This is a genomic window from Mycobacterium sp. NPDC003323 (assembly GCF_053589535.1).
This window is the reverse complement of sequence record NZ_JBSFSB010000004.1, coordinates 1-56144: the sequence shown is the minus strand read 5'-3', so window position 1 is coordinate 56144 and position 56144 is coordinate 1. Positions and strand designations below refer to the sequence as shown.

56 protein-coding genes and 2 pseudogenes (1 of these 58 running past the window's edge) are annotated in these 56144 nt (G+C 67.7%); 44 read left to right on the top strand and 14 right to left on the bottom strand.

The window, feature by feature from the left end; all coding sequences use genetic code 11:
- From ACWDUN_RS12460 to ACWDUN_RS12445, 4 genes are all read left to right on the top strand, one after another.
- Positions 1 to 267 carry the end of a hypothetical protein gene (locus tag ACWDUN_RS12460; protein WP_449928949.1) on the top strand. It extends 1437 nt beyond the left edge of the window, so 267 of the gene's 1704 nt are visible here — the last part of the coding sequence; its start codon lies beyond the left edge, outside the window; its stop codon occupies positions 265 to 267.
- A complete protein-coding gene (locus tag ACWDUN_RS12455; protein ID WP_449928947.1) occupies positions 264 to 947 on the top strand; it encodes a hypothetical protein in 684 nt (227 codons plus the stop codon). The genes ACWDUN_RS12460 and ACWDUN_RS12455 overlap by 4 nt, the downstream gene beginning before the upstream one ends.
- An 83-nt stretch (positions 948 to 1030) precedes the next feature.
- On the top strand, positions 1031 to 2026 hold the full coding sequence (locus tag ACWDUN_RS12450) for a glycosyltransferase (protein WP_449928945.1): 996 nt from the start codon (positions 1031 to 1033) through the stop codon (positions 2024 to 2026).
- Positions 2023 to 3234, top strand: coding sequence for a glycosyltransferase (locus tag ACWDUN_RS12445; RefSeq protein WP_449928943.1), 1212 nt, complete (start codon positions 2023 to 2025; stop codon positions 3232 to 3234). The genes ACWDUN_RS12450 and ACWDUN_RS12445 overlap by 4 nt, the downstream gene beginning before the upstream one ends.
- Before the next feature lie 8 nt (positions 3235 to 3242).
- Here ACWDUN_RS12445 and ACWDUN_RS12440 read toward each other — a convergent pair whose 3' ends face one another.
- Entirely contained in the window at positions 3243 to 4121 is an 879-nt protein-coding gene (locus ACWDUN_RS12440; protein ID WP_449928941.1) for a glycosyltransferase family 2 protein, read from the bottom strand.
- 59 nt (positions 4122 to 4180) lie between these two features.
- Between ACWDUN_RS12440 and ACWDUN_RS12435 the strand changes: the two genes are divergently transcribed.
- Genes ACWDUN_RS12435 through ACWDUN_RS12400 form a run of 8 tightly spaced genes read left to right on the top strand, consistent with a single transcriptional unit; the run spans position 4181 to position 12960 of the window.
- Positions 4181 to 5203, top strand: a complete 1023-nt coding sequence (locus ACWDUN_RS12435) for an NAD-dependent epimerase/dehydratase family protein (RefSeq protein WP_449928939.1) — start codon at positions 4181 to 4183, stop codon at positions 5201 to 5203.
- Positions 5203 to 6858: a carbamoyltransferase family protein gene (locus tag ACWDUN_RS12430; protein ID WP_449928937.1), complete on the top strand. Its 1656-nt coding sequence runs from the start codon at positions 5203 to 5205 to the stop codon at positions 6856 to 6858. Before ACWDUN_RS12435 ends, ACWDUN_RS12430 begins: the two co-directional genes overlap by 1 nt.
- Positions 6855 to 8348, top strand: coding sequence for an HAD-IIIA family hydrolase (locus tag ACWDUN_RS12425; RefSeq protein ID WP_449928935.1), 1494 nt, complete (start codon positions 6855 to 6857; stop codon positions 8346 to 8348). The genes ACWDUN_RS12430 and ACWDUN_RS12425 overlap by 4 nt, the downstream gene beginning before the upstream one ends.
- Positions 8345 to 9364, top strand: a complete 1020-nt coding sequence (locus tag ACWDUN_RS12420) for a glycosyltransferase family 9 protein (RefSeq protein WP_449928933.1) — start codon at positions 8345 to 8347, stop codon at positions 9362 to 9364. Before ACWDUN_RS12425 ends, ACWDUN_RS12420 begins: the two co-directional genes overlap by 4 nt.
- Entirely contained in the window at positions 9361 to 9921 is a 561-nt protein-coding gene (locus ACWDUN_RS12415; RefSeq protein ID WP_449928931.1) for a D-sedoheptulose-7-phosphate isomerase, read from the top strand. The genes ACWDUN_RS12420 and ACWDUN_RS12415 overlap by 4 nt, the downstream gene beginning before the upstream one ends.
- The gene (locus ACWDUN_RS12410; RefSeq protein ID WP_449928929.1) at positions 9918 to 11315 is read left to right on the top strand and encodes a PfkB family carbohydrate kinase; all 1398 of its coding nucleotides are present in this window, start codon (positions 9918 to 9920) and stop codon (positions 11313 to 11315) included. Before ACWDUN_RS12415 ends, ACWDUN_RS12410 begins: the two co-directional genes overlap by 4 nt.
- A 17-nt stretch (positions 11316 to 11332) precedes the next feature.
- Positions 11333 to 12025: an SDR family oxidoreductase gene (locus tag ACWDUN_RS12405; protein ID WP_449928927.1), complete on the top strand. Its 693-nt coding sequence runs from the start codon at positions 11333 to 11335 to the stop codon at positions 12023 to 12025.
- Complete coding sequence (locus tag ACWDUN_RS12400) at positions 12016 to 12960, top strand: glycosyltransferase family 9 protein (protein ID WP_449928925.1); 945 nt, start codon at positions 12016 to 12018, stop codon at positions 12958 to 12960. Before ACWDUN_RS12405 ends, ACWDUN_RS12400 begins: the two co-directional genes overlap by 10 nt.
- Positions 12961 to 12967: 7 nt before the next feature.
- Here ACWDUN_RS12400 and ACWDUN_RS12395 read toward each other — a convergent pair whose 3' ends face one another.
- Complete coding sequence (locus tag ACWDUN_RS12395; RefSeq protein ID WP_449928923.1) at positions 12968 to 13939, bottom strand: AraC family transcriptional regulator; 972 nt, start codon at positions 13937 to 13939, stop codon at positions 12968 to 12970.
- Positions 13940 to 14028: 89 nt separating this feature from the next.
- On the opposite strand from ACWDUN_RS12395, the gene ACWDUN_RS12390 reads away from it, so the two are divergent.
- The 3 genes from ACWDUN_RS12390 to ACWDUN_RS12380 are packed head-to-tail and all read left to right on the top strand — an operon-like array spanning position 14029 to position 16208.
- Entirely contained in the window at positions 14029 to 14868 is an 840-nt protein-coding gene (locus tag ACWDUN_RS12390; protein WP_449928921.1) for an SDR family oxidoreductase, read from the top strand.
- 28 nt (positions 14869 to 14896) lie between these two features.
- Positions 14897 to 15913, top strand: coding sequence for a DNA topoisomerase IB (locus tag ACWDUN_RS12385; RefSeq protein WP_449928919.1), 1017 nt, complete (start codon positions 14897 to 14899; stop codon positions 15911 to 15913).
- Between the two features lie 37 nt (positions 15914 to 15950).
- Positions 15951 to 16208, top strand: a complete 258-nt coding sequence (locus tag ACWDUN_RS12380) for a DUF7218 family protein (RefSeq protein WP_449928917.1) — start codon at positions 15951 to 15953, stop codon at positions 16206 to 16208.
- Here ACWDUN_RS12380 and ACWDUN_RS12375 read toward each other — a convergent pair.
- The gene (locus tag ACWDUN_RS12375; protein WP_449928915.1) at positions 16195 to 16743 is read right to left on the bottom strand and encodes a hypothetical protein; all 549 of its coding nucleotides are present in this window, start codon (positions 16741 to 16743) and stop codon (positions 16195 to 16197) included. The two genes, ACWDUN_RS12380 and ACWDUN_RS12375, sit on opposite strands and share 14 nt — an antisense overlap.
- A gap of 23 nt (positions 16744 to 16766) precedes the next feature.
- Between ACWDUN_RS12375 and ACWDUN_RS12370 the strand changes: the two genes are divergently transcribed.
- A complete protein-coding gene (locus tag ACWDUN_RS12370; protein WP_449928913.1) occupies positions 16767 to 17531 on the top strand; it encodes an endonuclease/exonuclease/phosphatase family protein in 765 nt (254 codons plus the stop codon).
- Here the strand turns inward: ACWDUN_RS12370 and ACWDUN_RS12365 are convergent, their stop codons facing one another.
- The gene (locus ACWDUN_RS12365; protein ID WP_449928911.1) at positions 17532 to 17714 is read right to left on the bottom strand and encodes a hypothetical protein; all 183 of its coding nucleotides are present in this window, start codon (positions 17712 to 17714) and stop codon (positions 17532 to 17534) included.
- A 77-nt stretch (positions 17715 to 17791) separates the two neighbouring features.
- Here ACWDUN_RS12365 and ACWDUN_RS12360 point away from each other — a divergent pair, with 77 nt between their 5' ends.
- Entirely contained in the window at positions 17792 to 18469 is a 678-nt protein-coding gene (locus tag ACWDUN_RS12360; protein WP_449928909.1) for a DsbA family oxidoreductase, read from the top strand.
- Positions 18470 to 18472: 3 nt separating this feature from the next.
- Here the strand turns inward: ACWDUN_RS12360 and ACWDUN_RS12355 are convergent, their stop codons facing one another.
- Positions 18473 to 19258 carry an SDR family NAD(P)-dependent oxidoreductase gene (locus ACWDUN_RS12355; RefSeq protein WP_449928907.1) on the bottom strand — a complete coding sequence of 262 codons (786 nt, stop codon included), beginning with the start codon at positions 19256 to 19258 and terminating at the stop codon, positions 18473 to 18475.
- Positions 19259 to 19310: 52 nt separating this feature from the next.
- Here ACWDUN_RS12355 and ACWDUN_RS12350 point away from each other — a divergent pair, with 52 nt between their 5' ends.
- Entirely contained in the window at positions 19311 to 19502 is a 192-nt protein-coding gene (locus ACWDUN_RS12350; protein WP_449928905.1) for a hypothetical protein, read from the top strand.
- Here ACWDUN_RS12350 and ACWDUN_RS12345 read toward each other — a convergent pair.
- Complete coding sequence (locus tag ACWDUN_RS12345) at positions 19499 to 20602, bottom strand: Rv2629 family ribosome hibernation factor (protein WP_449928903.1); 1104 nt, start codon at positions 20600 to 20602, stop codon at positions 19499 to 19501. The genes ACWDUN_RS12350 and ACWDUN_RS12345 overlap by 4 nt on opposite strands.
- A 90-nt stretch (positions 20603 to 20692) precedes the next feature.
- On the opposite strand from ACWDUN_RS12345, the pseudogene ACWDUN_RS12340 reads away from it, so the two are divergent.
- The 5 genes and pseudogenes from ACWDUN_RS12340 to ACWDUN_RS12320 all read left to right on the top strand — a co-directional run.
- A pseudogene (locus tag ACWDUN_RS12340) lies at positions 20693 to 21976 on the top strand (aldehyde dehydrogenase family protein); the annotation flags it as partial.
- Between the two features lie 35 nt (positions 21977 to 22011).
- The gene (locus ACWDUN_RS12335; RefSeq protein ID WP_449928901.1) at positions 22012 to 22155 is read left to right on the top strand and encodes a hypothetical protein; all 144 of its coding nucleotides are present in this window, start codon (positions 22012 to 22014) and stop codon (positions 22153 to 22155) included.
- Positions 22152 to 23651: an FAD-dependent oxidoreductase gene (locus ACWDUN_RS12330; protein ID WP_449928899.1), complete on the top strand. Its 1500-nt coding sequence runs from the start codon at positions 22152 to 22154 to the stop codon at positions 23649 to 23651. The genes ACWDUN_RS12335 and ACWDUN_RS12330 overlap by 4 nt, the downstream gene beginning before the upstream one ends.
- A gap of 46 nt (positions 23652 to 23697) precedes the next feature.
- Complete coding sequence (locus tag ACWDUN_RS12325) at positions 23698 to 24876, top strand: zinc-dependent alcohol dehydrogenase (RefSeq protein ID WP_449928897.1); 1179 nt, start codon at positions 23698 to 23700, stop codon at positions 24874 to 24876.
- Between the two features lie 111 nt (positions 24877 to 24987).
- Positions 24988 to 26121 carry a 1,4-beta-xylanase gene (locus tag ACWDUN_RS12320; protein WP_449928895.1) on the top strand — a complete coding sequence of 378 codons (1134 nt, stop codon included), beginning with the start codon at positions 24988 to 24990 and terminating at the stop codon, positions 26119 to 26121.
- Here the strand turns inward: ACWDUN_RS12320 and ACWDUN_RS12315 are convergent.
- From ACWDUN_RS12315 to ACWDUN_RS12305, 3 genes are read right to left on the bottom strand one after another with little or no spacing between them, the layout of a single operon-like run.
- A complete protein-coding gene (locus ACWDUN_RS12315; protein WP_449928893.1) occupies positions 26096 to 26485 on the bottom strand; it encodes a VOC family protein in 390 nt (129 codons plus the stop codon). The two genes, ACWDUN_RS12320 and ACWDUN_RS12315, sit on opposite strands and share 26 nt — an antisense overlap.
- The gene (locus ACWDUN_RS12310) at positions 26482 to 26769 is read right to left on the bottom strand and encodes an ArsR/SmtB family transcription factor (RefSeq protein WP_449928891.1); all 288 of its coding nucleotides are present in this window, start codon (positions 26767 to 26769) and stop codon (positions 26482 to 26484) included. The genes ACWDUN_RS12315 and ACWDUN_RS12310 overlap by 4 nt, the downstream gene beginning before the upstream one ends.
- A 32-nt stretch (positions 26770 to 26801) precedes the next feature.
- Complete coding sequence (locus tag ACWDUN_RS12305; RefSeq protein ID WP_449928889.1) at positions 26802 to 29297, bottom strand: DEAD/DEAH box helicase; 2496 nt, start codon at positions 29295 to 29297, stop codon at positions 26802 to 26804.
- Positions 29298 to 29382: 85 nt separating this feature from the next.
- Between ACWDUN_RS12305 and ACWDUN_RS12300 the strand changes: the two genes are divergently transcribed.
- The 9 genes from ACWDUN_RS12300 to ACWDUN_RS12260 are packed head-to-tail and all read left to right on the top strand — an operon-like array spanning position 29383 to position 36913.
- Positions 29383 to 30666: an aromatic ring-hydroxylating oxygenase subunit alpha gene (locus ACWDUN_RS12300; RefSeq protein ID WP_449928888.1), complete on the top strand. Its 1284-nt coding sequence runs from the start codon at positions 29383 to 29385 to the stop codon at positions 30664 to 30666.
- Positions 30644 to 30964 carry a hypothetical protein gene (locus ACWDUN_RS12295; RefSeq protein WP_449928886.1) on the top strand — a complete coding sequence of 107 codons (321 nt, stop codon included), beginning with the start codon at positions 30644 to 30646 and terminating at the stop codon, positions 30962 to 30964. Before ACWDUN_RS12300 ends, ACWDUN_RS12295 begins: the two co-directional genes overlap by 23 nt.
- Positions 30961 to 32199, top strand: coding sequence for an amidohydrolase family protein (locus ACWDUN_RS12290; RefSeq protein ID WP_449928884.1), 1239 nt, complete (start codon positions 30961 to 30963; stop codon positions 32197 to 32199). Before ACWDUN_RS12295 ends, ACWDUN_RS12290 begins: the two co-directional genes overlap by 4 nt.
- Before the next feature lie 33 nt (positions 32200 to 32232).
- A complete protein-coding gene (locus ACWDUN_RS12285; RefSeq protein ID WP_449929529.1) occupies positions 32233 to 32691 on the top strand; it encodes a MarR family winged helix-turn-helix transcriptional regulator in 459 nt (152 codons plus the stop codon).
- Between the two features lie 33 nt (positions 32692 to 32724).
- Entirely contained in the window at positions 32725 to 33747 is a 1023-nt protein-coding gene (locus tag ACWDUN_RS12280) for a 2Fe-2S iron-sulfur cluster-binding protein (protein ID WP_449928882.1), read from the top strand.
- Between the two features lie 8 nt (positions 33748 to 33755).
- Positions 33756 to 34499 (top strand): SDR family NAD(P)-dependent oxidoreductase, encoded by a 744-nt coding sequence (locus ACWDUN_RS12275; RefSeq protein WP_449928881.1) that lies wholly within the window; start codon positions 33756 to 33758, stop codon positions 34497 to 34499.
- Positions 34496 to 35719, top strand: a complete 1224-nt coding sequence (locus tag ACWDUN_RS12270) for an aromatic ring-hydroxylating oxygenase subunit alpha (RefSeq protein ID WP_449928880.1) — start codon at positions 34496 to 34498, stop codon at positions 35717 to 35719. Before ACWDUN_RS12275 ends, ACWDUN_RS12270 begins: the two co-directional genes overlap by 4 nt.
- A complete protein-coding gene (locus tag ACWDUN_RS12265; RefSeq protein ID WP_449928878.1) occupies positions 35716 to 36051 on the top strand; it encodes a hypothetical protein in 336 nt (111 codons plus the stop codon). The genes ACWDUN_RS12270 and ACWDUN_RS12265 overlap by 4 nt, the downstream gene beginning before the upstream one ends.
- A gap of 13 nt (positions 36052 to 36064) precedes the next feature.
- Positions 36065 to 36913 carry a TauD/TfdA dioxygenase family protein gene (locus ACWDUN_RS12260; RefSeq protein WP_449928876.1) on the top strand — a complete coding sequence of 283 codons (849 nt, stop codon included), beginning with the start codon at positions 36065 to 36067 and terminating at the stop codon, positions 36911 to 36913.
- 8 nt (positions 36914 to 36921) lie between these two features.
- On the opposite strand, the gene ACWDUN_RS12255 is transcribed toward ACWDUN_RS12260, so the two are convergent.
- The 3 genes from ACWDUN_RS12255 to ACWDUN_RS12245 form a co-directional block, all read right to left on the bottom strand.
- Positions 36922 to 37788, bottom strand: a complete 867-nt coding sequence (locus tag ACWDUN_RS12255) for an SDR family oxidoreductase (protein ID WP_449928874.1) — start codon at positions 37786 to 37788, stop codon at positions 36922 to 36924.
- 4 nt (positions 37789 to 37792) lie between these two features.
- Complete coding sequence (locus tag ACWDUN_RS12250; protein ID WP_449928872.1) at positions 37793 to 39184, bottom strand: aldehyde dehydrogenase; 1392 nt, start codon at positions 39182 to 39184, stop codon at positions 37793 to 37795.
- A 69-nt stretch (positions 39185 to 39253) separates the two neighbouring features.
- Positions 39254 to 39856, bottom strand: a complete 603-nt coding sequence (locus ACWDUN_RS12245) for a TetR/AcrR family transcriptional regulator (RefSeq protein WP_449928870.1) — start codon at positions 39854 to 39856, stop codon at positions 39254 to 39256.
- 68 nt (positions 39857 to 39924) lie between these two features.
- On the opposite strand from ACWDUN_RS12245, the gene ACWDUN_RS12240 reads away from it, so the two are divergent.
- The 7 genes and pseudogenes from ACWDUN_RS12240 to ACWDUN_RS12210 all read left to right on the top strand — a co-directional run.
- Positions 39925 to 41082, top strand: coding sequence for a spirocyclase AveC family protein (locus tag ACWDUN_RS12240; protein ID WP_449928868.1), 1158 nt, complete (start codon positions 39925 to 39927; stop codon positions 41080 to 41082).
- Positions 41079 to 41876, top strand: coding sequence for an AAA family ATPase (locus tag ACWDUN_RS12235; protein WP_449928866.1), 798 nt, complete (start codon positions 41079 to 41081; stop codon positions 41874 to 41876). Before ACWDUN_RS12240 ends, ACWDUN_RS12235 begins: the two co-directional genes overlap by 4 nt.
- Positions 41873 to 43549 (top strand): VWA domain-containing protein, encoded by a 1677-nt coding sequence (locus ACWDUN_RS12230; protein ID WP_449928864.1) that lies wholly within the window; start codon positions 41873 to 41875, stop codon positions 43547 to 43549. The genes ACWDUN_RS12235 and ACWDUN_RS12230 overlap by 4 nt, the downstream gene beginning before the upstream one ends.
- Before the next feature lie 95 nt (positions 43550 to 43644).
- A complete protein-coding gene (locus tag ACWDUN_RS12225; RefSeq protein ID WP_449929527.1) occupies positions 43645 to 44397 on the top strand; it encodes an SDR family oxidoreductase in 753 nt (250 codons plus the stop codon).
- 10 nt (positions 44398 to 44407) lie between these two features.
- A complete protein-coding gene (locus ACWDUN_RS12220) occupies positions 44408 to 45163 on the top strand; it encodes an SDR family oxidoreductase (protein WP_449928862.1) in 756 nt (251 codons plus the stop codon).
- A gap of 47 nt (positions 45164 to 45210) precedes the next feature.
- A complete protein-coding gene (locus tag ACWDUN_RS12215; RefSeq protein ID WP_449928860.1) occupies positions 45211 to 48003 on the top strand; it encodes a helix-turn-helix transcriptional regulator in 2793 nt (930 codons plus the stop codon).
- A 51-nt stretch (positions 48004 to 48054) separates the two neighbouring features.
- Positions 48055 to 48888, top strand: a pseudogene (locus tag ACWDUN_RS12210) (hypothetical protein); the annotation flags it as partial.
- Here the strand turns inward: ACWDUN_RS12210 and ACWDUN_RS12205 are convergent.
- Positions 48861 to 49526: a potassium channel family protein gene (locus ACWDUN_RS12205; RefSeq protein ID WP_449929525.1), complete on the bottom strand. Its 666-nt coding sequence runs from the start codon at positions 49524 to 49526 to the stop codon at positions 48861 to 48863. The pseudogene ACWDUN_RS12210 and the gene ACWDUN_RS12205 overlap by 28 nt on opposite strands.
- Positions 49527 to 49582: 56 nt before the next feature.
- Here ACWDUN_RS12205 and ACWDUN_RS12200 point away from each other — a divergent pair, with 56 nt between their 5' ends.
- Positions 49583 to 51079, top strand: coding sequence for a potassium/proton antiporter (locus ACWDUN_RS12200; protein WP_449928858.1), 1497 nt, complete (start codon positions 49583 to 49585; stop codon positions 51077 to 51079).
- A gap of 58 nt (positions 51080 to 51137) precedes the next feature.
- Positions 51138 to 51713: a hypothetical protein gene (locus ACWDUN_RS12195; RefSeq protein WP_449928856.1), complete on the top strand. Its 576-nt coding sequence runs from the start codon at positions 51138 to 51140 to the stop codon at positions 51711 to 51713.
- Here ACWDUN_RS12195 and ACWDUN_RS12190 read toward each other — a convergent pair.
- Entirely contained in the window at positions 51681 to 52265 is a 585-nt protein-coding gene (locus tag ACWDUN_RS12190; protein WP_449928854.1) for a TetR/AcrR family transcriptional regulator, read from the bottom strand. The two genes, ACWDUN_RS12195 and ACWDUN_RS12190, sit on opposite strands and share 33 nt — an antisense overlap.
- Before the next feature lie 210 nt (positions 52266 to 52475).
- Here ACWDUN_RS12190 and ACWDUN_RS12185 point away from each other — a divergent pair, with 210 nt between their 5' ends.
- The 3 genes from ACWDUN_RS12185 to ACWDUN_RS12175 all read left to right on the top strand — a co-directional run.
- A complete protein-coding gene (locus ACWDUN_RS12185) occupies positions 52476 to 52907 on the top strand; it encodes an MmpS family transport accessory protein (protein WP_449928852.1) in 432 nt (143 codons plus the stop codon).
- A complete protein-coding gene (locus ACWDUN_RS12180) occupies positions 52904 to 55807 on the top strand; it encodes an MMPL/RND family transporter (protein ID WP_449928850.1) in 2904 nt (967 codons plus the stop codon). Before ACWDUN_RS12185 ends, ACWDUN_RS12180 begins: the two co-directional genes overlap by 4 nt.
- 10 nt (positions 55808 to 55817) lie before the next feature.
- Positions 55818 to 56144, top strand: a 327-nt coding sequence (locus ACWDUN_RS12175; RefSeq protein ID WP_449928848.1) for a DUF732 domain-containing protein, incomplete at its 3' end; no start/stop codon positions are given.

The following is a 56144-nucleotide window of genomic DNA, read 5'->3' as shown; positions in this document are numbered from 1 at the left end:
GCGGTGTTCGGCTACACCGACACCGGCGCGCCGCGACTACGCGCCGTCGCCGACCAGATCGGCGTGCCCTACCTGCCAACGGTCGACGTCGACGCCCTCGACGAGGGGCAGACCGGCCGGCCCCAGGAATCCACGACGGCCACCTCCGGGTTCGAGTTGTACTGGGCACTGGCCGCGGCCGCGGCGGTGCTGATCCTGTTCGAGCTGTACCAGGCACTGTGGCAACTGCGCCGCACCCGCCTCGACCGCATCGAGGTGCGTCGATGACCTTGCGCCGCAAACTGTTGCTGTACTCGGCGCCGGTGGTGCTCGCCGTGTTGGTGATCGTGGCCAAGCTGGTATCGGTTTCCGTCGCCGGACACTCCGCGGTGCAGGACTTCGCGGATTCGGACACCGCATCGTTGGCTGACGACGTCGACACGCTGCAGTTCGTCAACATCATCGAACCGGCCAAGGCACCCTTTGCCGCCGGTGTGTTGGCCGCCCTGGAGAAGAGATTCGACGATGCCGAGCGCGAATTGCTGCTCGCGCTCGATCGCACCGACCATGCGGACTCCTGCCCGGTCCGGGTCAATCTCGAACTGGTCCGTGAATCTCTCGGCGATCAGGCGGCGGGCACCTTCGACCCGCAGGCGGCCGTACAGCACTATCTGGCCGCCAAGCAGGTCGTCGAACAGGCACCGGCGAACTGCTTCGCCGGTAATTCCGACGACGATCCGGAACGCCGCGCGGTGCGGGCCGACTCGTCGGTCCGCCTGGACGCCAAGATCGCCGGCGTGGCCGCGCCACCGCCGCCACCACCGCCCGCCCCGCCGCCGGTGCAGGCGCCGGTTGCCGGAGCCCCGGGCGGCGCACCGCCCGACGACGACCGACGTGGCCGGCTCAATCCGGGCAGCGGGGACCCGCTGGAACAGCTCCAGCAGATACTGCGCGACGCCGCGAGGTAGCCCCGGCGAAGTCGCGCGTCCCGGCGGCGAAGTGCTTCTCGTTCCGCGTTTCCCTGTGACTGCCAACGGCTAGTCGGCTTGGCATGACAGTCGGTCCAACGGATCGATCGGTACTGCTCTGGCATGTGCACGGGTCTTGGACGGATGCGTTCGTCAGCGGCCGGCATCGCTACCTACTGCCGGTCAACCACGCACGAGACGTAGACGGGCTCGGGCTCGCCGGCCGGGACTGGCCGCGCGCGCACGAGGTCGCTGCAGACGAAATGCGGCACACTGCAGTGGATCTCGTGATCCTGCAGCGTCCGCACGAAGTGGAGCTCGCGCAGCGCCTGCTCGGCCGCCGTCCCGGTGTCGATGTGCCGGCCGTCTACGTCGAACACAATGCGCCCCGGCCATCCGCTGCCGACAGTGTGCATCCCCTGGCGCACCAGCGCGATATCCCACTGGTGCACGTCACCGACTTCAACCGGCTGATGTGGGACAACGGGATCGCCGACACCACCGTCATCGGACACGGCATCCCCGATCCGGGGCACCTCTACACCGGCGACATCGCGGCGGCGGCGACGATGATCAACGAGCCGATCAGGCGCAACCGCATCGTCGGCACCGACCTGCTCGAACAATTGGCGGCCGCCGCCCCCGTCGACGTCTGGGGGATCGGCACCGAGGCCCTGAACCATCCCGATCACCGACTGCCGGGCGTGACCGGGCGAGGTGACAGCCGGCACGCCGATTTGATGAGCGCGGTCGCTGCGCGGCGGGTCTACCTGCACACGGCGCGGTGGACATCGCTGGGGTTGTCGCTCATCGAGGCGATGTTCCTCGGCATGCCGGTGGTGTGTGTCGGTTCGACCATGGCGCCGCTGGTGGTGCCCGCGGAGGCGGGAGTCGTCAGCGCCGACACCGTCGAGCTGGCCGACGCGCTGAAGCGGTACGTCACCGATGTCGGTGCCGCCACGCTGGCCGGAAAGGCCGCCAGGGAGTTCGCGGTGACGCACTTCTCGCTGCAGCGGTTCCTGGACGGGTGGCAGGCGCTCATCGACGCACTCTGCGAAGGACAAGGAGCGAAATCATGAAGATCGCGATGGTCTCCGAACATGCGAGCCCGCTGGCGGCCCTCGGCGGGGTCGACGCCGGCGGCCAGAATGTGCACGTGGCGGCGCTCGCCGCGGCGATGGTCCGATGCGGCCACGACGTCACCGTCTACACCCGCCGTGACGACCCGGACCTGCCCTCGACGCTCATGACCGACGACGGTTACGCCGTCAATCACGTCCCGGCCGGCCCGGCCGCACCGGTACCGAAGGACGAGATGCTGCCCTACATGGGCGATTTCGGCCGGTTCCTGGACGACGAATGGCGCAGGCACCCACCCGACATCGCCCATGCGCACTTCTGGATGTCCGGTATCGCCACCCAGCTGGCCGCCAAACGCAACGCGGTACCGACCGTGCAGACCTTTCATGCCCTCGGCGTCGTGAAACGCCGCCATCAGGGGGCCGACGACAGCAGTCCCGCCGAGCGCCAGCTGTGGGAGACCGCGGTCGCCGACCGCGCCGACTGGATCGCGGCCACCTGCACCGACGAGGTGTTCGAGCTCGTCAGGATGGGACGCGCCCGGTCCCGGATATCGGTGGTGCCGTGCGGCGTGGATGCCGCGGTGTTCACGCCCGTCGGCCAGGCAGCCGAGCGCAGCGACCGTCCTCGCATCCTGTCTGTCGGCAGACTGGTCCGGCGCAAGGGATTCGACACCATGATCCGCGCCCTTCCCGGGATCAAGGGCGCCGAACTGGTCATCGCCGGCGGCCCGCCGGCCGCCGAGTTGGACTCCGACCCGGAGGCGCGCCGACTGCGCGCATTGGCGGCCGAACTCGTTGTCGCGCACCGCGTCCGGTTGCTCGGTGCGGTGCCCCACCACGACATGCCCGCGCTGTACCGATCCGCCGACCTGGTGGCCTGCACGCCCTGGTACGAACCCTTCGGCATCGTGCCACTGGAGGCCATGGCGTGTGCCGTGCCGGTGGTCGCCAACGCGATCGGCGGATTCACCGACACCGTGGTCGACGATGTGACCGGACGATTGGTGCCGGCGCGCAGTCCGGCGAAATGCGCGCAGGCGGCCAACGCCATCCTGCGTGACGCCTTCTACGGACGTGGCCTCGGATCGGCAGGCCGGGACCGCGCCCTGTCGCGGTACTCCTGGGATCGGATCGCGCTGGACACCCTGCGCATCTATGACCGGCTGGCGCCCAGGCCGGCGGCGTCGATGGCGCAGAGCCGATGACACCCGGCTCAGCCGTGGCGCTCGAGTGCGGCGGCATCGGCCTCCAGCCAATGCGGCAGCCGGCGACGCCCGCGCCACACCTGCGGCGACATCCGCAGCGCCTCACCGAGGGCACGGGCATGGGCGCGGTCGCGTACCGCGTGTCGTACCAGCTCTGCGGTATCCCGGTAGCAGACCGGCAGCGGTCGCCGCAGCCATGCTGTCAGCATGGCATTGCGGCGGGTGCGGGCGAGCTGCACCTGGCGCACCGGCCGAGACGGCGAAGGTTGGTGCACCGCAACCAGATCCGGACAGAAACACAGATCCCATCCCAGGCCGGCCATGTCCAACGCCAGCAACTGCTCCTCGCCCCGGAAATGCAACAGCGGCGAGAAGCCGCCGGCACCCTCGAACGCGGATTTGCGGACCAGCGCCGAACAGGCCAGGAAGCCGAGTATCGACGGGCCAGGCAGACCGGCGCGGTGACCGAGCGCGCTCGCGGCCAACGCGGCGACCACGGCATCGTCGCGGCCATCCGGCCACACCACCGTCCGCGCGGCCAGCAATCCGACCGTGGGGTGGTCGTCGAAGATCCGCTCCGCGAGCGCGACGGCCTCGGGCTCCCACCACGAATCGTCATCGCAGAACGCCACATAGGGTGTCGCGCTGCGGGCGACACCGACATTGCGTGCCACGGCGCCGAGATTGTCGTCGAGTTCGACGACGGTGACCCGGTCCCGGCCGGCCCGGTGGGCCACGGCGACGGTGTCGTCATCGGAGCCGTTGTCCACCACGATGACCGGGCACGGCGTCGTCGCGAGCAGACGGTCCAGCACCACCTTGAGCTCCGATGCTCGATTGCGGGTCGCTATGACAACCGTCGTACGCGCGTTCCCGGTAGCAGTCATATCGCTGACCTCTACCCCCTGAAGCCCCTCCCAAACTCCCTATCCGAAAGTGGGTCAACATGACTCGTGACATGCGCAGAGTCCTGGTGACCGGCGGCGCCGGCTTCCTCGGCGGATATCTGTGCGCCCGGCTGCTCGACGAGGGTGTCGAGGTGTGCTGTGTGGACAATCTGTCGACATCGGTCAGCGGTGCCGAGGGGGTGCTGCGCGACCGGCCCGGATACCGGTTCATCCGCCACGACATCACCGCGGCGCTGCCCCCCACCATGTCGTCGGCGGTCTTCGACACCGTGTTCCATCTGGCCTCGCCGGCCTCGCCGGCGGACTACTTCCGGTTGCCGGTGCAGACCCTGCGGGTGGGGTCGCTGGGCACCGCGGTGGTGCTCGACCTCGCCGAGCGCCACGGTGCACGCGTCGTGCTGGCGTCCACCAGTGAGGTGTACGGTGACCCGCTGGAACATCCGCAGCGCGAGACCTATTGGGGCAACGTCAATCCCATCGGTCCGCGCAGCGTCTACGACGAGGCGAAAAGATTTGCCGAGGCGCTGGTGTTCGCCTATGAACGCACCCGGTCGGCCGATATCGGAGTTGCCCGCATCTTCAACACCTATGGGCCCCGGATGCGGGTCGACGACGGCCGGATGGTGCCGACCTTCTGCCGTCAGGCGGTCACCGGAGCACCGATCACCGTGGAAGGCGACGGCAGCCAGACGCGGTCGCTGTGCTACGTCGGCGACACGGTGGGCGGGCTGATAGCCCTGGCGCGTTCGGATTCCAGCGGTCCGGTCAACATCGGGAACCCGCACGAACTCACCGTCATGCAGACCGCCGAACTGATCCGCGACCTCGCCGGCAGCAGCTCGCCGATCGTCAACGTGGCCGCGGCCACCGATGATCCGAAGCGCCGCTGCCCGGATATCGATGTCGCGCACCGGGAGATCGGCTGGCAGCCGGAGGTCAGCCACCGCGACGGGCTCGCCACGACGGTGCAGTGGTTCCAGAACGTGATGGGCGGTCACGCCGACGGCCGGCCCTCGGCATTCGACTCCGCCTGGCTGTCGACCGGCGCGAGGAGTGCATGATGCGGGTTCTCGGTATCAATGCCGTCTTCCACGACTCGGCCGCCGCCGTTGTCGTCGACGGTGAGATCATCGCCGCCGCAGAGGAAGAACGCTTCACCCGCCGCAAGCACGGTAAACAGGCGGTGCCGTTCTCGACATGGGAACTGCCGGTCGAGTCGGCGCGGTGGTGCCTGGCCGAGGCCGGTCTGCGACCGGAAGACCTCGACGCGGTCGGGTACTCCTATGATCCCGCTCTGATGGCCGGACTCAGCGATGATCTGGCCGGCCTGGACAACGACTGGGAGTACCTGCGCACGTTGTACGCCGCCAGGGCGCCACGGTTTCTGGCGACGGCGCTGCCGGGCCTGGACCCGGCCGTGGTGCGCCATATCCGCCACCACGTCGCACACGCCGCGTCGGCGGCGCTGGCCGCGCCGCACCCCGAATCCGCGGTGCTGGTGACCGACGGTCGCGGTGAACGCACCTCGATGCTGGCCGGACGCTACCGCGAGGGAAAGATCGATGTGCTGTCCTCCCAGGAACTGCCGCACTCCCTGGGCCTGTTCTACGAAAATCTCACCGAGCACCTCGGTTTCAAGCGCTCCAGCGACGAGTACAAGGTGATGGCGATGGGATCCTACGGATCCCCGACATTCGCCGACGAACTACGCACGCGGGTCTACGCCACCGGCGACGGCGGGTTCCGCACCGAACCGGTCGACTGGAACGCCCTGACCCCGCCGCGCACCCGTTCGGCCGGCGACGGGTCGGCGCTGGCCCGGCCCGAACCGCAGTATGCCGATCTGGCCTGCAGCGCCCAGCTCGTCGTCGAGGAGGTGCTGCTGGAGCTGGTGACCTGGCTGCGCGATCGCGTGGACTGCGAGCACCTGGCGATGGCCGGTGGCGTCGCCCTGAACTGCGTTGCCAATTCCAAGATCTGGCGCCGTGGCGGATTCTCCGACGTGTGGGTGCAGCCGGCGGCAGGGGACTCCGGCACCGCTTTGGGCGCCGCCCTGACGCTGGCCGCCGAGGCGGGTGACACGGTGGCACCGATGCCGAACGCCCGGCTGGGGCGCGGTTGGACGGATACCGAGATCGCCGCCATCCTGGACGAGGCGGATATCGAGTACAGCCGGCCCGCAGATTTCGCCGAGGCCGTCGGTGATGCACTGGCCGACAATGCGCTGGTCGCCTGGTTCCAGGGCCGATCGGAGTACGGTCCGCGCGCGCTGGGCGGACGCTCACTGCTGGCCGATCCGCGCCGCATCGACAACCTGGAACGGCTCAACACCGTCAAGGGCCGTGAGCAGTTCCGCCCCGTCGCACCGATGGTGCTGGCCGAGCGTGCCGCCGAGATCTTCACCGGCGGACCGATTCCGAGCCCCTACATGCTGTTCGTACACGATGTGGTGCCGCACTGGCGAGATCGCATCCCGGCGGTCACCCACGTGGACGGCACCGCCCGCATCCAGACCGTCGACGACTCCGATGCGCTGCTGCACGCCACGATCGGCCGTTTCGCCGAGCGCACCGGCGTCCCGGTGATCGTCAACACGAGTTTCAACACCGCGGGTCGGCCGATGGTGGACAGCCCGCAGGACGCCCTCGAGTGCTTCGGCAGCGCGCCCATCGATCTCCTGGCCATCGGCCCCTATCTGGTCTGGAGGCGCCGATGAGCACCGACTTCTCCGTCGTCATCCCGACGATCGGCCGGCCCGCCCTGCAGGGCCTGATCACCGCCCTGGACAACGCCGACGGCCCAGCGCCGGTCGAGGTCGTCATCGTCGACGACCGGCCGGTGCCCGCCCCCCTGCCGAAACTCATCACAGCGCTGCCGATCACGGTGCTGCGCAGCGGGGGCCGCGGGCCGGCCGCCGCCAGGAACACCGGGTGGCGGGCCACCACGACGCGTTGGGTGTGCTTCCTCGATGATGACGTGATCCCCGACCGGAACTGGTCGGCGGCCGTGGCCGACGATCTGCGGGCCGCCGAGGAGTCCGGTGCCGCGGCCTCGCAGGCATTGATCCGGGTGCCGGTGCCGCTGGACCGTCGGGTCAGCGATGACGAACGACGCACCACCCGGTTGAGCGGTGCCCGCTGGATCACCGCCGACATGGCCTATCGGCGCGATGTGTTGGTGACCGTCGGAGGTTTCGACGAACGCTTCCCGCGCGCCTATCGCGAGGATTCGGATCTGGCGCTGCGGGTGGTCGAGGCCGGCCACCACATCGTCATCGGGACGCGTGTCACGACGCACCCGATCAAGGGCTCGGACACCTTCAGCAGTGTGCGCGCGCAGATCGGCAACCGTGACAACGCCTTGATGCGGCGCAAGCACGGTCGGATGTGGCGACGGGCGATCGGCGAGGGGCCGGGCCGGATGCCGGCCCACCTGGTGACCACCGCGATGCTGGGCATCGTCGTGATCGGCGCGATCCGCGGTCACCGCCGCGCGGCCGGCCGCGGCGCACTCGGCTGGTGTGCGCTCACCGCGCAATTCGCGCTGCGACGCATCATCGGCGGCCCGAGAACTCCCGGCGACATCACAGGACTGGCGCTGACCAGCGCACTGATCCCGCCGGCCGCCGTCGCCCACCGCATCATCGGTGAGTGGACGCACCGGCGCGCCCGACGCGACCCACCGCTGGCGGTGCTCTTCGACCGCGACGACACCATCATCGAGGACGGCCCGTACCTCAGCGATCCCGAAGGCGTTCGGCTCAAGCCCGGCGCCCGCAGGGCACTGACGGCACTGCGCGACAAGGGATTGCTGATCGCAGTGGTCACCAATCAGTCCGGGGTGGCGCGCGGACTGATCACCGATGAGCAGCTGCATGCGGTCAATGCCCGCGTCGAGTCGGTGCTCGGCCCGTTCGACAGCTGGCAGGTGTGCGTGCACGACAGCGGGGACGGCTGCCGTTGCCGCAAACCCGAACCGGGCATGGTCCTGGCGGCCGCCGCCGACCTGGACGTCGACCCCACGCGGTGTGTGCTGATCGGTGACACCGGCGGAGATGTCAGCGCCGCGCTGAACGCCCAGGCCCGGGCGGTGCTGGTCCCCACGCCCCGCACCTTGGCGCACGAGGTCGCCGCGGCACGCCGCCGAGCCCGGGTGGCGCCGAACCTGAGGGCGGCCGTCGACCTGGTCCTGCGGGACTGCCGATGAGCACCGCCCTGGTTGCCCGACTGGACAGCGCCGGTGACGTCCTGATCACCGGGCCCGCCGTGCGGGCCGTGGCGAGCGCGCACGACCGGGTGGTCTTCCTGTGCGGTCCACGCGGGCGGGCCGCCGCGGAGCTGCTGCCCGGTATCGACGAGATCATCGAATGGCAGGCGCCGTGGGTGGATTTCGACTCACCGGGGCTCACCGCCGATCATGTCGACGCCCTGGTCAAACAACTGCGGGATCACCGCCTGGACCGGGTGTTCATCCTGACATCGTTCCACCAGTCACCGCTGCCGCTGGCCTTGATCTGCCGGATGGCCTCGGTGCCGTGGATCGCCGCCATCAGCGAGGACTACCCGGGCACGTTGCTCGACGTGCGCCACCACGTCGCCGACGGCGTCCCGGAGCCGCTGCGCGCGTTGTTCCTGGTGCAGGCCGGTGGTATCCCGGCGCCACCCAATGACGACGCAGGGTTGCGGATCCGTCCGGTGGGTGAGCTGCCCGAGCACCTGCGCGCGCTCGTCGGATCAGACCCGTTCGTGGCGTTCCATCCCTGCGCGGCCGTACCGGCGCGGATGCCGAGTGTCGCACGCAGCACCGAGATGGTGGCGGCACTTTCCGCGGCCGGCCATCGCGTGGTGATCACCGGGTCCGAGGCCGAATACGCGGTGGCCGAGCAGGTTTGCGGCGGGCTGGCGGTGAATCTGGCGGGACGGACGTCGATGTCCGAGCTGGCCGCGGTGTACGCCGCAGCCCGGGTCGTCGTCGTGCCCAACACCGGTCCGGCCCACCTGGCGGCAGCCGTCGGTGCGCCGGTGGTGTCGTTGTTCGCCCCGGTGGTGCCGGCCTCGCAGTGGAAACCGATGGGTCTGCCGGTTGTCGTGCTGGGCGACCAGGACGCACCCTGCCGCAACAGTCGGGCCCGCCGCTGCCCCATCCCGAACCATCCGTGCTTGGACGGCATCACCGACACCGAACTACTCGAAGCCATCGATCAGCTGGGAGGCCGACCATGATCACCGATCATTTCACCGCGCTCGAACAGGCCCTGGACCGCAACCGGGTGGCCGCCGCGACGGTGGCGGCCTGGGGTGAGCACCTGGCCGGGGTGCTGACCGGCGGCGGCCGCCTGCTGGCTTGCGGTAACGGCGGCAGCGCCGCGGAGGCCCAGCACCTCACCGCCGAGCTGGTCGGGCGCTTCCGCGACGAACGGATCCCGTTGTCGGCCATCGCCTTACATGCCGACACCTCGGCACTCACCGCGCTGGTCAACGATTACGGCGAAGACGAGATGTTCGCCCGCGGTGTGCGGGCCCACGGCCGCCGGGGTGACGTGCTGATCGCACTGTCGACCAGTGGATCGAGCCACAATGTGCTCACCGCGGTCAAATCGGCGCACGAGGTCGGTATGCGCAGTTGGGCGGTGACGGGCCCCGGGCCGAATCCGTTGGCCGCCATGTGCGATGACGCCATCTGCGTGGACGCCCCGTCCACCGCCACCGTGCAGGAGATGCACCTGCTGCTGGTGCACGCGCTGTGTATGTCCGTCGACGCCGCGATCGAGGCATCATGACGGGCCCGCGGTTGCTGGTCATCGGTGACTCGATGCTCGACATCGACATCGATGGCACCGCATCACGGCTCAGCCCCGAGGCGCCGGTGCCGGTGGTCGACGGAGAGCGGGTGAGCCGGCGGCCCGGCGGTGCCGGGCTGGCCGCCGCCCTGGCCGCTCGGCACGGCGCCGCGGTGACATTGGTGACCGCCGTCGGCGATGACGAACACGGACACACGCTGTGCCGCCTGCTGGCCGACAGCGGGGTGGAGGTGATCGCCCTGCCGTTGTCCGGTGGCACGGCCTGCAAGACCCGGGTGCGCGCCGACGGCCAGAACGTCGTGCGCCTGGATCAGGGCGCCGGAACCGCCGCGCCCAGCACACTTTCGGGCGGCCTGGCCGAACTGGGCGGCTCGATGGACGCGGTGGTGGTCGCCGATTACGGCCGGGGCGTCAGCGCCGACGCCGGCATCAGAACGCTGCTGACCGGTATCGCCGAGAACATCCCGGTGGTGTGGGACCCGCACCCGCGCGGTGCGACACCCACCGCCGGAGCCGCCCTCATCACGCCGAACGAAGCCGAGGCGCAACACTTCTCGCACCCCGATCAGCCGGTCTCGGCCGAGGATCTGCGACGCCGGTGGAACGCCCGGGCGGTCTGCGTGACACTGGGGCATCGCGGTGCGATGGTGGCGACCGGCTCCGGAAGCTGCACCCATCTGGCACCTCCGCAGCGCGTCGCGGCCCGCGCCGATGCGTGCGGAGCCGGGGACCGCTTCGCCGTCGCCGCCGCCATGGCACTGGCCGCCGGTGCCGATGCGGCGGCTGCGGCGGCGTCCGCGGTCGAGGCGGCGACCCGATTCGTCATCGCGGGCGCGGCGGGATCGGTGTCGACGGTCACCTCGCTGTCCGTCGGCCCGGACCCGCTGGCCGGCGGTGTGCCGGCGCTCGGCATGGCTCCGATCTTCGACCACATCGGCGAGGTGGCGCCCGGGCTGCGCCGACGCGGCGGCCGACTGGTCGCCACCGGCGGCTGCTTCGACCTGCTGCACACCGGGCATGTGCGGCTGCTGCACCGCGCTCGTGAACTGGGCAGCGCGCTCGTCGTGTTGCTGAACTCCGATGACTCCGTGCGGGCGCTCAAAGGTTCCACCCGGCCGGTGATGCCGGCCCAGGACCGGGCCCGGGTGCTGGCGGCATTGGCCTGTGTGGATGCCGTCTGCATCTTCGATGAGCTCTCACCGGAGTCGGCCCTGGCCGAACTGCGACCCGATATCTGGGTCAAGGGTGGCGATTACACCGCCGCCGACCTGCCCGAGGCCGATGTGGTGCGCGCCCACGGCGGAGATGTGGTGCTGCTGCCCACGCTCGCGGGTTACTCGTCATCCCGACTGATCGCGGCCGCGCGGTCCTGACACACGAAAGGTCCACCATGCAACCTTCACTCGGTAACGTCATCGTCTCCGGCGGATCCTCCGGGCTGGGCGCCGCCACGGTGCGCGCACTGCTCACCCACGGTGCCAACCCCGTTGTCCTGGACAAGAACTCCCCGGGTATCGACGTCGGTTTCGAATGCGTCGACCTGGCCGATACGGCGGCCGTTCACGAGGCCGTGACCACACTGGCGGCCCGGTGCGGCGGCCGTATCGACGGCGTCTTCACGGCGGCGGGTATCGACTCGTGCGGCCCGCTCGACGGTGTGCCGACCAACGATTGGGAACGCGTCGTGCAGGTGAACCTGTTCGGCACGGCGGCGGTGATCCGCGCGGCGCTGCCCTATCTGCGCGAGTCCAAGGGCCGCGTCGTCACCTGTGCCTCGACGCTCGGTATCAAAGCCGTCGGGGACGCAACGGCCTACTGCGCATCGAAGTTCGGCGTCGTCGGCTTCACCCGAGCGCTGGCCGCCGAACTCAGCGGCGAGGTCGGTGTCACCCTGCTCATCCCGGGCGGCATGCACACCGCGTTCTTCGACAGCAGGCCCGAGCAGTACAAGCCGCCCGCCGATGCCGTGCTCAACGATCCCGCCAATGTCGCCGAGACGGTGGTCTTCGCGCTCGGCCGGCCCGCCGGTTGCGAGATCCGCGAACTGGTGGTGTGCGCCCCGACGGAATCCTCGTGGCCGTGACAGCGACGCCGGAATCGATCTTCGTGCTGCGCGCGCTGGGCCTCGGCGACCTGTGCACCGCCGTGCCAGCACTGCGCGGCCTGCGGCGCGCCTATCCGGAGGCGCACATCACGCTGGCCACACCGCAGCCGCTGCACGAACTCGCCTTGCTGACCGGTGCGGTGGACGATGCCGTCGCCGTCGCCGGGTTGGGGGAGCTGTCCGCGGCCGCGGAGCGCGTCGACCTGGCGGTCAATCTGCACGGATGTGGGCCGCAGAGTCTCGACGATCTGCGTCGACTGCGCCCGCTGCGGACTCTGACGCACCACCACCCGAAGTACCCGGACCTGCCGGGCCCCGCCTATCCGTCCGACTCCCACGAGGTCGACCGGTGGTGTCGCATGCTGGCCTGGTTCGGAATCGACTGCGAACCAGACGATCTGCACCTCACCATGCTCCGGGAGTCCGGGCATCCCGGTGCCGTCGTGATCCATCCGGGTGCCTCGGCGATGTCGCGGCGCTGGCCGGCGCACCGGTACGTGGCCGTCGCCGCCCGGCTGCACGCGATGGGCCTGCCCGTGGTGGTCACCGGCGACGAGCGGGAGAAGGCGCTGGCCGAGTTCGTCGCCGACCGCGCCGGCCTACCGCCGACGGCCGTGCTGGCGGGCGCGCTGTCGGTGACCGAACTGGTGGCGCTGATCAACGACGCCCGACTACTGATCTGTGGTGATACCGGCGTCGCGCATATCGCGACGGCCACCGCGACCCCCTCGGTCCTGCTGTTCGGGCCGACCCCGCCGGCGCACTGGGGACCCCGCTCGGACGGCCCGCACGTGGTGTTGTGGCGTGGCGGCACCGGCGACCCGCACGACGACCGACCCGACACCGGCCTGCTCGGCATCACGACCGCCGATGTCCTCGACGCGACCGGGCAGGTGTTGGCGCGGTCGGCGTGAAAGCTGTTCAGCGACGCAGGGTCTGGTGGGGACTCTCGCCGTAGGTGTTGCGGTACAGGCCCGCGAAATGCCCGCTGTGCACGAACCCCCACCGGGCGGCCGTGGCGGCGACCGTGGTGGCACCGCAATCACCGGCCATCAGGTCATGGTGGGTGTTGGTCAGCCGGACCTCGCGCAGGTACGACGTGGGTGTGGTGCCGAGATACCGCCGGAACATGTACTGAACCGAGCGCGGCGTCAGGAACACCGCGGCGGCGATATCGTCGACGCCGATATTGCGCGCGGCGTTCTGCCGGATGAAGTCCACGGCCCGGCGCAGCGACAAGGGCTGACGGTCCCCATCCGCGGCGACAGCGCGGTCGGCCGGCGACTCGTGCGGGAAGGCCGCCAGCACGGCGCTGGCCAGCATCCGGCCCGCGGACTCGCGCAGCAGTCGCGTCCCGGGCAGCTCACCCGAGGCCAGCACACCGACGACGAGACGTTCGGCGGTGGTGAGTGTGTCGCTCATCCCACGGTCGGTCGGCATGAGTCCGCTGAACCGGATCACTGACCGGCACGTAGCGTCGTCGCTCACCTCATCGAGCAGGGGTCGGGTCACCACGACCGAGCGCAACCAGGCGTCCTGCAGATGGATGCGGACGCTGTTGAGCCCGGTCGAGGCCAGCACCCACTCGCCCGGACCGGCGGTGGCGGTCAGCGTGCCGTACCGGCATTCGACTCGCCCACTGAGAACCTGCAGCGCGACGACCGAGGTCATCGGCTCGGTCCGGAGGCGGACGTCACCGCTGTGCCAGATCTCTTCGACGGCGTAGGCACCCACGTCGATCCGGGAGTGCGAACAGAAACACCCGCGCTCGGCCGCCTCGATCGTGAAATGGGTGCCGTAGGTGCGGTCCAGATACGCGCGCAGCAGCCCAGCGTCGGCGGTGTCGATGCCCACACGCTCCGGGACGGTGAGGTGGAGAGGGGTCGATGCCATCGGGTCTCCAGGATGAAGCGCTGAAGGGCTCCGAGACTGGACCCAAGATCTTCTCAGTCTAACCCCCCGGCGTCCGATACGGTCCCCCTATGAGACGAGTGACCATCATCACCGGCGGCGCGGGCGGCATGGGCACCGCGACCGCCGGCCTCATGGGGCCCGACCACGCGGTGGTGTTGTGCGATGTGCGCCAGGACCGGCTCGAGCGCGCCGCCGCCACACTCGGCGAACGCGGAATCGAGGTCACCGCGGTGAACTGCGATGTCACCGACCGGGCCGCAGTGGACGCGCTGTTCGACACCGCGGCCGAACACGGCACGATCGCCGCGGTGGTGCACACCGCCGGCGTCAGTCCCTCCATGGGCGATGCCGAGTACGTGCTGCGCACCAACGCCATCGGCACCCTCAACGTCAACGAGGCGTTCTACCGCGCCGTGGGAGACGGTGGCGCCATCGTCAACGTGGCGTCGATGGCCGCGCACCTGCTGCCCGAGGAGATGATCCCGGTGGCGGCGTTCCCGAAGGCGTTCACCGACCCGGCGGCTTTCCTGCGCGAGGCCCTGGCCGCCTGCGATATCGCCGGGGCGCCGGCCCACCCCGGCATCGCCTACGGGGTGAGCAAGAACTTCGTGAAGTGGTACAGCAGCAGTCAGGCCGAACGTTTCAACGGCCGCCGACTGCGCATCGTGTCGGTGTCGCCGGGGTCGGTGGACACCGAGATGGGACGACTGGAGGAGAAGGCCGGCGCCGGTGCTTTGGTGGCCGATGCCGCCGTACCGCGCTGGGGCACCGCGCAGGAGATGGCGGAGCTGTTCGCGTTCTGCGTCAGCGACCGGGCCGGCTACCTCACCGGCACCGACATCCTCAACGACGGCGGTGTCGTCGCCTCCGTCCGGGAACGGTCCCGGATCGCCGCCGCGGGAGTGTAAAGCCGCTGCTGGCAGGGTAATCCGATGCATGCGTTTGCGGCGTAGCAACCTCAGCGGCCCCGGCCTCACCCGGCGGCGCAGCGGAAAGGGCTTCACCTACCACGGCCCTGACGGCCAGTTGGTCGACGATGCCGACACCCGGGCCCGGATCAAGGACCTGGTGATACCGCCGGCCTGGCGCAAGGTGTGGATCAGCCCGCACGCCAACGGGCACATCCAGGCCGTCGGAACCGATGCCGCCGGACGCCGGCAGTACCTGTATCACCAGGCGTGGCAAGAGGAACGCGCCGAGGAGAAGTTCGACCGGGTGTTGGAACTGTCCACCCGGCTGCCGGGCTGGCGGGAGCAGATCGCCAAGGACCTCGCCGGGCGTGGACTGTCGCGCGACCGGGTTCTGGCCCTGGCCCTGCAACTGCTGGACCGCGGCTACTTCCGCGCCGGCGGCGAACAGTACGCCGAAGAACACGAATCCTATGGCCTGGCGACCCTGCAGTGTGAGCACGTGGCGCTGCGTGGCAAGGCGGTGGCGTTCGACTATCCCGCCAAGAGCGGGGTGCGCCGCACGCTGGAGGTCGAGGATGCCGAGGTCGTCCGCGCGGTGCGGGCACTACTGCGCCGCGATGGCCGCACCGAGCGATTGCTCGTGTGCCGCAACGAATCCGGCTGGGTGGACATCCATGCCGCGGACCTCAACACGAGGTTCAAGGAGCTCGTCGGCGACGAATACAGTGTCAAGGATCTGCGCACCTGGCATGGCACCGTGCTGGCGGCCGCCGCGTTCGCCGATGCCGAGCCACCGAAAACCGAACGCGCGGCCAAACGCTCGGTGTCGACGGTCATGAAGCAGGTGTCCGAGGAATTGGGCAACACGCCCGCGGTCGCCCGCAGCTCCTATGTCGACCCCCGGGTCGTCAACGGTTACCACGAGGGCATCACCATCGCCGCGGCCGCCAAACGCGCCGCCAAGCAGAAGAATCCGGCGGAGGCGGCCTGCATCCTGGAGAAGGCCACCCGCCAGCTGGTGCGCAAGGTCGCCAAGAGTTGAGACGTTTGGCTCGGGTGCCGGTGGGGCACACTTCAAGATGCCTAACTCATCGATCAAGAACGAGAAGATGTACGAGGAGTTGCGCGATCAGGGCAACTCCAAGGAGAAGGCGGCGCGGATCTCCAACGCCGCCGCGGCCCGCGGCAAATCCTCGGTCGGGCACAAGGGTGGCAAGTCGGGTTCGTACGAGGACTGGAACGTGTCCGACCTGAAGAAGCGGGCCAAAGAACTCGGCATGTCGGGCTATTCGAACCTGACGAAGGACAAGTTGGTCGACAAGCTCAGGAATCACTGATTCCCAGCCGGTCGGCCAGCGTCAGGAAGGCCACCGCGAAATCGTTGTCCGCGGTGGCCTCGCGCACCGCGTCCCAATCGACCCGCTCCCGGACGGCGCGGGCGGCCGGCAGCAGCGAGGTGAAGTCGCAGTAGTGTTCGCCCAGTGCCTTGAGCTTCTGGGTCAGCACGAACGTCACGGGCAGCACCGGCATCCGGATCGCCAGCACATCGCGCTCTTCGGCGCAGTTCAGGGTCTCCGGGGTCACCACCACCCCGTTGAGCCGGTGCAGGACGTCGACGAGGATGTCATCGCTGTGCGCCTTGAACAACCAGTCCTCCGGCGGACGTTCGATCCGGAAACCGGCCTTGCACAGGGTGGTGGCAGCGGCCTCGGTATCCGCCTCGGCCACCACGAAGTCGACGTCATGGACGGGCTCGGGTCCGCCGGCAACCCAGATCGCATAGCTGCCCGCCAAGGCGAACCGCGGGCCGTGCTCCTTGAACGCCGAAGCGGCGGTCCGCAGCGCCGCGCGCAGTTCCTCATGTGTCGACATGCCATGGTGGGTACCCACTGGCCATGCGTATTGCGACCTTCAACATCCTGCACGGCCGCACGGTGGGCGACGGCGTCCATCCGGCACGGTTGACCGAGTGCATCAAACAGCTCGATCCCGACATCCTGGCTTTGCAGGAAGTAGATCTGGAGCAGCAGCGGTCGGGTCGGGCGGACCTCACCGCGGTCGCGGCCGAGGCCATGGGGGCGGTCGCGCACCGCTTCGTGGCCGCCATCGCGGGCACCCCGGGCGCCACCTGGATGGCGGCGACCGGAGAAGAACAACCGGGCACCGCCGCGTACGGTATCGCGCTGCTGTCGCGCTATCCGGCCACCAGCTGGCAGGTGGTGCGGCTGCCCCGCATCCCGATGCGCTTCCCGGTGTATCTGCCGGGGCCCAACAAGGTCATGATCGTCAACGAGGAGCCACGCGCCGCGGTCATCGCCCAGCTCGACACCCCGCTGGGGCCCATCTCGGTGGCCAACACGCATCTGTCGTTCGTCCCCGGTTGGAATCGCAGGCAGCTACGGCGCCTGGTGCGCGATCTGAAGGGACTCCCGGGACCGCACATCCTGGCCGGCGACCTCAACCTGACACCGGAAACCGCGTCACGATGGTCGGGGTTGCGGTCCCTGGCCGCGGCGCCGACGTTTCCCGCCGACGCGCCGACCCGACAGCTGGACCACATCCTCACCGACGACCCGGCGCTGTGCGCGCACAACTGCATCGCTCCGGCGGCGGAACTGTCGGATCACCGCCCGCTGGCGGTGGACATCGAACTCGGTTAGTCAGTCGGTGCTGCGCGCCTCGGCGCCGGATTCACCGCTGTCGAAATCGTCGTCGGCGAAGGTGCGGCCGACATAGGAGCCGCCCTCGTCGCCGTCGGCGCGCGAGGCGGCCACCTTCGGGTCGTCCTGTACATCGGATTCGCTGTGCTCGGATTCGCGCTTCTCGGGATCTGGACCGGTCATCGCCGTGGGGTACCCGCGGCCGGTGCGGCTCAACCGACATGAGGTTTGGCGTACAGCCATCGGGGAAGTCCGCGGGTATGGGCGTGACAGTGCAACCGGGAACAGTTGTCGTCTTCACCGATGTGGTGTGCGGGTGGTCGACGGTGTCGTTGCACCGCTTCTACCAAGCACGGGAGCGGGCGGGCCTGACCGACCGATTACGGGTGGACCACCAACTGTTCCTGCTCGAAGATCTGAACAAGTTCCCGATCCCCAAGCGGTACCTGGATGCCGAGATACCGGTGGTCGGCGCGCTGGCACCGGACTTCGGATGGTCGCCGTGGCAGGGAGATTCGGCAACCTGGCCGATCACCTCGTTGCTCGCGAACGAGGCCGTGCACGCGGCCAAGCGACAGTCCGCGCGTGCGGCCGAGGAGCTCGACATGGCGCTGCGGCACGCCTTTTTCACCGACAGCAGACCGATATCGCTGTTGCACGAGATCGTGGATGTCGCGCAGGGATGTGACCACGTCGACGCCACCGAACTGAGCCGGGATCTGGAGGAGGGGACGGCGCGCGGAGAGATGATGCGCGCCTACCGGCGATACACCCCGGACGTGCAGGGCAGTCCGCACTTCTTTCTGCACGACGGATCCGATGTGCACAATCCCGGTGTGAAACTGCATTGGGAGGGTGAACCCGGAACGGGCTTCCCGGTCGTCGACAGCGACGACCCGTCGGCCATGGACGACTTGGTGGCCCGCGCCGCCTCCTGATGATCACCTGCCCAGCGGCACCGAGATCAGGCGGCTGCCAATGGCTTTGATCCTGTCCGGCAGTATGCGGTTGACGGTGCCCATGGCCTTGGACAGCAGCGAGCCCGCCATCACCTTCTGCTCGCCGCGCATCATGGCGTCGAATCCCTGGCGGGCAACCTGCGCCGGATCGTCCTTGTCCATCTTGCCCACCGGGGTGTTGTCCAGGCCGGCGCGGTGGAAGAAGTTGGTGTCGGTCGGGCCCGGCATCAACGCGGTGATGGTGATGTCGGTATCCCGCATCTCGTCGCGGACGGCCTCGCTGAACGACTGGACGAACGACTTCGATGCGTTGTACACGCTCTGATAGGAACCCGGCATCATCGACGCCACCGACGACGTGAAGAGAATCTTGCCCTCACCACGGTTGGCCATGTCGCGCAGAACCAGTTTCGCCAGATGTACCGTCGACTTGACGTTGAGGTCGATGACGTACATGTCGTCGGCGAGGTCGGTCTTGAGGAACATGTCGCCGGTGCCGACACCCGCATTGAGCGCGGCCGCCGAGATCACCCGTCCACCGGCGATGGCGCTCGCATACAGGTTCTCGACCCCCTCGGCGTCGCGGAGATCGACCTGTACGGCCTGAACCTGGCTGCCGTGCCGGGCCAATTTGTCTGGGACCGAACGAATTCCGTCATCCTCGGCCGCGACCACCACGTCGTAGCCGTTCTCGGCGAACAATGTCGCCAGTTCGAAGCCGATACCACTGGAGGCGCCGGTCACCAGCGCCAGTCTCGTGTTTGTCATGCGGTCGGGCTACCCGGGATTAGCACGGGCAAAAACGGGATAACAAGGTGCCATGGCTACTTATCGAGTTCTCAATCCCCACGGCGAAGTCGTCGACACCAAGGACATCGAAAGCGCCGGCGACGCGCACGCGTGGTTCGTCGACGCGAAGGCCGACAACTCGGAGTTGGGCTGGCGCATGGAGGTCAAGTCCGACGACGGCGATTGGGCGTTCTTCGACGACAGCGAGGGCTCGCCCGACTAGGCGGGGCGCCGTCGGTAACGCAGCACCGCCCCGACGCCATCCCTCGGACTGATGCGCTCATCCGTGCGTATCAGCTCCGAGGCGGTGGACACCGCCAGCAGCGGCAGTGCCTCATCCGCGCGCACCGTCGTGGTCGGCGCGGCGCCGAGTTCGGACAGCACGTCGGCGTTCGGGGCGACCTCGCTGAGATGCTCGCCCAGCACGACCGTGCGGTCATCGAGTTCCCCGACGATCAGGGTTTCCACGGCTCCGTCCCGTAGGGCCGCGCACACCCCGGTCAGGCCCTGAACCGCCAGACCCGTCTCACCGTCGCGCGCCGCGACGAACTGCTGGGCGGCCGCGTCGATGGCGGCGTTGCGGCGCAACTGGAAATGCTCGTCGATATCGGCGTGCAGCTGCGTGCGGTCGATACTGCCCCGGGCCCCGTCCTGCAGGGTGACCACCCGGTCCCGGACGCGGGCCGGGAGCGCGGTGAGCAGGTCGTGGCGGGCCCGGACCTCGCCGACCAGGAACACCGCGTCGGGGTTGACCTCGTCGCACAGGATCGTCAGCTCATGCGTCACCTCGCGCACGTTCTGGCGGGCCGCCTCCTCCGCCCGTGGTTGCGGATCGCCGTAACCGGCGCTCTCGGCGCCCGAGGCCTTGTGCACCGGATAGCCGCTGCCGTCCACGGTGGTGCTGCGGTCGTGATCGCCCTGGTGCACGGTGAGATCGGCCCCGGCACGGTCGATGCCCACGACCAGATACGTCGGAGTCAGCAGCCCGTGTTCCACGACCGGGATGAGGTATGGCAGTGGGGACACCCGCACCAACGGAACGGCCGGTCCGCGCAGCAGCGGTTCGTTCAACACGACACCAGTGCGGTCGGCGACCAGCGCCCGCCCGGCCTGCCCGGCCGGCGGCAGGTTGCCGAGCACCGCACGCTGCAATTCGTCGGATACGCCGGCGCCGACGCCCTGAGCCTCCAGCTGATCCCGGATGGCGCGCCAGCGCAACTCCAACTGTGCCACCGCATCCTCGGTGTCATGGGAGTTGTCGTAGTGGACCGACACGAACGGGCCGTCGCGGGACAGCAGATTGCGAAAACGATCAGCGCGCATAGTTTCTCCTTCTTCGGCGTACCCGCCAGGGGTGCCCGGCCCGCACTGCGGTAAACGCGCGGGTGTCAAACGCGGTTTGGCGGGTACGCGAGCACCATGCAAACCACCATCGACGCCGCCATCACCCGCGCCCGCCGGGCCCGTGCGGACTGGGCCGGCACATCTGCGGCGGATCGGGCCGCCGCGGTGGCCGCAGCGGCCACCGCGGTCTCGACGGCCGCCACGGAACTCGCCGATCTCAACGTGCAAGAAACCGGCAAGATCCGCGACGATGCGCTCGGCGGTGTCGAGGCCGCCGTCGGCACGCTGATGCAGTATGCGCAGTTGGGCCCGGTGCATCGCGGGCGCAGTCTCAACGGCGGCTGGAACGCCACCGATCTGATGGTGAACGAACCACGCGGTGTCGTCGCGGTGCTGACACCGTGGAACGACCCGGTTGCGGTGGCCGCCGGCCTGCTGGGCGCCGCGTTGGTGACGGGAAACACCGTGGTGCACAAGCCGAGCGAACGGTGCCCGCAGACCGGGCGGCGTTTCGCCGAGTTGCTGGCCGCTGCGCTGCCCGAGGGCGTGCTTCAGATCGTGGACGGTGACGGTGCGGTCGGGGCGCATCTGGCGGCATCGCCCTTCGTCGACGTGGTCGCCCACGTCGGCAGTTCGGCGACCGGCCGCGATATCGCCTGCGCCTGCGCCCAGCGTGGCGCGAAGGCCATTTTGGAGAACGGCGGCAACGACGCGCTGATCGTGGATGCGGACGTGCCCGTCGGGTGGGCCGCGGAGCAGGCCGCGCTCGGCGCGTTCGCCAATGCGGGTCAGATCTGTGTATCGGTGGAGCGGATCTATGTGGTGGAGTCGGTGGCCGCCGCGTTCATCGACGCGCTGGTGATCGAGGCGAAGTCCTGGGCGGATCGCATCGGCCCGCTCGTCGACCAGCGGCAACGCGAACATGTCCAACGCCACGTCAGCGATGCGACGCACCGCGGCGCGCAGCTGCTCGTCGGCGGTGAGTACTCCGGAAATCACTATGCACCAACGGTTCTGACCGGGTGCACGCCCGACATGCTGGTGTTCGTCGACGAGACGTTCGGGCCGGTGGCAGCGGTACGGGTGGTGGCCGACTTCCGGGCCGCGCTTGCGGAGGCGGCCGATGATCGTTTCGGCCTCGCCGCCACGGTGCTGACCGCCGATATGAGCCGCGCACAGCAGGCGTGGCGCAGCCTTCCGGTGGGAACGGTCAAGATCAACAACGTCTTCGGCGGTGCCCCCGGCGGGTCGGCGCAACCGCGGCGGGCCAGCGGGATGGGGTTCGGCTACGGTCCTGAACTCCTCGACGAGATGAGCACCGTGAAGGTCGTGCACTATGCGCCGCCGGGCTGAGTTTGCGGGGTGCACCAGCGGGTACGCCGGGCGGTATGAGTACCGAACGCGGCGGTGACGATCACTACGATCCCGACGCCGACCCGGAAATGATCCAGCCGCAACGCCTGCGGCCCCAGCCCGATCAGGCCGAAGGTGCCGATGAGCCGGAAGAGACAGGGGAGGAAACCAAGGAATGACATCGCTATGGCTCGACGGCCGCACCGAGGTGGTGGACCCGGCCGCGCTGACCGATACCCGTTTCGATGTCGCCGTGGTCGGTGCCGGCATCACCGGCCTGTGCACGGCCCTGCTGCTCGCGCGGGCGGGTAAGCGCGTGGTGGTGCTGGAGGCCCGACACGTCGGTGCGGGTACCACCGGCAACACGACCGGGAAGGTCAGCCTGCTGCAGGGCACCAAACTGTCCCGGATCAACCGTCGACACGGTGACCAGGTGCTGCGCGATTACGTCACCGGCAACACCGAGGGCCGGGATTGGCTGGGGCGCTACTGCGAGGCGCACGGGTTGAGCGTGCAGTGCGAAGACGCCTACACCTACGCCCAGACCGGTGCCGGGATCGCCGACGCGCGCGCCGAACTCGACGCATGCCGCACGGCCGGCCTCCCGGTGGACTGGGTCGACGATGCCGATGTGCCGTTCCCCTACGCGGGCGGGGTGCGGCTGCCCGAACAGCTGCAGCTGGATCCGATCCCGTTGTTGGACAGCTTCGTCGTGGAACTCGAACGTCACGGCGGGACCCTGGTGCAGGGTGCGCGGGTGCGCTCGGTGTCCGCATCCAACCCGCTGCACCTGAGCGTCGACCTGGCCGAGGGGGCGGCGACGGCGACGGTCACCGCCGAGCACTGCATCCTGGCCACCGGGATACCCATCCTGGATCGCGGCGGATTCTTCGCCAAGGTGAGCCCGCATCGCTCCTACTGCGTGGCCTTCGACGTGCCGGGCGACATCACCCGTTCGATGTTCCTGTCCACCGACTCGCCGACCCGGTCCATCCGGTACGCACCCATCCCGAACGGAGATCTGCTGATCGTCGGTGGGGGAGGGCACACCGTGGGTCGCGCCACCGATGCCGCGCGCGGGGTCAGCGAATTGGTGCACTGGGCCAAACAGCACTATCCGGGCGCCACCCAGACCCATTTCTGGTCGGCGCAGGACTATTCGCCCATCGACGAGCTGCCCTACGCCGGACCGATTCTGCCCGGGGCACAGCATGTCTGGGTCGCCACCGGCTTCGACAAATGGGGCATGACCAACGGGATCGCCGCGGCGTTGGCGCTGTCCGGCCAGATCCTGGGTGGGCACATGCCGTGGGCCGGTGCCTTCGCCGCCTGGAGCCGCCACGAACTGGCCGGACTGTCGACCGCGCTGAAACACAACCTCTCGGTCGGCTACCACCTGGCCAAGGGGTGGGTCGCGCCGATCACCCGCAGCGACGATCCCGCCGAGGGACACGGTGTCGTCGCCGGCCCGCCGTGGCACCTGCACGGCGACAGCAAGCTCGACGGCGTCGAGCGCACCGTCTCACCGGTGTGCCCACACTTGGGCGGCATCGTCACCTGGAATGATGCCGACTGCGCCTGGGAATGCCCGCTGCACGGTTCGCGGTTCGCGCCCGACGGCACGCTGCTGGAGGGGCCGGCCACCCGGGGATTGACGGCCAGTAAACGATCCTGACGGCGCAACCCGTTTCGACCCCACGCCGACGGGCAATGCCTCTGTCATGAAAGCAGTCACCTGGCAAGGCAAACGCGACGTCCGGGTCGAGCAGGTACCCGACCCGGAGATCGAAGAACAGACCGATGCCATCATCGAGGTGACATCGACCAACATCTGTGGTTCGGACCTGCATCTGTACGAGGTGCTCGGTGCGTTCATGACCCCCGGCGACGTGCTCGGCCACGAGCCGATGGGCATCGTGCGTGAGGTGGGCAAGGACGTCACCAACCTCAAGGTCGGTGACCGGGTGGTCATCCCGTTCCAGATCTCCTGTGGCAGCTGCTTCATGTGCGACCGGCAGCTCTACACCCAGTGCGAGACGACCCAGGTGCGCGAGCACGGCATGGGCGCGGCACTGTTCGGATACTCCGAACTGTATGGCCAGGTCCCGGGCGGACAGGCCGAACTGCTGCGGGTGCCGCAGGCCCAGTTCACGCATATCAAGGTGCCCGAGGGTCCGCCGGACTCGCGGTTCGTCTACCTGTCCGATGTGCTGCCGACGGCGTGGCAGGCGGTGGCCTATGCCGATATCCCCGAGGGGGGTTCGGTCACGGTGCTGGGGCTCGGCCCCATCGGCGACATGGCCGCCCGCATCGCCGCGCATCTCGGGTATGACGTCATCGCGGTGGACCGCGTCCCCGAGCGGCTGGCGCGCGCCCAGAATCGCGGGCTGCGCACCCTGAACCTCGACGAGAACCCGAACCTCGGCGATGCGGTCCGCGAGTTGACCGGCGGGCGGGGCACCGATTCGGTGATCGACGCCGTCGGCATGGAAGCACACGGCTCTCCGGTGGCCAAGGCCGCACAACAGGTTGCCGGTCTGCTCCCGGATGCGTTGGCCAAGCCGATCTTGCAGAACGCCGGTGTGGACCGGCTCGACGCCCTGTACTCCGCCATCGACATCGTGCGGCGCGGCGGGACGATCTCACTGATCGGTGTGTACGGCGGAATGGCCGATCCGATGCCGATGCTGACGTTGTTCGACAAGCAGGTGCAGCTGCGGATGGGCCAGGCGAACGTCAAGAAGTGGGTCGACGACATCCTGCCGTTGCTCACCGACGCCGATCCGCTGGGTGTGGACAGTTTCGCCAGCCACACGTTGCCACTCGATGACGCGCCGTATGCCTACGACATCTTCCAGCGCAAGGCCGAGGGGGCGGTGAAGGTCGTGCTGACTCCCTGAGCCCGGGTACGGTGGGTGCTGTCCGGGGGTCGATGACGGCAGACGAAATCGAAGGACGGCATATTGGTACGTGATCTGAGACACACCAATGGAATTCAAACCAGACAAACGGTGGGCCGCAGAACACTTCTCAAACTTCCGCTGTTGGCGCCGCCCGCGGCCGCAGCGCTTTCGCTGGCACCGCGGGCCGCCGCAGCGCCCGGTCGGTGGTCCAACGACCGGGCACATCGCTGGTTCCGTGCCCAGGGTTGGTTGGTGGGTGCCAACTACATCCCCTCCAACGCGATCAACCAGCTGGAGATGTTCCAGGCGAACACCTTTGATCCGGCGCGGATCGACAGCGAGCTGCGGATGGCCCGTTCGATCGGGCTGAACACCGTTCGGGTGTTCCTACACGACCAGCTCTGGACCCAGGACCGGGTGGGATTTCACCGGCGGCTGGGCCAGTTCGTCGACATCGCCGCCAAGCACCATATCCGGCCTCTGCTGGTGCTGTTCGACTCGTGTTGGGATCCGTTGCCCAAGAGCGGCCCACAGCGCGCCCCGAGACCGGGCGTGCACAACTCGGGCTGGGTGCAGAGCCCGGGCGCCGACCGGCTCGATGACCGGCGGTATCGGCAGGTGTTGCAGGAGTATGTCATTCGCGTGCTCACCCAGTTCCGTAACGACAAGCGGGTGCTCGGTTGGGATCTGTGGAACGAGCCGGACAATCCCGCCGCGGTCTACAAGAACGTCGAACGCGAGGACAAGCCGGAGCTGGTGGCCGATCTGCTGCCGCAGGTGTTCCGGTGGGCCCGCACGGTCGACCCGATACAGCCGCTGACGACCGGCGTGTGGGAGGGCGAATGGGGTGATGCATCACGCCGCAGCGAGATGGCCGGCATCCAGCTCGATCTGGCCGATGTGCTGAGCTTCCACAGCTATGACAACCCGCAGGGCTTCGAACGTCGGATCGAGGAACTGCAGCCCTGGGGCCGTCCGCTCATGTGCACGGAATACCTGGCCCGCACCGAGGGCAGCACCATCGAGGGTGTGCTCCCGGTGGCCAAGCGCCGTCATGTGGCGGCCTACACGTGGGGTCTGGTGGCGGGCAAAACCCAGACATTCCTGCCGTGGGACTCCTGGGACAAGCCGTACGACAAGGAGCCGCCCCGAGAGTGGTTCCACGATCTGATCTTCGACGACGGGCGGCCCTACCGGCCGCACGAGGTCGACACGATCAGGAAGTTGACTGGATTTGAATGAGATTGCCGCAGGTGTCGTCGAATACCGCGGTGGTCACCGGCCCCATCTCGGTGGGCTGCTGGGTGAAGCGGACACCCCGCTCGCTCAGCCTCCGGTGTTCGGCGTGCACATCGTCGACGACGAAGGCGGTGAAGGGGATTCCGTCATCGGTGAGCGCGTCCTTGAACGGTTTGGCGGCGGGGTGACCGTCGGGTTCCAAGACCAGTTCGGTGCCATCGGGATCCTGCGGCGACACCACCGTGATCCAGCGCGGGCCGCCACCCATGGGCACATCGTGTTTGAGTCGGAAACCGAGCGTCTCGGTGTAGAACTTCAGGGCCTTGTCCTGGTCATCGACGAGAACACTGACGTAGCTGATCCTCATTTCGTCTCCCCTCCGGGTTTGCTGAGCCAACGTGCGACGATCGGTTCCAATGGCGCGGTGTCGATGTGGTGGAACTTGTAGCGACCCTCGCGCCGGGTCTGCACCAGGCCGGCCGCCGCGAGCACCTCCAGGTGCTGCGACACCGCCTGACGTGAGGATGCGAGACCATGTTTGGTGGTCAGACGCGCGCAGATCTCGAACAGGGTCTGACCGTCGCGCTCGGTCAACTCGTCCAGGATCCTGCGCCGGGTGGCGTCGGCGAGTGCTTTGAAGACGTCACCCATGCCGCCACGATAGGCAAGTTGCTACTTGCCTGTCAATGGGTGACGTCGCTCAGCGCGATCACGGGTGTGCCCTGTTCGTCGGAATCCTGCAGGTCGACCTCGGCGACGATGGCCCAATCATGGTCGCGCGCAGGGTCATCCAGGATCTGGCGCACCAGCCAGCGCCCCGGCTGCCGGTCGATCATCAGCAATGCGGGCCCGCGTGCGTCGGGGCCGATCCCGACATCGGCGTGCTCGTCGTAGTACGCCTCGCCCACCTCGGCCCACCGCTGCGCGTTCCAGCCGGAACCGCTGTCGAGCTCCCCGAGTTCGTCCCAGCGACGCCGCGCGAACAACTCGACCCGCCGGAACAGGGCATTGCGCACCATCGCCGTGAAGGCGCGCTCGTTGCCGGTCAGCGGTCGTGGCCGCGCCGGTACCGCGACCGGCACATCATGGGGCAACTCGGGACTGGTCAGCTGCTCCCACTCGTCGAGCAGGCTCGAATCCACCTGGCGGACGAGTTCACCGAGCCACTCGACGATATCGGTGACCTCTTCGGTGCGGGCCGCCGCGGACACGCCCGAGCGCAGCGCCTTGAACACATCGGACAGGTAGCGCAGCACCGCCCCCTCCGAGCGCGTCAGCCCGTACTCGCTGACGTACTCGCGAAACGTCATGGCCCGCTCCCACATCTCGCGTACCACCGACTTCGGTGACAGCGCGGCATCGGCGGCCCACGGGTTGGTCTGCAGGTACACCGCATAGGTGTGCTCGAGCAGTTCGACCAGCGGTTTGGGATAGCTCACCTCATCGAGCAGTTCGATGCGCTGGTCGTATTCGATGCCCTCGGCCTTCATCGCCGCGACCGCCTCGCCGCGGGCCTTCTTGAGCTGAGCGGCCAGGATCTGCCGGGGATCCTCCAGCGTCGCCTCGATCACCGAGACGACGTCCAGCGCATAGGTCGGCGCGTCGGGATCGAGCGCCTCGACGGCGGCCAGCGCAAACGTCGACAGCGGCTGATTGAGCGCGAAATCCGTTGGCAGATCGACAGTCAACTGGTACCGGGCGGGTGGTCCGGGGATCCGTTCCAGTACCCCGGCCTGCAGCAGCGAACGGGCGATACCAATGGCCTCGCGGATCAGTCGCAGCTGACGCTTGCGCGGTTCGTGGTTGTCGGTGAGCAGGGTGCGCATGGCCGCGAACGGGTCACCGGGGCGGTCGACGACATCGAGCACCATCGCCGTCGTCACCCTCATATGGCTGGTCAGGGCCTCCGGGGCGGCATCGACCAGGCGGGTCATCGTCTTCTCGCTCCACGGCACCATGCCCTCGGGAACCTTGCGACGCACCAGCTTCCGCCGCTTCTTGGGATCGTCGGCGACCTTGGCGAACTGCTTGAGGTTCTCGACCTCGTGATCGGGCGCCTGCACCACGACATTGCCGACGGTGTCGAATCCGGCGCGTCCGGCGCGGCCGGCGATCTGGTGGAATTCGCGGGCATTGAGCAATCGGGTGCGGGTGCCGTCGTACTTGGACAGTGCCGAGAACACCACGGTGCGGATCGGGACGTTGATCCCGACGCCCAAGGTGTCGGTACCGCAGATGACCTTGAGCAGACCGGCCTGGGCCAGCTGTTCGACCAGCCGGCGGTACTTCGGCAGCATGCCCGCGTGGTGGACCCCGATACCGTGACGGACCAGACGGCTCAGCGTGGAGCCGAACGCGGTGGAGAAGCGGAAGGCGCCGATATGCTCGGCGATGGCGGCCTTCTCGTCCTTGGTCGAGACGTTGACACTCATCAGCGCCTGGGCCCGCTCCAGCGCGGAGGCCTGGGTGAAGTGCACGACGTAGACCGGGGCCTGCCGGGTGTCGAGCAGATCGCCGATGGTCTCGTGCATCGGCGTGGTCGCATACGAGTAGAACAGCGGCACCGGACGATGCGCACCGGTCACCAGCGCGGTCGGCCGCCCGGTGCGGCGGGTGAGATCGCTGCGCAGAAAGGTGACATCACCCAGCGTCGCCGACATCAGCAGGAACTGCGCCTGCGGCAGTTCGAGGAGCGGCACCTGCCAGGCCCAGCCGCGGTCGGGGTCGCCGTAGAAGTGGAACTCGTCCATCACGACCAGGCCGATATCGGCGTCGCGACCCTCACGCAGCGCGATATTCGCCAGGATCTCGGCGGTACACGCGATGATCGGTGCGTCGGCGTTCACCGCGGCATCACCGGTGAGCATGCCGACGTTGTCCGCGCCGAACACAGCGCACAGCGCGAAGAACTTCTCGCTGACCAGGGCCTTGATCGGTGCGGTGTAGAAGCTGACTCGGTCGGCGGCCAGCGCGGCATAGATCGCACCGGTGGCCACCAGGGACTTGCCCGAACCGGTGGGCGTGGCCAGCACGACATTGCTGCCGCTGACCAATTCGATCAGCGCCTCCTCCTGCGCGGGGTAGAGCTGCGTGCCGTTGTCGGCGGCCCACTGGCTGAAGGAGGTGAACAGCTCGTCGGGGTCGGCATCGGGATCGGCGGCGGGGCGGGGAAGCGTCATGTTGGACACCAGCCTGCCAAATCGGCGGACATCGCGAATATCAACTACTTGTCATTGGACTCGGGCGGCGTTAGCGTCACTGTTCATGGCCAGATTCCCCAAACCCGCAGAAGGCAGCTGGACCGAGCACTATCCCGAGTTGGGGACCGGACCGGTGTCCTACGAGGACTCAATCAACCCCGAGATCTACGAACTGGAACGCCGGGCGATCTTCAAGCGCGCCTGGCTGAATGTCGGCCGCGTCGAACTGCTGCCGCGCAAGGGCAGCTACTTCACCAAGGAGATGAAGGCGGCCAACACCTCGATCATCGTCTGCCGCACCACCAAGGGCGAGGTGAAGGCATACCACAACATCTGCCGGCACCGCGGCAACAAGCTGGTGTGGAACGACATGCCGCTGGAAGACACCAGCGGGGTGTGCCGCCAGTTCATCTGCAAGTACCACGCCTGGCGCTACGACCTCGACGGTAACCTGACCTACGTCCAGCAGGAGGAGGAGTTCTTCGACCTGGACAAGCAGCGCTACGGGTTGGTTCCCGTGCACTGTGAGGTCTGGGAGGGCTTCATCTTCGTCAACTTCGCATCGGAACCCGAGCAGACGCTGACGGAGTTCCTCGGCCCGATGATCACCGACCTGGCCGGTTACCCGTTCGACAAGATGACCTCGCGCTTCACCTATCGGTCCGAGGTGAAGGCCAACTGGAAGCTCTACATGGACGCGTTCCAGGAGTTCTACCACGCCCCGGTGTTGCACGCGAACCAGACGCCCACCGCCTACTCCAAGGCCGCCGCGCAGGCCGGATTCGAGGCGCCGCACTACCGCATCGAGGGCCCGCACCGGCTGGTCAGCACATCCGGCGTACGGGCCTGGGAAATGGCCGAGGAGATGCGCAAACCGATCGAGGACATCTGCCAGAGCGGGTTGTTCGGACCGTGGGACAAACCGGATCTCGGAGAGATGCCCGAGGGCCTGAATCCGGCGAAATGCGATCCGTGGGGCCTGGATTCGTTCCAGCTCTTCCCCAACTTCGTCATCCTGTTCTGGGGTCAGGGCTGGTATCTGACCTACCACTACTGGCCCACATCGTTTCACACCCACACCTTCGAGTGCACGCTGTACTTCCCGCAGCCGCGCACCCCGCGCGAACGGCTGGCCCAGGAGCTCGCGGCGGCCTCCTTCAAGGAGTACGGCCTGCAGGACGCCAACACGCTGGAGGCCACCCAGACCAGCATCGAATCACGCGTGGTGGACGAGTTCCTCTACTGCGACCAGGAGATCCTGCTGCGCCACCTGCACAAGGAGACCGCGGCCTGGATCGAGGACTACCAACGGGGGAGCGCACAGCATGCTGCCAGCGGAATTCGCTGACCTGGAACCATTCTCGGACTGGTGCCTGGGCACCGAAGCGCAGCGTTACGCCAAGCGGCTCGGCAGTTCGATGACCGAGATGCAGGCCTTCTACGACGCGATCACCGCGCGCGCGGAGGAGGCGATCTCCTACTGCGACAAGTTCGGCCTCGACGATATGCCCGAGGATGTGCTGAACCTGATGCACCTGCTGTATTCGATGGTGACGGTGTCCTTCCCGGTGGAATGCTGGAAGCAACCTCGCGTCCCGGACTCCGGGGCGACCAGCCTGGACTGCGTCTACGAGCCCGTCCCTTGAGCACCATATTGAAGGCCGCGCGCTGGGCCGATGTCGACACCGGTGAGATCCACACACCGGCCGTGCTGGTGATCGAGGGCAACCGCATCACCGCGGTCGATCCGCAAGGGCCGCTGCCGGATTCGGCCACCGAGATCGACCTGGGTGACGTGACGCTGCTGCCCGGTCTGATGGACATGGAGCTCAACCTGCTGATCGGTGGCCCGGGCAGCCCCGAGGGCCTGCCCACCCCGATGCACGGCGTCCAGGACGACCCGGCCTATCGAACCCTGCGCGGTGCGGTGAACGCGCGGACCACGCTGGAGGCGGGATTCACCACCGTGCGCAACCTCGGCCTGATGGTCAAGACCGGGGGATACCTGCTCGACGTCGCCCTGCAGCGGGCCATCGACCAGGGCTGGCACGCCGGACCGCGGATCTACCCCGCCGGTCATGCCGTCACGCCCTATGGTGGGCACCTGGATCCCACGGTCTTCCAACGGTTGGCGCCCGGCGTCATGCCGCTGTCGGTGGCCGAGGGGATCGCCAACGGCGTGCCGGATGTCATCGCCTGCGTTCGCTACCAGATCCGGCACGGCGCGAAGCTGATCAAGGTGTCGGCATCCGGCGGTGTCATGTCGCACAGCACCGCTCCCGGCGCTCAGCAGTACTCCGACGCCGAGTTCGAGGCCATCGCCGACGAGGCGCACCGTGCCGGCGTCCGGGTCGCCGCACACGCCGTGGGCGACAGTGCCATCCGGGCGTGCATCCGGGCCGGTATCGACTGCATCGAACACGGCTTCCTGGCCAGTGACGACACCATCGCGATGATGGTCGATCACGGTACGTTCCTGGTGTCGACGACCTATCTGACCGATGCGATGGCCATCGATCGCATCGCACCGGAACTGCGCAAGAAGGCCCTGGAGGTGTTCCCGCAGGCAAAGGCGATGCTGCCCAGAGCCATTGCGGCCGGGGTTCGGATCGCCTGCGGAACCGACGCGCCGGCCATCCCGCACGGTCAGAACGCCAAGGAGCTCGGCGCCCTGGTGCAGCGCGGGATGACTCCCATGCAGGCGATCCGGGCCGCCACCGTCGTCAGTGCCGAACTGATCGATGCCGATCATGAATTGGGACGGCTGGCGCCGGGCTATCTGGCCGATATCATCGCCGTGCCGGGCGATGTGTCCCGCGATATCACGTCCACCCTGGACGTGCGCTTCGTCATGAAGGACGGCGTGGTCGTCAAGAGCTAGGAGATGACAGGCCAGATGGCTGACAAGAACGGCATCGAGCTCACCGACAACATTCTCTGGCTGCTCAAACAGGCCTTCTATTTCTCCTTGACCACCGTCAACGACGCCGTCAAACCGCACGGTGTCAGCACCGCGCAGATCGGCGTGCTGCGCCAATTGACCAATGAGCCGGGTCTGTCCGGTGCCGAGTTGGCCCGTCGTCTGCTGATCAGCCCGCAGGGTGTCCAGTTGGCGCTTTCGGCATTGGAGCGCCGCGGACTCATCGAACGCAAACAGGACCCGCAACACGGGCGGATCCTGCAGGTGTTCCTGACCGGTGAGGGGCGCACGGTCGCCGCGGCCGTCGTCAGCGACGCGATCCGGGCGCACGACAAGGTGTTCGGTGTGCTCGATCACGAAGAGCAGGAACAACTTCGAGTGCTGCTGAGCCGGGTGGTGGAGCAGGGCACCGGGCATACGCTGTACTCCGATCACATAGACACAAGTACTTGAGATTGATGACAAGTACTTGATAACCTACCGGGGATGAGTTCCCCGGTTGTCGACGATTTCGAACCACTGCGCGTAAAGCAGGTGGTGCGGGAGACCCGTGACGCGATGTCGCTGGTGTTCGACGTCCCCGCCGAGCACCGGCAGCGCTTCCGCTATCAGGCCGGGCAGTTCCTCACGGTGCGGGTCACCGTGGATGGGCAGCAGTACCGCCGCTGTTACTCGATGTCGTCCTCGCCCGCGTTGCAGCAGGACCTGCGGGTCACGGTCAAGCGCGACGGCGACGGTGTGGTGTCGAACTGGATGAACGATCATGTCGCCGCAGGCGACCACCTCGAGGTCGGGGTCCCCGACGGGCGGTTCGTCCGGTCGCGCAGCGACCGGGAACTGGTGGCATTCGCCGGCGGTAGCGGTATCACCCCGGTCTTCTCACTGATCCAGACCGCCCTGGCCGAACCGGATGGCCGGGTCCGACTGTTCTACGCCAACCGCGCCGCCGAGTCGATCATCTTCGACGACGCACTCACCGGTCTGGCGGGCGCACACGGCGACCGATTCGGTGTCGAGCACCATCTCGATGTCGAGCGCGGTGTGGTCACCGCCGAGATGGTCAAGGGATACCTCGCCGGCATCGATGATCTGGCGGCGGCGGACTTCTATGTCTGCGGACCCGCTCCGTTCATGGACACCGTCGAACAGGCCCTACTGGCCGCCGGTGTGCCGGCATCGCAGATCCACCTGGAACGCTTCAGTGTGGCACCCGTGCCGGTGGAGGAAGTCCCGGTGACCGAGCAGGTGACCATCGAACTGGACCGCCAGGTGGTCACCGTGAACTACCGGGCCGGACACACGCTGCTGCAGATGGCCCGGATGGCCGGACTCAAGGCGCCGTCCTCATGCGAAACCGGTTCCTGCGGAACATGTATCGCGCAGGTGACCGAGGGCAGCGCGCGGCTGCTCAACAACGACGCGCTCGACGAGGACGAGGTGGCCGACGGGCTGGTGGTCACCTGTCAGGCGCTGCCCACCAGCCGCACCGTCCGGTTTGTCTACGAGTAGGAGCATCGATGAGTCGGGTAGCGGTGGTGACGGGCGGGGCCTCCGGCATGGGTGAGGCCACCTGCCATGAACTCGGCCGGCGTGGCCACCGGGTGGCCGTGTTCGATGTGAACGCCGATGCCGCACAACGTGTCACCGATGAACTGCGCGCCGAGGGCATGACCGCACTCGCGGTGGTGGGCGATGTATCCGACCGGGCGGCGGTCGATGATGCCTATGCCAAGGTGCGCAGCGAGTTGGGGCCGATCGAGGTCCTGGTCACCAGCGCGGGTTTGTTCGGCTTCGCCCCGTTCGAGGAGATCACCCTCGAGTCGTGGAACCGGATCATCGATGTCAACCTGACCGGCACCTTCCATTGTTGCCAGGCCGCGCTGCCGGACATGGTGGCCGCGGGTTGGGGTCGCATCGTGATGATCTCGTCCTCCAGCGCACAGCGGGGCTCACCGTTCGCCGCGCATTACGCCGCCTCCAAGGGGGCGCTGCTGACGTTGACCAAATCATTGGCGCGCGAGTACGCCAAGTGCGGTATCACCGTCAACAACATCCCGCCCTCGGGGATCGAGACCCCGATGCAGTACCAGGGCCAAGCGGCCGGCTTCCTCAAGAGCAACGAGGAGATTGCGGCGAACATCCCGATCGGCCGGTTGGGCACCGGGGCCGATATCGCCGCGGCAGTGGCGTTCCTGTGCTCCGAGGAGGCCGCGTACATCACCGGGCAGACGCTCGGTGTCAACGGTGGAGGTGTGATGTGACCACGCAATGGGCCAAACCGGCCGAAGGTTCCTGGACCGAGCACTACCCGGAATTGGGCACCGGACCGATCTCGTTCCGTGACTCGATCTCCCCGGAGTTCTACGAACGGGAACGCGAGGCCGTCTTCAAGCGGGCGTGGCTGAACCTCTGCCGCATCGAGGAACTGACCTCGGTGGGCAGCTATCTCACCAAGGAGCTAGAGGTCGCCAATGCATCGCTGATGCTGGTTCGTGGCGACGACGACCGAATCCGCGCCTTCCACAACATGTGCCGTCATCGCGGCGCCAAACTGGTCGGCGGTTCGGGCTGTGTGCCGGAGTTGGTGTGCCCGCAGTCCGGTTGGCGATACGCGCTGGACGGCAGGCTGATCCACGTACCCGGGCGGGAGGCGTACTTCGACCTCGACCCGGCCGACTACGGTCTGCTGGAACTGCACTGCGATGTATGGGCGGGCTTCGTGTTCGTCAACTTCGATCCGGCACCACGCCAGACGTTGCGCGAGTTCCTGGGTCCGATGGTGACCGGACTGGACGAGTATCCGTTCGGGAAGCTGACCGAACGCTATGACTGGGTCGCGCACAACAACAGCAACTGGAAGATCTTCGCCGACGCCTTCCAGGAGTACTACCATGTGCCATCGCTGCACACCCAGCAGGTGCCCGCCGAGGTGCGAAACCCCGGCGCCGGATTCACCTGCGGCCACTTCCAACTCGACGGGCCGCACCGGTTGGTCTCGACCGCCGGTACCCGGCGCTGGCTGCTGGCCCCGGAGTACATGTACCCGATCGAGCGGGCCACCCAGAGCGGGCTCGTCGGGCCGTGGCGCACACCCGATATCGGCGAGTTACCCGCCGGCCTGAACCCCGGCGGGATCCAACCGTGGGGTATCAGCAATTTCCAGATCTTCCCGAACCTGGAGATCCTGATCTACGGCGGCTGGTATCTGCTCTACCGATACTGGCCGACGTCGCACAACACCCATCGATTCGAGGCGTACACCTACTTCCACCCGGCGCGGACGGTACGCGAGCGCATCGAACACGAGGTGGCGGCGGTGGTGCTCAAGGAGTTCGCATTGCAGGACGCCGGGATGCTCGGCGGCACCCAGGCCGCGCTCGAATACGACGTCATCGATGAGTACCCGATCAACGACCAGGAGATCCTGGTCCGCCACCTGCACAAGGTCGTCGTCGATTGGGTGCAGGAGTACCGGCCATGACGGACAAGCGGTTACCCAGTGCGTTCGCCGAACTCGAACCCTTCGCCGATACCTGGTGCCTGGCAACGGAAACCGAGCGCTGGGAACAGCGGCTGGGCAGTTCCATGCCGGCCATGCAGGAGTTCTACGACGCCTTCTTCCCGCGGTTGGAGGAGGCGATCGACCACTGCGACAAATTCGGTCTCGACGAACTGCCCGAGGATGCGCTCAACCTGCTGCACCTCATCTACTCGCTGGTGATGGTCGCGATGGCGATCGAGATCATGCATCAGCCCGCCCCCGTGGACGCCGCCGACGCGGTGATGATCCGCACCGGTGAACCCCGGCCCTAGAGAGAGGACACCCATGAGTGTGCTGACCATCAACAAGCTGACGGCCTCGGTGGGCGCCGAGGTCGTCGGTGTCGACCCCGAGCGACTGGCGACCGACGACGGCTTGGCCGGCGCCGTGCTGGATGCGTTGGAGGACAACGGCGTCCTGGTGTTCCACGATCTGCACCTGAATCCGCAGGCGCAGGTGGCGTTCTGCGAACGGCTCGGCGAGATCGACCGGACGGCCGACGGGCACCATCCGGTCTCGGGTATTTATCCGATCACCCTGGACAAGTCGAAGAACAAGGCGGCCGAATACCTGAAGGCGACCTTCGACTGGCATATCGACGGGTGCACCCCGTCGGCCCCCGACGAATGCCCGCAGAAGGCGACCGTGCTGTCGGCCATCGAGGTGGCGGCCCGCGGCGGGGAGACCGAGTTCGCGAACTCCTATGCCGCCTATGAGACGCTCAGTGACGGCGAGAAACGGCGCTATGCGTCGCTGCGGGTGGTGCACTCGTTGGAGGCTTCGCAGCGCCGGGTGTATCCGGATCCCACACCCGAGCAGGTGCAGCGCTGGAAATTGCGTCCCACGCATGTGAATCCGCTGGTGTGGACGCATCGCAACGGCCGGAAATCGTTGGTGCTCGGCGCGTCCGCCGATTACATCGTCGGCATGGACCTCGACGAGGGGCGGGCGCTGCTGGCCGAGTTGCTCGCACACTCGACCACACCGGACAAGGTGTACAGCCACAAGTGGTCGGTGGGGGACACGGTCATCTGGGACAACCAGGGCGTGCTGCACCGCGCCGCGCCGTACGAACCCAACTCGGCGCGGGAGATGTTGCGCACCACGGTGCTCGGGGACGAGCCGATCCAGTAGGCCGGTGGCTACCCGCGCGCCGGCCCGCCTCGGATGGTGAACCCGGCGGCGTCGTCGATGGCGTCGATGCCGGCGGCGACGGCCTCCGCGGTCGAGTCGTCCAGGTCCACACCGGTGGTTTCGGCGAGGAACACCCGCGACACATGCTTGCCGCCGACGCGGTAGATGTTGGCGGTGCGCTCGCAGCTCTCGTGCGCCAGATACACCACCACCGGCGTGACGTCCTCGGGGTCGAGGTCCTTGACCAACTCGGTCATGGTGTTCTCGGTCATCCGTGTCCGCGCGATGGGAGAGATGGCGTTGACCCGGATCCCGTTGCGCTGCCCTTCGATCGCCAGCACGTTCATCAACCCGACCAGACCGGTCTTGGCCGCACCGTAGTTCGCCTGACCGAACGTCCCGAACAGGCCGGAGCCCGATGTCGTCATGACGATCCGCCCGTAGCCCTGTTCGCGCATCACCGGCCACACCGCGCGGGTCACGTTGAACGCCCCGCGCAGATGCACGTCGATCACCGCGTCGGTCTGCTCGGCGGTCATGTTCTTGAAGGCGGCATCGCGCAGAATCCCGGCATTGTTCACCAGGACGTCCACCCGGCCGAAGGCCTCGGTGGCGGTGGTGATGATGGCCTGTCCGCCCTCGGGTGTGGCGACCGAATCGGTGTTGGCCACCGCCGATCCGCCGGCGGCGACGATCTCGTCGACGACGTTCTGGGCGGCCGAGGACGACTGCCCGGTGCCGTCGACCGAGGCGCCGACATCGTTGACGACGACATGCGCACCACGGCGGCCGAACTCCAGGGCGTGACAGCGGCCCAGTCCACCACCGGCACCGGTGATCACCACGACGCGGCCATCGAAACTCAACGCGGACAATGGATCACCCTCCTGCGGCAACGGCAACTGATTTGATGTCGAGATAACCCTCGAGGCCTTCGCGGCCCAGTTCGCGCCCGTACCCGCTGCCCTTCACCCCACCGAACGGAGCGAACGGGTCCATCGTGTACCCCTGGTTGACGCCGAAGGTCCCGGTCTTGACCTGCGCGGCGATCGCCACGCCCCGGTCGGTGTCCGCCGTCCACACCGATCCGGCCAGACCGTAGTCGGAGTCGTTGGCGAGTGCGACGGCTTCCTGTTCGTCGCGGTACCCGATCACCGTCAGCACGGGGCCGAAGATCTCCTCGCGCGCGATCCGCATCGAGTTGTCCGCATCGGCGAACAACGTCGGACGGACATACCAGCCACGGTCCACTCCGGGTGGCAGGTCGGTACCGCCGGTGACGAGCCGGGCGCCCTCGTTTTGTCCGATCCGGATGTAGTCGAGTACCCGCTGCTGCTGGCGCAGGTTCACCAGCGGGCCCATCTGGGTGGCGGGGTCGGTCGGGTCGCCGACGGTGATACCGGTCATCTCGGCGGCCAGTGCGTCGACGAACTCCTGCCGGCGAGACGCCGGAACGAGGATGCGGGTCAACGCATTACAGATCTGACCGCTGTTTGACAGGCTGGCCGCACGAACGCCGGATGCGACCACCTCGGGTGCGGCGTCATCGAGGATGACCGCCGCGGACTTGCCGCCGAGTTCCAGGCTCACCTTGGTCAGGTTGGCCGCACACGCGGCGGCCACGGCCTTGCCTGCCGCGGTCGAGCCGGTGAAGGACACCTTGTCCACGCCGGGGTGTCCCACCAGTCGTGCGCCGACGTCGGCATCACCGGGCAGCACGGTGAGCACCCCGGACGGCAGCCCGGCGGCGTTGAGCAGATCGACGAGCCGCGCGGCATCAAGGGAGGTCTCCGGGGCCGGCTTGACGAGCACGGCGCACCCGGCCAGCAGTGCCGGGACCACCTTGGCCACGGTGAGGAATTGCGGCATGTTCCACGGCACGATGGCGGCGACGACGCCGACCGGCTCCTTGCGGACGTGGATGTCGGCGCCGAAGAAGCCGGGGCGGCGCTCCTGCCAGGAGTAACTCTCGGCCGTCGCACAGAATGCTCCGATCATCACCGTCGGCAGACCGACCTGGGCCCGCTGCGCGAAGCTTGTCGGGGCGCCGATCTCGGCGGTGATCAGATCGGCGATCTCCTTGCCGGCCGCACGGTAGCTGTCCAGGAACCGCCGGATGATCTCGATCCGCTCACCCACCGCCATCTCCGGCCATGGACCCGAGTCGACGGCCGCACGCGCGGCGGCGACTGCCGCGTCGATCTGTTCGGGAGTCGAGATCGCCACCTCGGCAAGGGGTTGCTCGGTATGTGGCGAGACCAGTTTCAGCACGCAGCCCCCTCGGTATCAACTACTTGGCATCCCGAGCGAGCATATACAGTTGGCTTCGACGTTGTAACGTCACCTCAGCTTGATCGCCGCCATGTACATCTCCACGATCGGCCGATACAGGTCGATATCGTCGAGTTCACTGCCCAGCACCACCGAGTCGCTGGTGGCGACCAGGATGTGCGCGAAGGTCAGCGGGGGGATCAGCAGGGTGGCCCCGAGCCGTTCCATACCGTCGGCGATGAACGTGCTGAGCGCCTCGACCACCTGAGACCGTTGGGCGGCGACGCGCTCGCGTGCGTCCGGATTGCGCAGCAGATAGAGGGTGAACTCCAATCCCAGCGCGCTGTGCTCGGTGCCCCGGTCCAGGCTCAGCTGGCGCCAGCGGGCGGCGATCGCGTCGAGTTCCCGGGCGCCCACCTCGGTCGCCGAGGACAGCACCTCGGCGAAATTGTCGAAGTAACGGCGCCAGTAGCGGTCGCTGACGGCGAAGAAGAGGTCCTCCTTGGTGGAGAAGTGCTTGTAGATCGCCCCTTTGGTGTAGCCGGCGGCCCGCGCGATGTCGTCCAGGCTCGCAGGGGCGAAGCCCTTGTCGGCGAAGACCTCCTCGGCAGCGTCCAGGAGCAGCGATCGGGTCCGTTCGAGTCGTCGCTCGCGCGTCCACTGCTCCACCATGGCGCAATTCTGACACAGGATCCAAGAAACTATAAAGTTACTGAGATACCGGGTGGTATCTTCGCCCGGTGAACGAGAAACCGGCCATCACCGAATCGCTCAGCGACGCAGGGATACCCGTCGAAAAGGGGCCACGCGGGTCCAACCGGGTCAAGGTGCTGGCCGGTGTCGGCGCGGCGATCCTGGCCCTGCAGCTCTACGTCTGGATTCGCTGGATCACCGGGCCGTACTTCGAGCGGGTGCCGCAAGGGCCCAGCGAGCCGCCGCTGTACATGAAGATCCCGCTCATCGCCAACGCGGTGATCCTCTGGATCGCCTTGCCTTTCGCGCTCTGGTACTTCTTCATCAAGCCGTGGCGCCAGGAGCGCAGGATCACCCTCGACGGCATGCTGGTGATCTCGATGGGCCTGATGTTCTTCCAGGACCCGTTCCTCAACTACTTCAACACCTGGTGCACCTACAACACCTGGTTGTGGAACCGCGGATCCTGGGCGCCGTATCTGCCCGGCACGACGAACACCGAACATCCCGGCGCGATGGTGGCCGAACCGCTGTTGACCAACGCACCCGGGTACGCCTACGGCGTCCTGCTCATCACGATCGTCGGCTGTGTGATCATGCGAAAGATCAAGGCCCGCTGGCCGAGTATCAGCAACGTCCGGCTGATCATGGTGACCTATGCCATCGCGTTCGTCTTCGACTTCGTCATGGAGGCCCTGGTGTTGCTGCCGACTGGGCTCTACACCTATCCCGGTGCCATCCAGGCGGTTTCGTTCAACGCCGGCACGTACTACCAGTGGCCGGTCTACGAGGGACTGATGTGGGGCGGGGTGCAGACCGCGCTGTGCTGCCTGCGCTACTTCACCGACGACCGTGGGCGCACCATCATGGAACGCGGCCTCGACAGCGTACGAGGCGGATTCGTCCGCGAACAGTTCACCCGATTCCTGGCGATCTTCGCCGGTGTCAGCGCCTGCTTCTTCTTCCTCTACAACGTGCCCGCGATCTATCTGGGCATGCACGCCGACCCGTGGCCGGAGGATCACCAGAAGCGGTCCTACTTCAACGGTGGCATCTGCGGCGAGGGCACCGACCGACCCTGCCCGCACCCGGACCTGCCGATGCAGCGCAACGACTCCGGGTACATCAACACCGACGGAGAGCTCGTCCTGCCCGAGGGCGCCACCATGCCACCGGTCGTGCCGTTCGAGAGGGCCGACCGATGATCGAAACCACCGCGCGCGCCCCGTTCTACCGGCCGGTGGGTGAGGAGCGTGAGGTGTTCCGGGCCGCGGCGCGTCGCGGCTTCCCGGTGCTGCTCAAGGGCCCGACGGGCTGCGGCAAGACCCGGTTCGTCGAGGCGATGGCACACGAACTCGGCCTCGAACTGATCACCGTCGCCGGCCACGAGGACATGACATCGGCCGACCTGGTGGGCCGGTTCCTGCTCAAGGGCGCAGAGACGGTCTGGGTCGACGGTTCGCTGACGCGGGCGGTGCGCGAGGGTGCCCTGTTCTATCTGGACGAGGTCGTCGAGGCCCGCCAGGACACCACCGTGGTGATCCACCCGCTCGCCGATCACCGGCGCGAACTTCCCGTCGACCGCCTGGGCGTGACATTGCCTGCGGCGCCGGGGTTTCAACTGGTGATCTCGTACAACCCGGGCTACCAGAGCGTGCTGAAAAGCCTCAAGGAGTCCACCCGGCAACGCTTCGTCGCGATCGAACTCGGCTTCCCGCCCGCCGACGTGGAGACCGAGATCCTGGTGCATGAGGCCGGTATCGACCATGCGACCGCACACACCCTGGTCCGGCTGGCCAATGCGATACGCAACCTGCAGGGCTCACCGCTGCGTGAGGCGTCCTCGACCCGGATGCTCATCCTGGCGGCCGGACTGGTGGCCGAGGGGCTGAGCATGCGCACCGCGGTGCAGTCCGCGGTGGTGCAGGTGCTGACCGATGATGCCGATATCGTGCGTGCACTCGGTCAACTCGTCGATGCGATGATGCCGCAGCCGTGACCGACGCACCCGATCAGCTGCGACTGCTGGCCACCTTCGTGGCGGGCAGATCGCTGAAGGTGGGGCACGCCGGCGTACCCCACACCGACGGGCAGACCGTATTCGTCAGCGCCGGAGCGCCGCTGGAGCATCAGCGTCGCGAAATGCTGCTCCAGAGTGCGCTTCTCGGCGCCGGAAGCCTGGCGCCCGACTATGTCAAGGCCATTCGGGGAAGGCGCCGAACCGCCCGCCGCTATCTGTACCTGGAGGGACGTCGGGCTCTCGGTGAACTGGCCGAGCGGTTGCCGCTGGCGGCCGCGATCCTGCCCGACGGTCCACCGCTGACCACCCGTCCCGCAGAATCGCTGGCAGCGGCCCGCGGCCGCGCGCCGGTGCCCGATCCGCCGGACTGGTTCGGTGACATCACCCCCGGTGTCCTGATCCGTACCGACGCGGGCGCGGGTACGGCCGCCACCGACACGGACCTCACGCTGCGGTTCGATCTTGAGGCGGTGCTGCAGAACGACGGGGAAGACGGCGACGACGGCGACGACGGTGACGAGCCGAGCGGAAACAGCAAGCTACTGAAGCTGTTCGAGGCCCCGGTCACTTCGGCGGCGCTATCGGACACGCTGCGCAAGCTGTTCGGCGGCAACCGGTCCAACGGCGACGATTCCGCCGGTGGCGACCTGCGGGTCGGATCCGTGCGCCGGGCAGCGCAGCGGGGCGTGAACGCCCGCCCGGCCCCGACCCCGATCGTGTTCACCGACCACGAGAGACCGGGAGCCGCCGTCGGCGTCGGTGGTGCCCTGTTCCCCGAATGGGACGTCCACCACGGCAGGTACCGCCCGGACTGGTGCCGGGTCGTCGACTTCCCGCTCGCCACCGACGCCGACATCACCGCCGGTGACGTCGCACCCGATCCGGTGCTGCGCAGCCGGTTGTCCCGCGTGGGGCTCGGCCCCAAACGGCTGCGCGGTCGCAGCGACGGTGACGACCTGGACACCGAGGCGCTGACCGCGCTGTGGGTGGACCTGCAGTCCGGATACTCGCCGCCGGAGAACGTCTACGTGGAACGACGCAAACTGGAACGCAATCTGGGTGTGCTCATTCTGGTCGACGCCTCCGGGTCGGTCACCGATGCCGATCCCGACGGTTTGGCGGTACATGAGCATCAGTGCCGGGCCGCCGCCAGGATCGCGGCGACACTGGAGGATCTCGGCGACCGGGTTGCGGTCTACGCCTTCCGCTCCCAGGGGCGCAGCGCGGTGCACCTGCCGGCCGTCAAAACCTTCGATCAGCGCTTCGGTGCTGTCGCTCGGGCGCGACTGAATCAGTTGCAGCCCTCCGGATACACCCGGTTGGGTGCCGCCATCCGTGGAGCGGGGCAGATCCTGAAGAACCAGGCGGGCACACCGAACCGGCTACTGGTCGTGCTGTCCGACGGCTATCCGTACGACAACGGGTACGAGGGTCGGTACGCGGAGGCCGATGCCCATAGCGCGCTCGGGGAGTTGCGTGCCGACGGGGTGGCGTGTCTGTGCCTGTCGATCGGCGTCGGCAACAGCGCCGCGGCCATCCGGCGGGTGTTCGGCTCGGCCTGCAACGCGGCCGGGTCCTCGCTGGCCGAGCTGAGCCCACGGATGGACGAGCTGTTCGGTTCGGCACTGCGTGAGCTGGCCCGTTCTCGATGACTACGGACTTTCAAGGGCTACCCCACGGGGCATGAGCACCATGCTGAATCCGACACGTCGGTTCACATGGGAGGTCGGAGAAGATGAAGGACAGACTGAAGGTCGTGGTCATCGGAGGGACAGGCCTGATCGGCTCCAAGGTCGTCGCCAAGCTGACCGACCTCGGGCATGACGCGGTCGCCGCGTCACCGCGGTCGGGCGTGGACACCATCAGCGGTGCGGGGGTGTCCGACGCGCTCGTCGGGGCGGACGTCGTCGTCGACGTCACCAACTCGCCGTCCTTCGCCGACGATGACGTGCTCGCCTTCTTCACCACCTCGACGGCCAACCTGCTGGCCGCCGAACAGGAGCAGGGCGTCGGGCACCATGTGGCACTCTCGGTGGTCGGCGCCGCCGGCGTACCCGACAGCGGATACATGCGCGCCAAGGTCGCCCAGGAGAAGCTGATCGCCGAATCCGGCGTACCCCACACCATCGTGCGGGCCACCCAGTTCTACGAATTCGTCGAGGCCATCGCGGGATCGGCGACCGACGGGGACACCGTGCGCCTGCCGCACGCGGCGATGCAGCCGATCGCCGCCGAGGACGTCGCCACCGGCGTGACCCGCGCCGCCGCCGGCGACCCGGTCAACGGTCCCGTCGAGATCGCGGGCCCGGAGAAGATCGCGATGGACGACTTCGTGCGCACCGGGCTGGCGGCCAAGGGCGACGCCCGACAGGTCATCACCGACCCCGCCGCTCCCTATTTCGGTGCGGTGATCGACGACCGCAGCATCGTGCCGGCCGGCGCCGCAGTGGTCTACGAGACGACGTTCGCGCAGTGGCTGTCGGCGGTGCCGGCACACTAGCCAGCCGACCGTGCGCATAGTGGTGGTGGGCGGCACCGGAAGGCTGGGCTCGAAAGTACTGCAACAACTGACCGAACGCGGCCACGACGTCATCGCGGCCGCACCCTCGACCGGAGTCGACACCCTCACCGGGGCAGGACTGGACGCCGCGCTCGATGACGCCGACGTCGTGGTCGACGCCTCGAACATGCCCTCACCGGACTGCGACGAGGCGCGCAGCTTCTTCGTGAACTCGACACTGAACCTGCAGGCGGCCGCCGAGTCGGCCGGGGTACGGCACCACGTCGTGCTGTCCCTGGTCGGGGTGGACCGGTTGGCATCGGTCAACGGCTACCACGCCGCGAAGCTGTTGCAAGAGGAACTCGTGCTGGCCGGGTCACTGCCGTACACCATCGTCCGGTCCACCCAGTCCTTCGAATTCCTATTCAGCGCACCACAACTCGGTGCCGGCGGCACTGTCCGGGTCCCGCCTGCGGTGCTGGCGCCCATCGCCTGCGCCGACGCCGCCGAATCGCTGGCGATCGCGGCGGTCGGCGAGCCGATGGGTGATGTCATCGAGGTGAGCGGGCCGGCCTCCCACCGACTCGACGAGATGATCCAGACCGCGTTCGTCGCCCGGGGCGACCGCCGCGTCGTGCAGGCCGACCCGTCGGCGCCGTTCCGGGGGATCCCCGCCGGTGTGCTCACCGTGTTGCCGTCGGCCGGTGCCATCCGTTTCGAGACCCGATTCGAGGACTGGTTGTTGCGGAGCATCGTCAGCCGATGAGCATGACCGATGAGTCAAGATCGGCGTCGCGCTACGATCGAGCGACCATGTCTGGTGAGCTTCGGGGGCACCGGCTTCAGGGACGCAGCAGAGAGTGCGAAGCCCTGCGGGCCATGCTCGCGACCGCTCGATCCGGTGACAGCCGGGTGCTGGTGCTCCATGGCGAAGCCGGTGTCGGGAAGACCTCGCTGTTGCGACAGTTGCTCACCGAGGCCGACGGATTCCGCGTGACGCGGGTGTCGGGCATCGAATCCGATATGGAGTTGGCGTTCGCCGGTCTGCACCAGCTGTGCGCGCCGCTGCTGGAGCATGTCGGCGAACTGCCCGAACCGCAGCGCGCGGCCCTCGACGTCGCCTTCGGCCTGGGCGTCGGGCCGACACCGGACCGGTTCCTGGTCGGGTTGGCGGTGCTGAGCCTGATGGCGGCCGCCGCCGAGCACCGACCGCTGCTGTGCGTCGTCGACGATGCACAGTGGCTCGACGAGGTGTCGGTGCAGACATTGGGATTCGTGGCCCGCCGATTGCTGGCCGAACCGGTCGCGTTGATCTTCGCCGTCCGTGACGGCGGTGCGCCGGTGCTGCCGGGCCTTCCGGAGATGACGATCACCGGACTGTCCGACAGCGGGGCCCGGGAACTGCTGGACGCGGTGTTGATCGGCCGCCTCGACGAACGGGTGCGCGACCGCATCATCGCCGAGACGCGCGGCATCCCGCTGGCGCTGCTGGAGGCGCCCCACAGCCTGTCGGCGACGGAACTGGCGGGCGGGTTCGCGCCGTCGGCGACGCTGAGCACCGCGGGTCAGCTCGAGGAACGGTTCATCGGCCGGATCCGGTCACTTCCGGCGCCGACCCGGCGCCTGATCCTCACCGCGGCCGCCGAACCCGTCGGTGACGCCGCGCTGTTCCTGCGCGCCGCAGCTCATCTCGGCATCCCGGTGGACGCGCTGACCCCCGCCGAGGATGCCGGCGTGATCGAGTTCGGACCTCGGATGCGATTTCATCACCCGCTCATGCGGTCGGCCGCCTACCGCGCGGCCGACCTGACCGAGCGCCGCACCGTGCACCACGCCCTCGCGATGGCCACCGATGAGAAGTCGGATCCGGACCGGCGCGCCTGGCATGCCGCCCATGCGGCATCCGGACCCGATGACGCGGTGGCCGCCGATCTGGAACTGTCCGCCGATCGGGCCCAGACCCGCGGCGGTATCGCCGCCGCCGCGGCCTTCCTGGAGCGGGCCGCGATCCTGACCTCGGACCCGGCCCGGCGCGGTTCCCGGGCGCTGGCCGCCGCGCAGGCCAAACGCGATGCCGCCGCACCGGAGGCCGCCTACGAACTGCTGGCCACCGCGCAGATGTGCCCGCTGACAGACCTGCAACGGGCCCAGGCCGCCCGGTTGCGCGCGCAGATGGAGTTCGCCCGCAGCCGCGGCGGAGAGGCCGGCGCACCGAAACTGGCCGAGACCGCGGCACAACTGCTGACGGCGGCACGCGGTCTGGACGGCCTGGCCGATGACCTGGCCCGCGAGACCTACCTGGAGGCTTTGGCGGCGGCGATGTTCGCCGCACGGTGCGGTGAACCCGGCGGGCTGGAACGCGCCGCGGCGGCAGCCCGCACCGCGATGCAGCGGGTGACGACGCCGCACCGGCCCATCGACCTGCTGCTGGCCGGGATGGCCGATGTGATCACCGGTGGGCTGAGCGCGGGGCAGACCGCTCTGCGCGAGGCGCTGCAGCGGTGGTGTGATCAGGCCCGGCACAACGACAGCCAGGCGATGCGGCTGCTCTCACTGGCCTTCCCGATCGTGCAGGAATCGGCAGCCGGCGAGCTGTGGGATGACGAGATGATCCTGCGCACCGCCGATGTCATGGTCGCCTACGTCAGGCACGCCGGTGCGCTCACAGTGCTGCCCGCCGCGCTGGCCTACCGGGCCGGGATACACGTGTTGGCAGGGGAATTCGGATCTGCAGCCACCTTGCTGGACGAGGCCGATGCCATCTCGACGGCCACGCACTACCGGCCGATGAAATATCACCGGCTGCATCTGGAGGCCTGGCGCGGGTCGGCCGCCGACATGGTGCCGCTGATCGCCGCGGCAGGTGCCGAGGGCGCCGACAAGGGGGAGGGGCGCCTGCTCGGAGTCAGCAAGTACTGTGCCGCAATCCTTCACAACGGACTCGGGCACTACGACGAGGCGGTCGCAGCGGCCCGGCAGGCGGCCGAGTTCTACGATATCGGCTTCGGCGGCTGGTGCCTGCTCGAGCTGGTGGAGGCCGCCACGCATGCCGGGCAGTCCGAGGAGGCGCGCTCGGCCGCGCAGCGGTTGGCGTCCCGGGCCGGCGCCAGTGGAACGAGCTGGGGGCTGGGCGCTTTGGCGCGCGCGCAGGCCCTGCTGGCCGACGGCGACGACGCCGACCGATTGTTCACCGAGGCGCTCGCCTGTTTCGAACGCACCGGTGTGACGGTGCAACTGGCCCGCACCCATCTGAGCTACGGCGAATGGTTGCGCCGGACCGGTCGGCGCTCGGACGCCCGGCGCCATCTCGGCGGTGCGCACGAGATGTTCACCGGGATGGGCGCGCAGGCCTTCGCCGAACGGACCCGCCGGGAACTGGTGGCCAGCGGTGAGAAGGTGCGCAGACAGCCCGTCGCCGGCGGTGACGCGCTGACCGCACAGGAGGCCCAGATCGCCCGGTTGGTGGCCGACGGTTTGACCAATCAGGAGATCGGCGCGCAACTGTTCATCAGTACCCACACGGTCGAATGGCATCTGCGCAAGGTGTTCGTCAAACTCGGCGTCAGCTCGCGGCGGCAACTGCGCACCAGCATCCCGTCCGGCTGACTACGGATGATCAAGGGCTCGCATCACCGGCCCGGCTGCCACCGTGGGGATATGTCGAGAATCCTGTTGCAGACCACGATCGTCGAGAACGCCGAGGACTGGGACATCACCCGGTTCACCCTGTTGGCCGCCGAACTGCGGGCCGCCGGCCACGACGTGGTGGCGCGTGACCGTGCCGCCGGTGCCGGTGATGATCCGGTGCTCAGCCACATCGACGAGCTCGGATTCGACCAACTGTGGTTGATGGCCGTTGATCTCGGGGACGGGCTGAGCGCCGCCGATGCCGAGGCGATCGTCCGGTTCCGCGGTGACGGGGGCGGCGTGCTGACCGCCCGCGATCATCAAGACCTGGGTTGCTGCTTGCTGCGCCTGGGATCGCTGGGCGAGGTCAACCAGTTCCACGACGCCGCCGAGGACCCCGCCACCCTGTGCGACGACCAGGACAATCCGGACATCTCCTGGCCCAACTACCATTCCGGCGCCAACGGCGACTACCAGCCGGTCCTCGTCGACGGGCCGCCCCATCACCTGCTGCGCACCACGCAGACCCGCAGCGGACGGGTGGAGTGGTTCCCGGCGCACCCCCATGAGGGGGCGGTCTCCGCCGCGGTACCGCACGCGACGGTGTTGGCGCAGGGCCGCAGCGCGCACACCGGCCGCCGGTTCAACCTCGCGGTACTGCTCGACGGTGAGCACACCCCCGACGGCCGGCCGGTGGGCCGGGCCGTGGCGGCCTCGACGTTTCACCACTTCGCCGACTACAACTGGGATGTCGACCGCGGCGCTCCCGCCTTCGTGACCGAACTGGCGGGTACCGGGATGAAGGAGGATCCGTATCCGCTGCTGGCCTTCAAGGACTATGTGCGCAACGTCGCCGAGTGGCTGTCGCCGGGCCATTCGACCGCGCTGTCGGCGATCAGCAGCAGCTCATCACCGGCGGCGAACACGTCCTCGGGTTGCGGAACACGTACCGCGTCCGCGCGCAGTAACGTGACCAGTGCGGTGTTCGCCGGTAGCGACAGTTGACCGACACTGCATCCGATCAACGGATCATCTTCTGCCAGCGTGATTTTGGTCAGTGCGGCGTGCCCCTCGCGCAGGCCCATCAACCGCACCAGATGGCCGACGTCGATCGCGCCCTCGACCCCGGCGACCAGCGCGCCCGGAGTCGACATGGCGACGTCGATGCCCCACGCCGCGCCGAAAAGCCACTGATTGGCAACATCGTTGATGCGCGCCACCACCCTGGCCACGCCGAACTCGGTCTTGGCGAGCAGGCCGATGACGAGGTTGGCCTTGTCGTCCCCGGTGGCGGCGATCACCACATCGCACGTCTGCGCACCGGCTTCCTGCAGGGTGGACAGTTCGCACGCATCACCCAGTAACCAGTCGGCCGCCGGCACGGTGTGCGGTTCGAAGCGACGCCGCTCGCGCTCGATCAGAAGCACCTTGTGTCCGTAGTCGAGAAGCTCGTGCGCCACCGATCGGCCGACGTTGCCGGCCCCGGCAATCCCGATCCGCATCTTGCGCACTGCCACCCCGTTATCTTGACTTATCGCGGTAGGGGGACGGGACCGAAATGACGCTGCACGAGCTGTACCTGGCGATGTTGGTCGGGGGTCTCGTGCTGCTGGCCAGCATCGTCGGCACGCGGGTGGCCACCAGGGTCGGCTTCCCGGCGCTGCTGTTCTTCCTGCTCGTCGGCGTGGTGCTGGGCGAGGACGGTCTGGGCGTGGACTTCGACAGCCTGGAGCTGGCCCGCAACGTGTGCACCGCGGCACTGGCGGTCATCCTCGTCGAAGGCGGATTGACGACGCGGTTCGCCGATATCCGAAGGGTGTTGGCGCCGGCGGCGGCGCTGGCCACCGTCGGTGTCCTGGTGAGCACTGCCGTGACGGCGGCGGGCGCACATTTCCTGCTGGGCTTCGACTGGCAGCTGGCGCTGCTGCTGGGGGCCATCGTGTCGTCCACCGATGCCGCCGCGGTGTTCTCGGTGTTGCGGGTGCTTCCGCTGCCGCGCCGGCTGGCCGGGCTGCTGGAAGCAGAGTCGGGCTTCAACGACGCGCCCGCGGTGATCCTGGTGCTGATGTTCAGCGCGGTGCCGTTCGTGTTCGAACCGACCGGCACATTGTGGGAGATCGTCTTCGAACTGGTCGCCGGTGCGGTGATCGGGCTAGGGGTCGGGTTCCTGGGCGCAGCGACATTGCGCCGCATCGCGTTGCCGGCCTCCGGGCTGTACCCGATCGCAACCTTCGGCTTGGGGGTGGTGGCGTTCGCCTCCGCAGGCAGCGTGCACGGGAGCGGTTTCCTGGCCGCCTATCTGGCCGCGGTGGTGCTGGCCAATTCCGGTCTGCCGCACCGGTCCACGACGCGTTCGTTCGCCGAGGGTCTGGGGTGGCTGGCCCAGATCGGGTTGTTCGTGCTGCTCGGTCTGCTGGTCGATCCCAGCGAGTTGGGCCGCGACCTGGTTCCGGCCATCGTCACCGGCCTGGTGCTGCTGCTGGTGGCCCGCCCGCTGTCGGTGGCCGCCTCCCTGGTCGGGTTCGGGATCCCGCTGCGCGAGCAACTGTTCCTGTCGTGGGCGGGATTGCGCGGAGCGGTGCCCATCGTGCTGGCGACCTTCCCGATCGTCGCGGGAGTGACGGGCAGTGCCGGGCTGCTCAACATCGTGTTCATCCTGGTCGTCATCTTCACGCTGATCCAGGCGCCGAGCCTGCACCTGGTGGCCCGGCTGCTGCGGTTGACCGATGCCGGTGCCACCCGCGAGATCCAGGTTGAGGCCGCCCCGCTCGATGTCCTGGACGCCGAATTGCTGACCATGAAGGTGCAGTCGCCGTCACGGCTGCACAATGTGACGATCCTGGAGTTGCGATTGCCCGACCCGGCGGTCATCACGCTGATCATCCGGGATGGTCACACCTTCGTGCCGCTGCCCGACACCCGCATCGCAATCGGTGACGAACTGCTGATCGTCACCACCGGTGCGATGCGCGCCGCGGCCGAGGCGCGGTTGCGGGCGGTCAGCCGTCGCGGCAAGTTGGCCTACTGGTTCGACGAGTACGGCGACCCGGAGTAGGCATGATCATCGGCGTGGCGGATGGCCGGAATCGCGGCGACATGGTCAGCTGGTGAGGATGTCTTCCTCGCGTGCCCTCCAGCTGACAGTCGGATTCGCGGCCGTCGGCGCCGCGCTGCTTGCGGTGGCCGCCACCGCAGGCGCCGAACCCGAAACGGACAACCAGGGTTACCTGCAGTCGTTCGCGCGGTGTGCCGCCCCCGCGACGGCGGTCATCTTCGGTAGCACCGCGACCTCTCGCGTCGCCATCTGCGAGGACGCCGACGGCGCCCTGGAGTACCGCGGCGTGCGGGTGCGGGACGGCGCTCAGCTGTCCCTGCCTGCCACCCGCTCCGGCGACGGGTACGTGGCCTTCAACGACGGCCAGTCCTACACGGTGACGTCGGAGTCCCTGGTCTTCAGCGTCGGCGATGACGTGGTCCGCACCGAAGATCTGACCGATGTGCACGAGCCCGGTGCCACCTCGAGTGATACATCGACCACGCCGTCGACCGCGTCATCGACAACAGCCCCCGCGACAACAACTCCCGCGACAACAACGGCGGTCACGACGACGACCACCCCGTTGCCACCGCCGGGGCCCGCCGAAATCGGGGGTCAGCTAGGAGAGGTGTTCAGCGGCGGGCCGCGATGACTGCAGCATCCGCTGGGCGCAGTCGAGCAGGATGCGGTGCAGATCCTGATCGGCGATGTCCTGCAGATGCGGCTCGGCGGTGCTGCCGAAGATGCCCGAGGTGATCATGCCGATGGTGACGCGAGTTTCCGCGTCGTGTGTGGTGCCGATCAGCAGTTCGCGCAGGCTGTCGGTGACGGCCTCGAACTCCTCGTGCGACTGCACCAGCGCCAGCACGGCGGGGTCGCCGTAGAACATCGAACCGATGCGGCGGTGCCGGACGGCCAGTTCGACGAAGCCACTTATCGCGGCATCGCGGCGGGATTCCGGCGAGGCGATCGATTCGGCGATCCGGACCAACCGCTCCATATCGTCGAAGACCGGTCGCACCACCGCGAGGACGATGTCGTCCTTGGTGTGGAACTGGTAGTAGATGGCGGCCTTCCGGACGCCGAGATGATCGGCGATCATCTGTAGCGAGGTACCGTTGACGCCACGCTCGGCGAAGAGATGGAGCGCGGCCTCGATCACACGCTCACGTGCGAATCCGCGTTGCGACACCGGCTTGGCCACTCGATCCCCCCTCTCCGTCCCGGGACACTTTTACATGTCGCTTGCCGCGATGCGGACGTTAAGTAGCGCTGGTCACATTTTCTAGCCGTGCGACTTGTAGAAGCTTAGCCGCGTGGCTAACCTGACCGCAGTTGGATAAGGCTACGCTTACCCGCGCCCGAGCGTTGGCCGTACGCGGCATGAAAGGCCACAGCGAATGGCATCTCAGCAGTGAACGTGCTGAAGAAGATCTGGATCCCGCTGGTGATTCTGGCGGTGGTGTTCGTCAGTACGTTCACGGTGATGCGGGTGCGCACGTTCTTCGGGACGGGCCCGGGCTATGTGTCCACCGAGAACAGCGCCGCCGATGACAGCGAGCCGTTCGACCCGAAGGTCGTCAAGTACGAGATGTGGGGCGAGCCGGGCGCGACGGCCAACGTGAACTACATGGACCTCGACGCCAAGCCGGTGCGGGTGGACAACGTGACGCTGCCGTGGGAGATCACGCTGAGCACGACGGCTCCGTCGGTGTTCCCGACGATCTCGGGTCAGGGCGACGGCAGCACGTTGTCGTGCCGGATCACCGTCGATGACGAGGTCAAGGATGAGCGCACCGTCAACGGCGTGGGCGCGCACACCTACTGCCTGGTGAAGTCGGCATGACCTTCACCTCCGGACCCGATGAGCCGCGCACCGACGCCATTCCGGTCGCCCAACCGCCGCATCGCGGCGGCATCGCGCTGTGGATCCGGCGGTTGGCCCTGCCGATCATCATCGGCTGGGTCGTCGTCATCGGATTCCTGAACGTCTCGGTACCGCAGCTGGAGACCGTCGGCGAGATGCGCTCGGTGTCGATGAGTCCGGACAACGCCCCGGCCGTCATCGCGACCAAGCGTGTCGGCACCGTGTTCGACGAGTTCACCTCCGACAGCTCGGCGATGATCGTGCTGGAGGACGAGAACCAGCTCGACGAGGCCGATCGCGACTTCTACAACGAGATGATCGACCGGCTGGAAGCCGACCCGGAGCACGTCCAGCACGTGCAGGACTTCTGGGGCGATCCGCTGACGGCGGCCGGCGCACAGAGCAGCGACGGCACGTCCACCTACGTGCAGGTGTACACCGCGGGTAACCAGGGTGAGGCGCTGGCCAACGAGTCCATCGAGAAGGTCCAGGACATCGTCTACGGCATGACGCCGCCGCCGGGGCTGAAGGTCTTCGTCACCGGGCCTGCCGCGCTGGCGGCCGATCAGCAGATCGCCGCCGACCGTAGCCTCCGGATGATCGAGGGCCTGACCTTCTGCGTCATCATCGTGATGCTGCTGCTGATCTACCGGTCCTTCGTGACGATGCTGATCACCATCGTCATGGTGGTGCTGTGCCTGTTGTCGGCGCGCGGGGTGGTCGCGTTCCTGGGCTATCACGAGATCATCGGGCTGTCGGTCTTTGCCACGAGCCTGTTGGTGACGTTGGCCATCGCCGCGTCGACGGACTACGCCATCTTCCTATTGGGCCGATATCAGGAGGCCCGTGCCGCCGGGGACGACCGGGAAGCCGCGTACTTCACGATGTTCCACGGCACGGCGCATGTGGTGATGGGCTCGGGTCTGACCATCGCGGGTGCGACGTTCTGTCTGCACTTCACCAACATGCCGTACTTCGTCACCCTCGGTATCCCGCTTGCCATCGGCATGGTGGTCGTGGTGCTCGCGGCGCTGACCATCGGGCCGGCCATCATCTCGGTGGCTTCCCGGTTCGGCAAGACGCTGGAGCCCAAGCGCGCCATGCGCACCCGCGGCTGGCGCAAGATCGGCGCGGCCATCGTGCGCTGGCCCGGCCCGATCCTGGTCGCCACGATGGCGATCAGCATGATCGGTCTGGTCGCGTTGCCCGGCTATCAGACCAGTTACAACGACCGCAATTACCTCCCCACCGATCTGCCCGCCCAGGAGGGCTACGCCGCGGCCGACCGGCACTTCTCGCAGGCCCGGATGAATCCCGAACTGCTGCTGGTGGAAAGCGATCACGATCTGCGCAACTCGGCGGACTTCCTGGTGATCGACAAGATCGCCAAGGCCATCTTCCGCACCGAGGGTGTGGGCCGGGTGCAGGCGATCACGCGTCCGCAGGGAACCCCGATCGAGCACACCTCGATCCCGTTCCAGATCAGCATGCAGGGCACGACGCAGAAGATGAACGAGAAGTACCAGCAGGACATGATGGCCAACATGCTCAAGCAGGCCGACGATATGGCCACCACCATCGCGAGCATGGAGAAGATGAACTCCATCACCGTGCAGATGGCGGAGACGACATCGTCGATGGTGGCCAAGATGAAGAACATGTCGCTGGACATCGCCGAATTGCGGGACAACATCGCCAATTTCGACGATTTCTTCCGGCCGCTGCGCAACTACTTCTACTGGGAACCGCACTGCTTCAACATCCCGGGGTGCTGGGCCATCCGGTCGATCTTCGACACCCTCGACGGGATCGACGTGATGACCGACAACTTCGAACAGATCATCCCGGACATGGAGCGCCTCGATGCGCTGATGCCCCAAATGGTCGTGCTCATGCCGCAGATGATCGCGACCATGAAGAACATGCAGCGCTACATGCTGACCATGTATCAGACCCAAAAAGGCATCCAGGATCAGATGTCGGCGATGCAGGACAACTCGTCGGCCATGGGTGAGGCCTTCGATGCCGCCCAGAACGACGACTCCTTCTATCTGCCGCCGGAGACCTTCGAGAACGAAGACTTCAAGCGCGGTATGAAGAACTTCCTGTCACCGGACGGGCACGCGGTGCGGTTCATCATCAGCCACGACGGGGATCCGCTCAGCGCCGAGGGCATCGCGAAGATCGACGCGATCAAGAACGCGGCCAAGGAAGCGATCAAGGGCACTCCGCTGGAGGGTTCCAAGATCTACCTCGGTGGTACCGCGGCGACCTTCAAGGACATGCAGGACGGGGCGAACTGGGACCTGATCATCGCCGGGATCGCTTCCATCGCACTGATTTTCATCATCATGTTGTTGATCACCCGCAGCGTGGTGGCCGCGGGGGTGATCGTCGGCACGGTGGTGATCTCGCTGGCCTCTGCACTCGGACTCTCGGTGCTGATCTGGCAGCACATCATCGGCATCCCGCTGCACTGGATGGTGTTGCCGATGGCGGTGATCATCCTGTTGGCCGTGGGTGCGGACTACAACCTGCTGTTGGTGGCGCGCCTGAAAGAGGAGATCCACGCCGGTCTGGCCACCGGCATGATCCGTGCCATGGGCGGTAGCGGGTCGGTGGTGACGGCCGCGGGTCTGGTCTTCGCGTTCACCATGATCTCGATGGCTGTCAGCGAGCTCACCGTGATGGGCCAGGTCGGCACGACCATCGGTCTGGGTCTGTTGTTCGACACGCTGGTGATCCGGGCGTTCATGACACCCTCGATCGCCGCGCTGCTGGGCAAGTGGTTCTGGTGGCCGCAGCAGGTGCGTCGCCGCCCGCTTCCGGTGCCGTGGCCCGAGCCGCCGGCAGAGCGCGTCCCGGTCGACAGCAAGTAAGGAGATCGCAGTGGGCACAAAGAAATTCGCGACAGCACTGGGTGCGGCCCTGGCCGCCGGCTCGGTGCTGTTGGCCGCGCCGGCGCAGGCCGATCCGGACTCGGCGTTCGCCGAGGAGTTGCAGGGCTACGGGATCTACGGCCAGAAGGACTTCAACGCCTGGATCGGCAAGATCGCCTGCAAACGCCTCGACCGCGGCGTCGACCACAACGCCCAGGACTCGGCCGAATTCGTCTCCGACCAACTGGTCCGCGGCACCACCACCGAACAGGCCTGGCAGTTCCTGGGCGCAGCGATGAACTACTACTGCCCCGACAAACGCGTCCTGCTCACCCAG

What these genes read in the sequence shown, in the direction of transcription:
- ACWDUN_RS12455 (WP_449928947.1), top strand. Translation starts at nt 264, where the DNA reads ATGACCTTGCGCCGCAAACTGTTGCTGTACTCGGCGCCGGTGGTGCTC.
- ACWDUN_RS12450 (WP_449928945.1), top strand. Translation starts at nt 1,031, where the DNA reads ATGACAGTCGGTCCAACGGATCGATCGGTACTGCTCTGGCATGTGCAC.
- ACWDUN_RS12445 (WP_449928943.1), top strand. Translation starts at nt 2,023, where the DNA reads ATGAAGATCGCGATGGTCTCCGAACATGCGAGCCCGCTGGCGGCCCTC.
- ACWDUN_RS12440 (WP_449928941.1), bottom strand. Translation starts at nt 4,121, where the DNA reads ATGACTGCTACCGGGAACGCGCGTACGACGGTTGTCATAGCGACCCGC.
- ACWDUN_RS12435 (WP_449928939.1), top strand. Translation starts at nt 4,181, where the DNA reads ATGACTCGTGACATGCGCAGAGTCCTGGTGACCGGCGGCGCCGGCTTC.
- ACWDUN_RS12430 (WP_449928937.1), top strand. Translation starts at nt 5,203, where the DNA reads ATGCGGGTTCTCGGTATCAATGCCGTCTTCCACGACTCGGCCGCCGCC.
- ACWDUN_RS12425 (WP_449928935.1), top strand. Translation starts at nt 6,855, where the DNA reads ATGAGCACCGACTTCTCCGTCGTCATCCCGACGATCGGCCGGCCCGCC.
- ACWDUN_RS12420 (WP_449928933.1), top strand. Translation starts at nt 8,345, where the DNA reads ATGAGCACCGCCCTGGTTGCCCGACTGGACAGCGCCGGTGACGTCCTG.
- ACWDUN_RS12415 (WP_449928931.1), top strand. Translation starts at nt 9,361, where the DNA reads ATGATCACCGATCATTTCACCGCGCTCGAACAGGCCCTGGACCGCAAC.
- ACWDUN_RS12410 (WP_449928929.1), top strand. Translation starts at nt 9,918, where the DNA reads ATGACGGGCCCGCGGTTGCTGGTCATCGGTGACTCGATGCTCGACATC.
- ACWDUN_RS12405 (WP_449928927.1), top strand. Translation starts at nt 11,333, where the DNA reads ATGCAACCTTCACTCGGTAACGTCATCGTCTCCGGCGGATCCTCCGGG.
- ACWDUN_RS12395 (WP_449928923.1), bottom strand. Translation starts at nt 13,939, where the DNA reads ATGGCATCGACCCCTCTCCACCTCACCGTCCCGGAGCGTGTGGGCATC.
- ACWDUN_RS12390 (WP_449928921.1), top strand. Translation starts at nt 14,029, where the DNA reads ATGAGACGAGTGACCATCATCACCGGCGGCGCGGGCGGCATGGGCACC.
- ACWDUN_RS12385 (WP_449928919.1), top strand. Translation starts at nt 14,897, where the DNA reads ATGCGTTTGCGGCGTAGCAACCTCAGCGGCCCCGGCCTCACCCGGCGG.
- ACWDUN_RS12380 (WP_449928917.1), top strand. Translation starts at nt 15,951, where the DNA reads ATGCCTAACTCATCGATCAAGAACGAGAAGATGTACGAGGAGTTGCGC.
- ACWDUN_RS12375 (WP_449928915.1), bottom strand. Translation starts at nt 16,743, where the DNA reads ATGTCGACACATGAGGAACTGCGCGCGGCGCTGCGGACCGCCGCTTCG.
- ACWDUN_RS12370 (WP_449928913.1), top strand. Translation starts at nt 16,767, where the DNA reads ATGCGTATTGCGACCTTCAACATCCTGCACGGCCGCACGGTGGGCGAC.
- ACWDUN_RS12365 (WP_449928911.1), bottom strand. Translation starts at nt 17,714, where the DNA reads ATGACCGGTCCAGATCCCGAGAAGCGCGAATCCGAGCACAGCGAATCC.
- ACWDUN_RS12360 (WP_449928909.1), top strand. Translation starts at nt 17,792, where the DNA reads ATGGGCGTGACAGTGCAACCGGGAACAGTTGTCGTCTTCACCGATGTG.
- ACWDUN_RS12355 (WP_449928907.1), bottom strand. Translation starts at nt 19,258, where the DNA reads ATGACAAACACGAGACTGGCGCTGGTGACCGGCGCCTCCAGTGGTATC.
- ACWDUN_RS12350 (WP_449928905.1), top strand. Translation starts at nt 19,311, where the DNA reads ATGGCTACTTATCGAGTTCTCAATCCCCACGGCGAAGTCGTCGACACC.
- ACWDUN_RS12345 (WP_449928903.1), bottom strand. Translation starts at nt 20,602, where the DNA reads ATGCGCGCTGATCGTTTTCGCAATCTGCTGTCCCGCGACGGCCCGTTC.
- ACWDUN_RS12335 (WP_449928901.1), top strand. Translation starts at nt 22,012, where the DNA reads ATGAGTACCGAACGCGGCGGTGACGATCACTACGATCCCGACGCCGAC.
- ACWDUN_RS12330 (WP_449928899.1), top strand. Translation starts at nt 22,152, where the DNA reads ATGACATCGCTATGGCTCGACGGCCGCACCGAGGTGGTGGACCCGGCC.
- ACWDUN_RS12325 (WP_449928897.1), top strand. Translation starts at nt 23,698, where the DNA reads ATGAAAGCAGTCACCTGGCAAGGCAAACGCGACGTCCGGGTCGAGCAG.
- ACWDUN_RS12315 (WP_449928893.1), bottom strand. Translation starts at nt 26,485, where the DNA reads ATGAGGATCAGCTACGTCAGTGTTCTCGTCGATGACCAGGACAAGGCC.
- ACWDUN_RS12310 (WP_449928891.1), bottom strand. Translation starts at nt 26,769, where the DNA reads ATGGGTGACGTCTTCAAAGCACTCGCCGACGCCACCCGGCGCAGGATC.
- ACWDUN_RS12305 (WP_449928889.1), bottom strand. Translation starts at nt 29,297, where the DNA reads ATGACGCTTCCCCGCCCCGCCGCCGATCCCGATGCCGACCCCGACGAG.
- ACWDUN_RS12300 (WP_449928888.1), top strand. Translation starts at nt 29,383, where the DNA reads ATGGCCAGATTCCCCAAACCCGCAGAAGGCAGCTGGACCGAGCACTAT.
- ACWDUN_RS12295 (WP_449928886.1), top strand. Translation starts at nt 30,644, where the DNA reads ATGCTGCCAGCGGAATTCGCTGACCTGGAACCATTCTCGGACTGGTGC.
- ACWDUN_RS12280 (WP_449928882.1), top strand. Translation starts at nt 32,725, where the DNA reads ATGAGTTCCCCGGTTGTCGACGATTTCGAACCACTGCGCGTAAAGCAG.
- ACWDUN_RS12275 (WP_449928881.1), top strand. Translation starts at nt 33,756, where the DNA reads ATGAGTCGGGTAGCGGTGGTGACGGGCGGGGCCTCCGGCATGGGTGAG.
- ACWDUN_RS12265 (WP_449928878.1), top strand. Translation starts at nt 35,716, where the DNA reads ATGACGGACAAGCGGTTACCCAGTGCGTTCGCCGAACTCGAACCCTTC.
- ACWDUN_RS12260 (WP_449928876.1), top strand. Translation starts at nt 36,065, where the DNA reads ATGAGTGTGCTGACCATCAACAAGCTGACGGCCTCGGTGGGCGCCGAG.
- ACWDUN_RS12245 (WP_449928870.1), bottom strand. Translation starts at nt 39,856, where the DNA reads ATGGTGGAGCAGTGGACGCGCGAGCGACGACTCGAACGGACCCGATCG.
- ACWDUN_RS12235 (WP_449928866.1), top strand. Translation starts at nt 41,079, where the DNA reads ATGATCGAAACCACCGCGCGCGCCCCGTTCTACCGGCCGGTGGGTGAG.
- ACWDUN_RS12215 (WP_449928860.1), top strand. Translation starts at nt 45,211, where the DNA reads ATGTCTGGTGAGCTTCGGGGGCACCGGCTTCAGGGACGCAGCAGAGAG.
- ACWDUN_RS12205 (WP_449929525.1), bottom strand. Translation starts at nt 49,526, where the DNA reads ATGCGGATCGGGATTGCCGGGGCCGGCAACGTCGGCCGATCGGTGGCG.
- ACWDUN_RS12200 (WP_449928858.1), top strand. Translation starts at nt 49,583, where the DNA reads ATGACGCTGCACGAGCTGTACCTGGCGATGTTGGTCGGGGGTCTCGTG.
- ACWDUN_RS12195 (WP_449928856.1), top strand. Translation starts at nt 51,138, where the DNA reads ATGTCTTCCTCGCGTGCCCTCCAGCTGACAGTCGGATTCGCGGCCGTC.
- ACWDUN_RS12180 (WP_449928850.1), top strand. Translation starts at nt 52,904, where the DNA reads ATGACCTTCACCTCCGGACCCGATGAGCCGCGCACCGACGCCATTCCG.